58 protein-coding genes and 1 tRNA gene (1 of these 59 running past the window's edge) are annotated in these 55484 nt (G+C 69.2%); 20 read left to right on the top strand and 39 right to left on the bottom strand.

Going from position 1 to position 55484, the window contains the following annotated elements; genetic code table 11:
- The 6 genes in view from EJK15_RS28000 to EJK15_RS27975 are tightly spaced (each overlapping or abutting the next) and all read left to right on the top strand, a layout consistent with a single transcriptional unit that may run on beyond the window.
- Positions 1-495 carry the 3' portion of a DUF6907 domain-containing protein gene (locus tag EJK15_RS28000; RefSeq protein ID WP_138713457.1) on the top strand. The gene continues 249 nt to the left of window position 1, outside the view, so only the last 495 of its 744 coding nucleotides appear in the window; its start codon lies off the left edge, out of view; the stop codon is at positions 493-495.
- Complete coding sequence (locus tag EJK15_RS27995; RefSeq protein ID WP_138713456.1) at positions 492-845, top strand: hypothetical protein; 354 nt, start codon at positions 492-494, stop codon at positions 843-845. Before EJK15_RS28000 ends, EJK15_RS27995 begins: the two co-directional genes overlap by 4 nt.
- Entirely contained in the window at positions 842-1654 is an 813-nt protein-coding gene (locus tag EJK15_RS27990; protein WP_240777260.1) for a DUF2637 domain-containing protein, read from the top strand. Before EJK15_RS27995 ends, EJK15_RS27990 begins: the two co-directional genes overlap by 4 nt.
- Positions 1651-1881 (top strand): hypothetical protein, encoded by a 231-nt coding sequence (locus EJK15_RS27985; RefSeq protein WP_138713455.1) that lies wholly within the window; start codon positions 1651-1653, stop codon positions 1879-1881. Before EJK15_RS27990 ends, EJK15_RS27985 begins: the two co-directional genes overlap by 4 nt.
- Positions 1878-2264: a hypothetical protein gene (locus EJK15_RS27980; protein ID WP_138713454.1), complete on the top strand. Its 387-nt coding sequence runs from the start codon at positions 1878-1880 to the stop codon at positions 2262-2264. The genes EJK15_RS27985 and EJK15_RS27980 overlap by 4 nt, the downstream gene beginning before the upstream one ends.
- On the top strand, positions 2264-4255 hold the full coding sequence (locus EJK15_RS27975) for a hypothetical protein (RefSeq protein WP_138713453.1): 1992 nt from the start codon (positions 2264-2266) through the stop codon (positions 4253-4255). The genes EJK15_RS27980 and EJK15_RS27975 overlap by 1 nt, the downstream gene beginning before the upstream one ends.
- Before the next feature lie 164 nt (positions 4256-4419).
- On the opposite strand, the gene EJK15_RS72985 is transcribed toward EJK15_RS27975, so the two are convergent.
- Positions 4420-4698 (bottom strand): winged helix-turn-helix domain-containing protein, encoded by a 279-nt coding sequence (locus tag EJK15_RS72985; protein ID WP_240777259.1) that lies wholly within the window; start codon positions 4696-4698, stop codon positions 4420-4422.
- A gap of 92 nt (positions 4699-4790) precedes the next feature.
- Between EJK15_RS72985 and EJK15_RS27965 the strand changes: the two genes are divergently transcribed.
- Positions 4791-5114, top strand: coding sequence for a hypothetical protein (locus EJK15_RS27965; protein ID WP_138713451.1), 324 nt, complete (start codon positions 4791-4793; stop codon positions 5112-5114).
- A gap of 145 nt (positions 5115-5259) precedes the next feature.
- Here the strand turns inward: EJK15_RS27965 and EJK15_RS27960 are convergent, their stop codons facing one another.
- From EJK15_RS27960 to EJK15_RS27900, 15 genes are all read right to left on the bottom strand, one after another.
- Positions 5260-8127, bottom strand: a complete 2868-nt coding sequence (locus tag EJK15_RS27960; RefSeq protein ID WP_138713450.1) for a hypothetical protein — start codon at positions 8125-8127, stop codon at positions 5260-5262.
- Entirely contained in the window at positions 8120-8365 is a 246-nt protein-coding gene (locus EJK15_RS27955; protein WP_138713449.1) for a hypothetical protein, read from the bottom strand. The genes EJK15_RS27960 and EJK15_RS27955 overlap by 8 nt, the downstream gene beginning before the upstream one ends.
- The gene (locus EJK15_RS27950) at positions 8352-9065 is read right to left on the bottom strand and encodes a hypothetical protein (protein ID WP_138713448.1); all 714 of its coding nucleotides are present in this window, start codon (positions 9063-9065) and stop codon (positions 8352-8354) included. Before EJK15_RS27950 ends, EJK15_RS27955 begins: the two co-directional genes overlap by 14 nt.
- Positions 9062-9196, bottom strand: a complete 135-nt coding sequence (locus EJK15_RS76440; RefSeq protein WP_276615435.1) for a hypothetical protein — start codon at positions 9194-9196, stop codon at positions 9062-9064. Before EJK15_RS76440 ends, EJK15_RS27950 begins: the two co-directional genes overlap by 4 nt.
- Positions 9132-9365, bottom strand: coding sequence for a helix-turn-helix domain-containing protein (locus EJK15_RS77710; protein WP_420847094.1), 234 nt, complete (start codon positions 9363-9365; stop codon positions 9132-9134). Before EJK15_RS77710 ends, EJK15_RS76440 begins: the two co-directional genes overlap by 65 nt.
- Positions 9366-9547: 182 nt before the next feature.
- The gene (locus EJK15_RS27940) at positions 9548-9877 is read right to left on the bottom strand and encodes a hypothetical protein (RefSeq protein WP_138713446.1); all 330 of its coding nucleotides are present in this window, start codon (positions 9875-9877) and stop codon (positions 9548-9550) included.
- Complete coding sequence (locus tag EJK15_RS27935; RefSeq protein ID WP_138713445.1) at positions 9861-10244, bottom strand: terminase; 384 nt, start codon at positions 10242-10244, stop codon at positions 9861-9863. The genes EJK15_RS27940 and EJK15_RS27935 overlap by 17 nt, the downstream gene beginning before the upstream one ends.
- A 306-nt stretch (positions 10245-10550) precedes the next feature.
- Positions 10551-11303 carry a hypothetical protein gene (locus tag EJK15_RS27930; RefSeq protein ID WP_138713444.1) on the bottom strand — a complete coding sequence of 251 codons (753 nt, stop codon included), beginning with the start codon at positions 11301-11303 and terminating at the stop codon, positions 10551-10553.
- Positions 11304-11321: 18 nt separating this feature from the next.
- A complete protein-coding gene (locus tag EJK15_RS76435) occupies positions 11322-11456 on the bottom strand; it encodes a hypothetical protein (RefSeq protein ID WP_276615434.1) in 135 nt (44 codons plus the stop codon).
- Between the two features lie 183 nt (positions 11457-11639).
- On the bottom strand, positions 11640-11918 hold the full coding sequence (locus EJK15_RS27925; protein WP_138713443.1) for a hypothetical protein: 279 nt from the start codon (positions 11916-11918) through the stop codon (positions 11640-11642).
- A 56-nt stretch (positions 11919-11974) separates the two neighbouring features.
- Positions 11975-12631: a hypothetical protein gene (locus tag EJK15_RS27920; RefSeq protein WP_138713442.1), complete on the bottom strand. Its 657-nt coding sequence runs from the start codon at positions 12629-12631 to the stop codon at positions 11975-11977.
- Positions 12628-13980, bottom strand: coding sequence for an AAA family ATPase (locus EJK15_RS27915; RefSeq protein ID WP_171074570.1), 1353 nt, complete (start codon positions 13978-13980; stop codon positions 12628-12630). The genes EJK15_RS27920 and EJK15_RS27915 overlap by 4 nt, the downstream gene beginning before the upstream one ends.
- Positions 13977-14159, bottom strand: coding sequence for a hypothetical protein (locus EJK15_RS27910; protein WP_138713440.1), 183 nt, complete (start codon positions 14157-14159; stop codon positions 13977-13979). The genes EJK15_RS27915 and EJK15_RS27910 overlap by 4 nt, the downstream gene beginning before the upstream one ends.
- Entirely contained in the window at positions 14159-14545 is a 387-nt protein-coding gene (locus EJK15_RS27905) for a hypothetical protein (RefSeq protein WP_138713439.1), read from the bottom strand. Before EJK15_RS27905 ends, EJK15_RS27910 begins: the two co-directional genes overlap by 1 nt.
- Positions 14515-14718 carry a helix-turn-helix transcriptional regulator gene (locus EJK15_RS27900; RefSeq protein WP_240777258.1) on the bottom strand — a complete coding sequence of 68 codons (204 nt, stop codon included), beginning with the start codon at positions 14716-14718 and terminating at the stop codon, positions 14515-14517. Before EJK15_RS27900 ends, EJK15_RS27905 begins: the two co-directional genes overlap by 31 nt.
- 102 nt (positions 14719-14820) lie before the next feature.
- Between EJK15_RS27900 and EJK15_RS27895 the strand changes: the two genes are divergently transcribed.
- Positions 14821-15489, top strand: coding sequence for a helix-turn-helix domain-containing protein (locus EJK15_RS27895; protein WP_138713437.1), 669 nt, complete (start codon positions 14821-14823; stop codon positions 15487-15489).
- Entirely contained in the window at positions 15486-16775 is a 1290-nt protein-coding gene (locus tag EJK15_RS27890; RefSeq protein WP_138713436.1) for a tyrosine-type recombinase/integrase, read from the top strand. The genes EJK15_RS27895 and EJK15_RS27890 overlap by 4 nt, the downstream gene beginning before the upstream one ends.
- Before the next feature lie 45 nt (positions 16776-16820).
- On the opposite strand, the gene ftsH is transcribed toward EJK15_RS27890, so the two are convergent.
- Both ftsH and EJK15_RS27880 read right to left on the bottom strand, forming a co-directional pair.
- Positions 16821-18740 (bottom strand): ATP-dependent zinc metalloprotease FtsH, encoded by a 1920-nt coding sequence (gene ftsH, locus EJK15_RS27885; RefSeq protein ID WP_138713435.1) that lies wholly within the window; start codon positions 18738-18740, stop codon positions 16821-16823.
- A 38-nt stretch (positions 18741-18778) separates the two neighbouring features.
- Positions 18779-19528 (bottom strand): hypothetical protein, encoded by a 750-nt coding sequence (locus tag EJK15_RS27880; RefSeq protein ID WP_138713434.1) that lies wholly within the window; start codon positions 19526-19528, stop codon positions 18779-18781.
- Between the two features lie 140 nt (positions 19529-19668).
- Between EJK15_RS27880 and EJK15_RS27875 the strand changes: the two genes are divergently transcribed.
- A complete protein-coding gene (locus tag EJK15_RS27875) occupies positions 19669-20658 on the top strand; it encodes a DUF3616 domain-containing protein (RefSeq protein WP_138713433.1) in 990 nt (329 codons plus the stop codon).
- On the opposite strand, the gene EJK15_RS27870 is transcribed toward EJK15_RS27875, so the two are convergent.
- Complete coding sequence (locus tag EJK15_RS27870) at positions 20648-21301, bottom strand: peptidyl-tRNA hydrolase (protein WP_138713432.1); 654 nt, start codon at positions 21299-21301, stop codon at positions 20648-20650. The two genes, EJK15_RS27875 and EJK15_RS27870, sit on opposite strands and share 11 nt — an antisense overlap.
- Complete coding sequence (locus EJK15_RS27865) at positions 21298-22683, bottom strand: MFS transporter (protein WP_171074568.1); 1386 nt, start codon at positions 22681-22683, stop codon at positions 21298-21300. Before EJK15_RS27865 ends, EJK15_RS27870 begins: the two co-directional genes overlap by 4 nt.
- Positions 22684-22754: 71 nt before the next feature.
- Between EJK15_RS27865 and EJK15_RS27860 the strand changes: the two genes are divergently transcribed.
- Complete coding sequence (locus tag EJK15_RS27860) at positions 22755-23705, top strand: GlxA family transcriptional regulator (RefSeq protein ID WP_138713431.1); 951 nt, start codon at positions 22755-22757, stop codon at positions 23703-23705.
- Positions 23706-23772: 67 nt separating this feature from the next.
- Positions 23773-24600 (top strand): SAM-dependent methyltransferase, encoded by an 828-nt coding sequence (locus EJK15_RS27855; protein WP_138713430.1) that lies wholly within the window; start codon positions 23773-23775, stop codon positions 24598-24600.
- A 114-nt stretch (positions 24601-24714) separates the two neighbouring features.
- On the opposite strand, the gene EJK15_RS27850 is transcribed toward EJK15_RS27855, so the two are convergent.
- Together EJK15_RS27850 and EJK15_RS27845 are read right to left on the bottom strand one after the other, a co-directional pair.
- Positions 24715-25629, bottom strand: a complete 915-nt coding sequence (locus EJK15_RS27850; RefSeq protein ID WP_138713429.1) for a bifunctional helix-turn-helix transcriptional regulator/GNAT family N-acetyltransferase — start codon at positions 25627-25629, stop codon at positions 24715-24717.
- Between the two features lie 38 nt (positions 25630-25667).
- Complete coding sequence (locus EJK15_RS27845) at positions 25668-25943, bottom strand: hypothetical protein (RefSeq protein ID WP_138713428.1); 276 nt, start codon at positions 25941-25943, stop codon at positions 25668-25670.
- A 175-nt stretch (positions 25944-26118) separates the two neighbouring features.
- Here EJK15_RS27845 and EJK15_RS27840 point away from each other — a divergent pair, with 175 nt between their 5' ends.
- Positions 26119-27228 (top strand): M20 family metallopeptidase, encoded by a 1110-nt coding sequence (locus EJK15_RS27840; RefSeq protein ID WP_138713427.1) that lies wholly within the window; start codon positions 26119-26121, stop codon positions 27226-27228.
- 143 nt (positions 27229-27371) lie between these two features.
- Here the strand turns inward: EJK15_RS27840 and EJK15_RS27835 are convergent, their stop codons facing one another.
- Positions 27372-27809 (bottom strand): nuclear transport factor 2 family protein, encoded by a 438-nt coding sequence (locus EJK15_RS27835; protein ID WP_138713426.1) that lies wholly within the window; start codon positions 27807-27809, stop codon positions 27372-27374.
- Positions 27810-27840: 31 nt separating this feature from the next.
- A complete protein-coding gene (locus EJK15_RS27830; RefSeq protein ID WP_138713425.1) occupies positions 27841-28560 on the bottom strand; it encodes a hemerythrin domain-containing protein in 720 nt (239 codons plus the stop codon).
- 114 nt (positions 28561-28674) lie between these two features.
- On the opposite strand from EJK15_RS27830, the gene EJK15_RS27825 reads away from it, so the two are divergent.
- Complete coding sequence (locus EJK15_RS27825; RefSeq protein ID WP_171074567.1) at positions 28675-32124, top strand: ATP-binding protein; 3450 nt, start codon at positions 28675-28677, stop codon at positions 32122-32124.
- Between the two features lie 84 nt (positions 32125-32208).
- Here EJK15_RS27825 and EJK15_RS27820 read toward each other — a convergent pair whose 3' ends face one another.
- Positions 32209-32880, bottom strand: coding sequence for an SDR family NAD(P)-dependent oxidoreductase (locus EJK15_RS27820; protein ID WP_138713423.1), 672 nt, complete (start codon positions 32878-32880; stop codon positions 32209-32211).
- A 95-nt stretch (positions 32881-32975) separates the two neighbouring features.
- Here EJK15_RS27820 and EJK15_RS27815 point away from each other — a divergent pair, with 95 nt between their 5' ends.
- From EJK15_RS27815 to EJK15_RS27805, 3 genes are all read left to right on the top strand, one after another.
- Positions 32976-33536 carry a TetR/AcrR family transcriptional regulator gene (locus EJK15_RS27815; RefSeq protein ID WP_138713422.1) on the top strand — a complete coding sequence of 187 codons (561 nt, stop codon included), beginning with the start codon at positions 32976-32978 and terminating at the stop codon, positions 33534-33536.
- 76 nt (positions 33537-33612) lie between these two features.
- A complete protein-coding gene (locus EJK15_RS27810; RefSeq protein WP_138713421.1) occupies positions 33613-34707 on the top strand; it encodes a methyltransferase in 1095 nt (364 codons plus the stop codon).
- 37 nt (positions 34708-34744) lie between these two features.
- Positions 34745-35800, top strand: coding sequence for a type III polyketide synthase (locus tag EJK15_RS27805; RefSeq protein WP_138713420.1), 1056 nt, complete (start codon positions 34745-34747; stop codon positions 35798-35800).
- A 118-nt stretch (positions 35801-35918) separates the two neighbouring features.
- Here the strand turns inward: EJK15_RS27805 and EJK15_RS27800 are convergent, their stop codons facing one another.
- Positions 35919-37697 carry an asparagine synthase-related protein gene (locus EJK15_RS27800; protein ID WP_138713419.1) on the bottom strand — a complete coding sequence of 593 codons (1779 nt, stop codon included), beginning with the start codon at positions 37695-37697 and terminating at the stop codon, positions 35919-35921.
- A gap of 132 nt (positions 37698-37829) precedes the next feature.
- Here EJK15_RS27800 and EJK15_RS27795 point away from each other — a divergent pair, with 132 nt between their 5' ends.
- Both EJK15_RS27795 and EJK15_RS27790 read left to right on the top strand, forming a co-directional pair.
- Entirely contained in the window at positions 37830-39314 is a 1485-nt protein-coding gene (locus EJK15_RS27795; RefSeq protein WP_138713418.1) for a vWA domain-containing protein, read from the top strand.
- 156 nt (positions 39315-39470) lie between these two features.
- Positions 39471-39543: transfer RNA gene (locus tag EJK15_RS27790), tRNA-Ala, on the top strand.
- Positions 39544-39745: 202 nt separating this feature from the next.
- Here EJK15_RS27790 and EJK15_RS27785 read toward each other — a convergent pair.
- The 3 genes from EJK15_RS27785 to EJK15_RS27775 all read right to left on the bottom strand — a co-directional run bounded on the left by EJK15_RS27785 (position 39746) and on the right by EJK15_RS27775 (position 42252).
- Positions 39746-40138, bottom strand: a complete 393-nt coding sequence (locus EJK15_RS27785; protein WP_138713417.1) for a DUF3224 domain-containing protein — start codon at positions 40136-40138, stop codon at positions 39746-39748.
- Positions 40139-40173: 35 nt separating this feature from the next.
- Entirely contained in the window at positions 40174-40953 is a 780-nt protein-coding gene (locus EJK15_RS27780; protein WP_138713416.1) for an LLM class flavin-dependent oxidoreductase, read from the bottom strand.
- 90 nt (positions 40954-41043) lie between these two features.
- Complete coding sequence (locus EJK15_RS27775) at positions 41044-42252, bottom strand: FAD-binding protein (RefSeq protein WP_138713415.1); 1209 nt, start codon at positions 42250-42252, stop codon at positions 41044-41046.
- Positions 42253-42331: 79 nt separating this feature from the next.
- Here EJK15_RS27775 and EJK15_RS27770 point away from each other — a divergent pair, with 79 nt between their 5' ends.
- Complete coding sequence (locus EJK15_RS27770) at positions 42332-42679, top strand: PLD nuclease N-terminal domain-containing protein (protein ID WP_138713414.1); 348 nt, start codon at positions 42332-42334, stop codon at positions 42677-42679.
- Here EJK15_RS27770 and araA read toward each other — a convergent pair.
- From araA to EJK15_RS27720, 10 genes are all read right to left on the bottom strand, one after another.
- A complete protein-coding gene (gene araA / locus EJK15_RS27765) occupies positions 42676-44142 on the bottom strand; it encodes an L-arabinose isomerase (protein WP_138713413.1) in 1467 nt (488 codons plus the stop codon). The genes EJK15_RS27770 and araA overlap by 4 nt on opposite strands.
- Positions 44139-44846 carry an L-ribulose-5-phosphate 4-epimerase gene (locus EJK15_RS27760; protein ID WP_138713412.1) on the bottom strand — a complete coding sequence of 236 codons (708 nt, stop codon included), beginning with the start codon at positions 44844-44846 and terminating at the stop codon, positions 44139-44141. The genes araA and EJK15_RS27760 overlap by 4 nt, the downstream gene beginning before the upstream one ends.
- Positions 44843-46462, bottom strand: a complete 1620-nt coding sequence (araB, locus tag EJK15_RS27755; protein ID WP_138713466.1) for a ribulokinase — start codon at positions 46460-46462, stop codon at positions 44843-44845. Before araB ends, EJK15_RS27760 begins: the two co-directional genes overlap by 4 nt.
- Positions 46463-46518: 56 nt before the next feature.
- A complete protein-coding gene (locus tag EJK15_RS27750; RefSeq protein ID WP_420847093.1) occupies positions 46519-47541 on the bottom strand; it encodes a LacI family DNA-binding transcriptional regulator in 1023 nt (340 codons plus the stop codon).
- Positions 47542-47574: 33 nt separating this feature from the next.
- Positions 47575-48834 carry a multiple monosaccharide ABC transporter permease gene (gene mmsB, locus EJK15_RS27745; RefSeq protein WP_206061137.1) on the bottom strand — a complete coding sequence of 420 codons (1260 nt, stop codon included), beginning with the start codon at positions 48832-48834 and terminating at the stop codon, positions 47575-47577.
- A gap of 5 nt (positions 48835-48839) precedes the next feature.
- Positions 48840-50369, bottom strand: a complete 1530-nt coding sequence (mmsA, locus tag EJK15_RS27740; RefSeq protein WP_138713411.1) for a multiple monosaccharide ABC transporter ATP-binding protein — start codon at positions 50367-50369, stop codon at positions 48840-48842.
- Positions 50370-50513: 144 nt separating this feature from the next.
- The gene (gene chvE / locus EJK15_RS27735) at positions 50514-51632 is read right to left on the bottom strand and encodes a multiple monosaccharide ABC transporter substrate-binding protein (RefSeq protein WP_138713410.1); all 1119 of its coding nucleotides are present in this window, start codon (positions 51630-51632) and stop codon (positions 50514-50516) included.
- Positions 51633-51828: 196 nt separating this feature from the next.
- The gene (gene yjfF, locus EJK15_RS27730; protein ID WP_138713409.1) at positions 51829-52812 is read right to left on the bottom strand and encodes a galactofuranose ABC transporter, permease protein YjfF; all 984 of its coding nucleotides are present in this window, start codon (positions 52810-52812) and stop codon (positions 51829-51831) included.
- The gene (locus EJK15_RS27725; protein ID WP_138713408.1) at positions 52809-53822 is read right to left on the bottom strand and encodes an ABC transporter permease; all 1014 of its coding nucleotides are present in this window, start codon (positions 53820-53822) and stop codon (positions 52809-52811) included. The genes yjfF and EJK15_RS27725 overlap by 4 nt, the downstream gene beginning before the upstream one ends.
- On the bottom strand, positions 53819-55330 hold the full coding sequence (locus EJK15_RS27720) for a sugar ABC transporter ATP-binding protein (RefSeq protein WP_138713407.1): 1512 nt from the start codon (positions 55328-55330) through the stop codon (positions 53819-53821). Before EJK15_RS27720 ends, EJK15_RS27725 begins: the two co-directional genes overlap by 4 nt.
- Positions 55331-55484: the final 154 nt, after the last annotated feature.

The following is a 55484-nucleotide window of genomic DNA, read 5'->3' as shown; positions in this document are numbered from 1 at the left end:
TTCAAGGCCCAGTGGGAATCCGAGATGGCCGCCCACGAGAACGAGCGGCAGGCGATCCACGAGGGCACCGCTAAGCCTGCCGCGTGGCTGGCCGAGGACCCGTGCCCCTCGTGGTGCGCCGGCGGGCTCGACCACGACGCGGCGACGCACCCCACCGACCGCAACCACTTCGGCCCCTCGACGATCATCCCGCTCGTCACCATGGAGCCCGTCGTGAGGTGCTACCCGGAGCAGTGGGCACAGCCCGAACTGATGGTCTCGCTCGACCGGCGGTACCGCGAGCGCGAGGCCCGCGTCTACCTGTCCAAGGACGACAGCAACGGCGTGTACGCCACGCTGGCCGAGGCCGAGCGGCTCGCGCACGAGCTGCTGGCGCTCGTCGCCGAGGCGCGCGGCGAGTGGCGGCCCGCGGTGCTGCCGTTCGACCCCGAGGGCCGGTGCAACGAGCCGTCGTGCACCGCGTGCCGCCCGGGTGCGATGGAGGCGTCGGCGTGAGCTTCCCCAAGCTGCCCTCATGCCCGCCGTGGTGTGCCAGCCTGCACGCCACGCCGGGCACGGCCCACTTCCGAAACCTCGACCTGGTCGAGATGCTCGACGACCCCAACCGGCTGGTCGAGATCAACCTGTACGCCGCCGACGACGGCACGCCGCCCCTGATGCAGATCCTGTACCCGGGCGACGTCGGCACCGAGCACGTCTTTGTGTCCAACGAGGTCGCCGGCGCCATTGCGACCATCGTCCGCATGTTCGAGGGCCCCGGGCTCAACGACCGGCGCGGCCTGCGCGAGTTCGCCCAGCTCCTCGACGAGGGCGCGCACATGATCAGTGGGGTGACCGAGCTGTGATCCGTATCCTTACCGCGACCGTGGTGATCCTCCTCGCGGGGGTCGCCGCGGTCGTGTCCTACCGTCACGCATACGAGGTCGTGGCCGCGAATGGCGAGTCGGGATGGGTCGCCTATCTCGTACCGCTCACCATCGACGGCTTGATCTTCTCGTCGTCCATGGTGCTGCTGGACGCGGCCCGCCGCTCCCTCGAAGTGCCCTGGCTGGCACGGTTCACGCTCGCGCTCGGCATCCTGGCCACGCTCGCGGCCAACGTCATGCACGGCTGGGCACACGGGCCAATCGGGGCGATCGTCGCCGCGTGGCCCGCCGTGGCGTTGGTCTTGTCGTACGAGCTGCTCATGGGGCTGATCCGTCGAGGGACCGTTACAGCTGTAACGGTTACATCTGTAACCACCTCTGCAACTGCAGAGTTCGAGACCGTTACCCCGGTAACGGTCGAGAGTGTCAGATCTGACACTCTCGAATCGGCCGATGCGAACCGTGGTTCACAGTCGGTTGCTGTTGCCCATGGGCAACACGTCGAGGAAACGATCTCCTTCCCCCATGGGGGAACTCTTGACGTCGAGACTTCCACAATTGTGGAAGACGACGTACCCGCCGTACCCGGGCTTTCACCTGCGCCGACGCCGGTTCTCACACCCGCCCCGGATGAACTGTTCCCCGTGGCGGCGCAGAGGTTCTCAGAGGACCTCAGTGAAGGTCGCGTGCCGCCGCTCGCCACGATCAAGAAAGACCTCAAGGTCGGGCAGCCGCGCGCAAAGCGGATCCACACGTACCTGCATCTGCTCGCGGAGGTGTCCCGATGAGGACCGTGTACATGGACCGTCGCGCCCTGCTGCGACAGGCGCGATACCTCACCTTCCGCGCGGCCGTGGGCGTGCTGCTGGCGCTGGCCATCCTCGGTCACGTCCTGGTGCTGCTGCTCGGCGCCGCTGACGCGCTGCTGACCGCGTTCCTCGGGGTGCCACCCCTGTCGAGTTCTACCCGCCGGTTCGTCGAGGTGGTCAAGGACACGTGGGAGGCAGGCCGATGAGCGACCGTCCCGGCCGTGGCCGGATCCCCGAGCTGTCCGCGATCCCGTGGGAAGGCCCGAAAGCGATCACCCAGTACGCCCGTGTCGGGCGGGACCTGTGCCGGGATCTCGGCGAAGAGTTCGCCATCGGCTCTGACGAGCTGTACGCGGTCCTCATCCGCTCGTTCAAGGGGCACCCGGTGCTGTCGCTGCTGGGAGCTCCCGACGTGCGCCTGAGGGCTCGCCGCGTGGTGAAGCGGCTGCAGCGCGCCGCCGAGCTGCAGAAGGGCGCCGGCGTCGAGCTGGTCAAGTTTCACGCCCAGTTCCGCAAGGAATTCGTGGACGTGCTGCCGCAGGCCAAACCGGAGAAGCGGAAGAGCCCGTTCAACTGGGATGACGACTGATGGCGCGCGGCAAAGAGATCGTCCCCGTACAAGAGGAATCCTCCCTGGCCAAGGTTGCGGCCCGGGAGGCTTCCCGCCTCGTCACGCTGGTCACGCCGTGGATCACGGGCGTGTTCGCTTACGGCCTGGCCGTGGCGCTGCACTACATCCTGTACAGCCCCGACACGATCGCGGGCTGGTCGAGCTTCACCACCATCTGCGTTCTCGTGCTGACCGGCATCACCTATGGGCAGAGCCATGCTCGGGGCACGTGGGGCAAGGTGCACACCACCTTGTCGACGTTCCTGGCGGGCATGTGGACGGTGGCCGTGGTCATCTCCGGTCCCGGGCATCCGGTGCTGTGGCGGCTCGGCGTCGTTGGTGGCATCACCATGGCGCTGTCTTGGAACATCAGGACCGTCATCAGGTTGAAGGGCTGGGATCAGCCCGGTACGTTCTCGGACCCGCTCAGCTTCCTGTTCGATCGGACGAAGGGTGATGCGGGGTTCTCCGGCGCCAAGATGACGACGGTCGAGCAGGGCGAAGCGAAGATCAAGGCGCGTCTCGACCTGCCCGCGGGCGAGAAGGTCGCCGAGGACGCCCAGAAGAAGGCCGGCTACCTGGAGTCGGCCATGCACCTGCCGCCCGGCACGATGAGCGTGACGACCAACCGGGATGACGCCGCGGCGGCTGACGTGACGCTGTCGGACCCGCGCGTCATGGAGAAGCCCATCCACTGGCCTGGCCCGTCCCGGCCTGGCGGGAGCGCCGCTGACCCGCTCCAGCCGGGCATCTGGCAGGACCTGGAGAAGGTGCTGTACCTCGTCACCGGTCACCACTTGCAGATCATGGGCATGACCGGGTCGGCGAAGTCGTTCGGTGGCGCCTGGTCGCTGCTGGGTGAACTCATCACCCGGGACGGCACCCGGCACGCCGAGGAGACCGGGGAGTCCGCTGACGCCGTGGTGGTGCTCGGCATCGACATCACCAAGGGCGAACAGACGTTCGGCCCGCTGCGGCCCGCTCTCCACCGCCTGGAGACCACGGAGGAGGGCGCTAAGAAGCTCATCGACGACCTGGAGAGCATCCTCAAGAAGCGCACCGACTGGCTGTCGGAGCGCGACTATCTGAAGTGGGCGCCCGGGTGTGGCCTGTCGTACATCGTGCTGTGGATCGAGGAAGCCGCGGACGTGTTCGACGTCATCGACATGGACAAGTTCAACCGGCTGATGAAGGCGCTGCGCTCTGGTGGTGGCACGGTCGTCTACTCGCTGCAGCGCGGCGACTCGACGCAGGTGCCGACGTTGACGAAGGGCCAGGCAGGTTACATGTGCTTCGGGGTGGCCAACAGCCATGACGCAAGCTGGGGCCTGTCGGAGGCGATGGAGGCCGCGGGCGCGCAACCGGAGTTGTGGGAAAACCGTTCGCCCGGCATGGCGTACTTGGGGGCGCCCACGATCCCGCGGGAGCGGATCGCGCTGCCGATGCGCGCCTATGACTGGGGAGCCACCGACGAGGAACGCAACCGGGCCATGCGTGCGCACGCCGCAGACTGGCCAGCGTCGGCCCGGACCCCGGACCCGATCACCGCGACCATCTGTTCGCCGGCGGCGAGTGTCGACGGCCAGGAGGCCGCAGGCGACGATGAGGACGTGAAGAACGTGAGCAGCGAATACTTGAACACCGACGACCCCGACCCCGACGTGCAGGGCGGCATCGACGACGAGATCGACGACCTACCCGATGGGGAACCGCCGCTCGAGTTCGCCCCGCCCGCACAGTCGATGACGGCGGAGGAGCGCGGAGCGGCCCTGATGAAGCGACTACAGGAGCTGTGGGACGACGGCGCCCGGGACTTCTCCAGCGGGGATCTCAAGCCGCTGTGGGAGACGACGGACATGTCTCGGTCGTGGGTACAGAAGACGCTCAAGCGGCTCGTGCAGGCGGGCATCATGGGCGGCTACGACGATGAAGCGCAGCGCTACCTGATGCCGGAACGGCCCGAGGCGTGACGCGCACAGGGCTGCGCGTGGGGCTGCGCGAAATCGAAAGTTGATCAAGCTGCCACGGGGTGCCACGCCGAGGTGCCACACAGGGTGCCACGGACTGTGGCACCCCTTCCGACCTGTAACACCCTCGCGTGTGGCACCCCCCACCCCTACGCGAGGTGCCACGGTCAGTCCTTCGGCCATTCCTCCCGCAGCCTGATGAAGGTTCCCTTCGCTGGCAGCGTCACGACCCATCCGCGCTCGACGAGCTCCCGCACCGCTCGGCGGACGGTGCCCAACGCGATGCCGTATTCGGTGGCCATGGCGCGTTCGCCCTCCAGTTGGGCACCGGGCGGCAGGTTGTCGGCCTTGATGCGTGCCACGACGTGATCGGCCACCGCCATGTACACGTACGCGCCCACGACCGTCTTGGGGTCGAACGGCTCTATCTCCTGGTCATCCGCCACGAGATCACCATAAGGCGGCCCTGAGCTGCATAAACGTGTAGGTAGCGGCGTGCCGCTGTACACCGCGTCATACTGCGTCATACGATTCGGTCATGGACTCCAGCCCTCAGGAGAACCACGGACTTGCTGGTCGGCTCATGCGGTGGCGGCGAGCGAGCATCCCACCACCCGCGCGACAGCTTCAAGGCCCCGAGCAGCGGCTTGCGTTCTGGCGTGTCGCCTACCCGTCGTGGGAGATCAACCGAACCGATGTCGGATGGGTGGCCGATCTGCGGCTGCCACTCACGGACCGGATGCGCGCCGCCGGGATCGTTCAAACGATCCACTGCAAAAGCATGGGCGAGATGTCGAAGGCCCTGGCGGACCAGGCGTACCTGATCATCCTCGATCGGCGGCACGACCGCCGGGACACCTGAGCAGCCCTGCTCCTGGGCTGTGCGCCCAAGAACCCCCAGGAGCAGGGCGTAAGTAGCCCGGCGTTATGACAGTCCGCCGGGCTTGGCCCCACCTTCCCGGAGGGCGGGGGGTGGGGCCACCTGCATTTAGGGCATCCGCGAGAGCTCAGCCGCGGGCGTTCACCTTGAAATCGAGCTTCGCGACGATGACGTCAATGTCGGCCCGTTCACGTACCTGCATGTTCTGAACCACGACAGGGGTCCGCTTCTCCATGCGGTCGATCCGGTCGACGACCGTGGCAAGCTGCTGCGAGACCGTCTCCATGCCGGCCGCGCTCAACGACGCGTAGCCGCCGCTACCGCTCACCTGCTGAGGAGCAGACACCCGCGAGAAGTTGACCGGGGCACCCATCGTGAACGCCGACGACGACAACGCCGCCGACCCGGACCCGCCCGTCCCGTAGTGGCCCTCGACCAGGCCACCCGGCGAGGGGAGCGACCCCGACGCCGAACCGTCGGCGCTACCGGATGCGTTGCCCTTCCTGGGCAGCGACCCGGACGCCGAACCCGATGACGAGCCGGATGCGTTGCCCTTCTTCTTCGGCGGCTTCTTCTTCGGCCCGGCGCCGGGGATCGTCCCAGGCTTTCCCGTGGCCGCCGAAGCAGCCGCCGAGACAGCCGACGTGAGTTGGCCGACCGACTCGGTTAGCCCGTCAACGCTGACGGAGACGAGCTCGCCCATGCCGGTCACCGAGTCGCCGATCACGGCCGAGCCGGCTGTCCACCCGGCCACGAGCGACTCACCCACCGAACCGACTTGACCGATCGCCGACGTCAGCGAACCGGACTGCCCAAAGGTCGCATCGAGCGTTTCTACGGCGCTCCCTAGGGCCAGAGAGACCTGATCGCCGCGCAGGATCAGGGGTTCGCTCACGTCGGAGATCCTGCGAGCGGCGTTCTTGTTGTACACCTCCAGCCCGAAATCGCTGGCCACCTGGCCGAGCAGCTCGATCGCCCGGCCCCGGAACTTGTCCTCGTACGGGATGAACGCCTCGGTTGCTCCCCGGCCGGACGATCCCTCACCGAACAAAACGGTGGGCTTGGACACGATGCCCGGCGGCATCGGCCTGAGCGCCACACCCGCCGCCGCGGCGTAGTCGATGCCGCCGGCCGTGTACCGGTCGATCGCACCCATAGCGTTCTTCTTGGGCTGCTGGGAGATCTTGGCCGCGAACTCCTGCTTCTCGGTCCTGACGGTCACGTTGATCGTCTTGGACGGCGGCAGGTCGGTGATCGACTTGCCGAGCCGCTCCATCTCCCGGATGGACTTCTCCGCGCCCGGCGCGTTCACGTCGGTCTTCACCGACTTGGGCATCTTGAGGTACCGCTGAATTAGCTTGTCGATCGCGGCATCGGACAGGCCCGCGTCCCGCATCACCCCGCGCAGCTCGCTGGCGTGCTTGTTGAGCACGTCGTTGGCCTTGCTGACACTGCCGGTCTCTTCGAGAACCTTAGTCCCGTGATCGGCCGCGGCCTGGGTCGCGTCGATGAGGGCCTGCTTGTTGTCGCGGCCCTTCTGCGAATTGATGTCCAGCGTGTCGCCGTTCTTCTTCAGGCTCGCGGCCAGCCGATCCACCGAACCCGCGAACGTGATCGCCGCCTGGTCGGCGTTGCCCGTCAGCGAGTTGAACGCGCCGATCTGAGAGTTCAGGCTTCCAACTTGCTCACTGGCGGCGCCCGCCCCGGCACCCATGGCGAGGATCGCCTGAGCGCCCGCGCTGGCGGACTCCTGCATCCCGGCCAGCACCCCGGACAGTTGACCCTGCTGCGCGGCAATCTCTGCAGGCGTGCCGCCGAACAGCTCCCTGAAGAAGTAGTCCGTTCCGGCCTGCGTCCCGGCAGGCCCCAGCGGAGCCTGAAACGCAAGCTTGATCTCCCCCGCCCACGACAACAGGTCTGCGCCGAACTCCAGCAGCGCCGCCGCGTCCTTGACCAGGTTCGCCAGCATCTTCGGGTCGTCGTCGACCATGTCGGAGAACGTCTCGAACGCGTTCCCGAGGCTCTTCATGATCGCGGGCATCTCGTTGCCGAGCTCCCGCAACGACTTGCCGAACGCCTTGCCGATCCGCTCCAGCGACGGGCCGAGAGAGACAACCCCGTCACCCACCGCCTTGATGAACACGTCGAGGTCGGGCACGAGATCAGCGAAGATCCGCGCCAACGTGGGCTTGAGCCCCTCGAACGCGCGCTGAGCCACATCGGCCGCCTGGACCAAGCTGCCCTCCAGCGGCTCGGCGGCGTCGGCCTTGATCGCCTTGCCGGTCCGCTTCCAAGCCTCCTGCACTTCCTTCGACTGTGACGCGGCCTTGATACCCACCGCGGCCAGGCCGCCGCCGATGGCCGCCACGATGCCGGTCGCGGCGATGCTGGCCACCGTGGGCAGCGCCAGAATCGCCCCAGACAGGATGGCAACCTGGCCAGGGCCGACGCTGCCGATCACGCTCAACGACTTGGAGAGCACGCCACCGAGCTCCGTACCGGTCGTCGTCAGATTGCCCAGAGCAGACAGAGCGCTCGTCGTGTCGGCGTCCACCCGCACATTCGCGGTGCGCCCGTCCAGCCGCCGCACCTCAGCCTCGACCACGGCCAGATCCTGCGTCGCCTGCTGGATCCCCGCCCGCACCGTGAACGACGCGCCATCCTCAAGCTGCAGCAGCTCACCGCGCAACCGCTGCATCTCCATCATCGCCGTATCAGCGTCGATGTCCACGCCGATCGTCTTCCCGGCAAGCTGCTCCAGCTCGTGCCGGACCTGCGCCATCTTCACCTCAGCCGCCGACGAATCCGCGTCGATCTCGATCTTCGGCAGGCGAGCCGTGGCGTCCTCAAGCTGCTTCCGGAAGCCCTTCACGAACCCAGCCGACTTGGTCAGATCGCGGTTCAGCGAGCCCAGATCCTTGCTGGCCGTACGAGCCCCCGCGGTGAAGCCCTGCGTGTTGAGCTGCAGCCGGACAGCCACCGTACGATCAGCCATGGTCGGACTCCTCGCCGATCAGAGCCATCACGGTGTCGAGGTCGTACGGCTCGCCCAGCCGATCGAAATACGCGGCCACAACCACACGCTTAAGCGCCTCCAACACCGGACGCGCCGGCGCCGTACCGTCATGCCACGGGAAGCCCTCGACAATCCCGCCCAGCGTCCAGAGCGCCTCATCGCTGGCAGCCTCGACCACCTCACGAAGCCCCGTCCACGCCTGCTCAGCGGGAGACATCGGCGGCCCGCTCCCGCAGCACGTCCAGCACCGGCCGCTGATTCGCCTCGCTGGTCGCCTGGATCTCCCGGTCGGTCATCGCCAGCCCGGCCGCCACCGCGGGAACCCGCGTGAACACCCGGTAAGACTGGTGTCCGCCCTTCAGCAGCTCCGCCCGCCCCCAGTGGTCGAGGGCGATTTCCGCGACCGCGCCCACCACCTCAACCGGGGTGACCGCCTGCACCCTCAGCGGCTCCTCGCCGGCCACCATGACGTGATCGTGACTCGCCCTGACCCCGTACCGGCTCCACAGCCCGTTATGGTCCGTGCCCGCCTCGATGGCCAGAGCTTCAGCAGCGCGCCCTATCTCCCTGATGACGTCCCGACGCTCCCCAGCGACCCGCGCAAGCCGCGCCAGAGCGGCCACAGCATCCTTGAAGAGGTCGGCCATCTCCTCGTCCCCGGCACCCGCCAGACGCGCGGCCTGCTCCCGTAGAGCCGCGCCCCGCTCGTCGAGGGCCTCCCGTCGCGCCGCGGCGGCCCGCTGCTTGGCCGCGTCGACCCGCAACCGGGCAAACTCCGCCAGTGACCGCGACTCACTGAGTTGCGCCGGCGTCACCGCCTCGTCGCCGGACTTCACCCGCTTCTCCAGCGTCGCCAGCAGCTCCCCGGCCAGCTTCGCTTCCTTCTCCGCCTCCTGGACGGTCGCCGCCGCGCTCACGCCGCATCCTTCGGCGCCTCGTCGGCCTGCTCGGCATCCTCCTGCGGCGCTGGGTGCCCCGCGCGTCTACGCTGCTTCTCCAGCGCCGCGGCGACCGCCGTCTGTAGATCCGCTGTCCTCTTCTTGGGCATCGCCCCTCCTGGCCATGTAGTCACGGACGGATTCCTCATCGACCCGCCAGCGACAGCCAGGACCCGCCTGCCAAGCTCTAACTCGACCGGTTTCGGCCAGGCGACGCAGCCACTGGGCGGAGATGCCCATCTGCCGCGCCACCTGGCCGATTCCTGGCCTGTCACGCATATCTAGCATCGTTCTGGACGCCTCAAACTGGCCATTTCCGAAACTCGAAACGCCCGAATCGTCCGAATTGGTGAGGATTCTGCGGATATCCCTGATCAGGTACTCCGGGAGCTCCCCCTTCTTCTTCGCTGTCAGCTTGGCCATCTCCAACAGCCACCGCCGCGTCCCGGGGTCGAGGTCCCTCACCACGAGGACGGCCAATTCACGACCCGCCACGGCTCGGCCTTCTCTAACTGGACGAACTCCTCGACCGTGCCATCCCCCGGCATGCGGATCCCGTAGCGGTACAGGTCACGCTCCGCTAGCCACTCCGACACCGCGGCCCTGTAACGCTTCCGCGCGGCGCGATACTCGTCCAGATCCACACGAAGTTGACCGAGTTCGAGCTTGACCGCGTCGGGATTGTCGGGCGAATGCCCCGGCAGCCACTTGGCGTAATGCCAGCCCGTCACCCAGTCGGGAAGCACGTCCAGCACCGTCGCCGGCGCCTCCGCCTTACGACGCCTTGCCACCGTGACCCCACTTCGCCCGCTCCAGATCCCAACGAGCCTTCGCAGCCTCGCTCGCCTGCTGCTGCTTCGGCGTACGCCCGACCTCCTCGCCCTCCAGAGGCAGCGCCAGATCCCCCAGCAGCTTCTGAAGCAGCAGACGATGCGCGCGAGCCTCCTGGAACAGCGGATTGGCCCGCGGCTGGCCCGTAGAGCCCGTCACCGTGGCCGGGTCGACCATGAGCACCGCACGCATGCCGTCCAGCTCGTCGACAGTCCGGCACACCTCCAGCAGCGTCACCAGCTCGGCCGTGGACAGCTCGAAATCGGCCGTCACACGCTCCCACAGCGCCTTACCGGCCTCGCCAAGGTCTCCCGGAGCTTCCGACATAGCCTCTGACCTCCTAAAACAGTCGAAATGGCCCAAAAACGGCCCTGAAAAAACGAAAACATGAGCAATGCGGCACTTTTTAGCGATCTCCTCCACGGTCTACTAGGGGTGATCTTGACCGGGTGGCCCCCCGGGTACCCTGACCTGCGGAAACGCGGTGCCGTCCGATCTGGGGGTTCCGTACAGATCAAAATCTGCCTCCACCACGGTCTCCCCGAGGTCGGGCCTAGGGTGATCGTCCCCAGGGTGGTGCGGGCGCGCTGGACACAGGAGTAGGAGCCAGCGCGCCCACGTCTCATGGGGTTGTCACACGTTGGTGTGGCTCTTGTCGCCGATGATGTAGGGGTTGAGCTTGTGGGTGGTGCCCCTGTGGGTCTCCCACTCGTGGGTCTGCTGCTGGGCGCTGGGTGCCCACAGGGTGACGTCGTTGGCGATGGCCCATGCGAGCTTGCCTCGGTCGCCTCCGATCCAGGGCCAGGTGCCGCGCTGGTTGGCTGCGTTCCACCAGTCGGGGTACGCGTCGGGCAGGTCCTTGAACTCGGCGAGCGGGGAGAGCAGGCCGTGCGGGTCGATGGTGTCCTGGCCGTCTGGCTGGCGCAGGATCCTCCATCCGGCACGGATGTTGCCGTACTGGATGGCGATGTCGCCTAGCTGGATGTAGGCGTGGCGGACATCGTCGGCTTCGACGAGCAGGTCGACGGTGGGGTTGGGCTCGTGGGCGTACCTGCCGAGCAGCTTGACGACGGGCTTGGCCTGGTCGGTGAGCTTGTCGAGCGCGGGCTGGATGTGGTCGGCGAGCAGTTGCGCGTTGTTGTAGGCGAAGCCGCGGCCGATCTCATCGGCGAGTTCGACGGCCTTGCGATTGCGGTCGTTGTAGGAGAGCCCGGTGCCGGGTCCGGCTGGGGTGCCGGCGAGTTCCTGGATTTCGGTGTACAGGTCGAGCAGGTGGGCGGGAACGGTGTAGTCGCCGCGGGTAGCGCCGCCGAGCAGGGTTCCGGGTCGGCTGGCGGTGAGGTGGCGGAGGGTGGTGTGGATCTCGGGGATTTCTTGGGTCTTCATGCTGTTCTCCTCGGGTTGTTAGCGGCGGCGGCGGTGGACGCCGAGCCGGTTGAGTTCGGCTTGGAAGGTGGCGTCGTCAGCGGTGCGGTAGTCGATAGGGGTGGCCTGGTCGGGTTCTTCATTGGGCTCGTCGGCCGCCCTGGTGTCGGTCATGGTGTTCTCCTGTCTGTCATGGAGTGGGCTTGATAGGTGCTCTGTCATGGAGCACCTCGGTGGGAGATAGCCCCCCTCCCTGGGCGTAAGGTCCTTCCGGGACCTGACGGGACTGGCCTCCTGTGGGGAGGGCTGTCACGATCGCGCCCTCAACTGTGGGTCTGGCGCCCACGGTTCCCGCGGTCATGGCGTTCCCCCGGTTGCCGCCAGCGCGTCGATCCAGGCGTGAGCCTTGGCCCTGTCGTCCGCGCTCTTATGGCTGGACGCCCAGTCGCGGAGCTGTTCGACCGCCACGGCGTGATTGCAGTTGAGGCACTCGCCCATGTAGCCGTCGCGCTGACGGGGCTTGGCCGAGCTCATGACGGATGTCTCAAGCGGACCGGGGTCGGGGATCTCCTTCTCGCAGCGGTGGCAGTGCACGGCCGGCGTCGGGAGGTCGAACAGAGTCGACTGTGTGGTCATGCGATCCTCCTTGGTAGAGGGCCGGGCTCAATTCGGGTGAGCCCGGCCTTGACTTGCTAGACGGCGATGAACAGGTGAGGCAGGGCAGACAGTGCGTCCCACACCGCGTGGTACTCACTCACAGGCAGCTTGAGAGCGGCGATGGCGCTAGCGTCGCTGTTGGGGCCGGTGATCTGCATGCCCGCCTCCCTGATCGAGGCCGGGTGCTTGTCGCGCGTGTAGACGGCAGCGAACTGCTCGGCGATCATCCGGGCGTGGAAGCGGACTCCGCCGTATGTGAACCATCCGTACCCGGGCTTGTGGTAGTTGCGGACGATGGTCACGTCGGAGAAGCCGAACTTCTCGGCGGGATCCGCGACTCCCGCGAGCTTTGTCTGGAGACCTTCAGCTATCGCCGCAGAGAGGACGAGTTGGACCCAAGGAGCGACCTCAAGGTTGGCGTTGGCGGGGGCGTTGATCCTGCTACGCAAGAGATCGTTGCCCTTCTGCCACACCACGTGCAGGTGTTCGCCCTCGTCCCCGCACTTGGCCGGGTGGTAGTTGACGTAGCCCCACGGGACGCCGTTAAGGGTGAGGTCCTTGGAGAGGATGGGTTCCTCACGGAGCTGCCGGAAGACGGACAGCGTCACCTGCTTGCGCGAGATGGTGATGGTCTTCACCTCCACCGTCACGGTGGTGATCTCGGCGTTCTGGGTATTGAGGATCTTGCTCATGATGCGTCTCCTGGGAAGAGCGGGGTTACGTTGCCGGGGGGAAGGCCGCCAAGACCGCCACTTTTTGTGACGTGACGGTCTTTGGCGGTCTGGCTGTCTTTGCTGGTCACAGACTTGGGCTTGGCGGCCTTGGCCTTTGGGTCCGCCAAAGTGGCGGTCTGCTCAGGCAGCGACAGCCACCACTCGTTGCTACCGTCCGCAGCGGTCGGGAACGGCTTGGCCACCACACCCAGGGACTTACGGGCTCGCTCAAGCGTTCGAGCGCTCATGGCGTACGCCTCGCGAGCCTCTTCCTTGATCTCGTTCGTACGTCGCCACCGGCCGTGGAGCGCCTTCATCAGATAGTCCGTGGCTGCGACCTTTTCCTGCCGCTGGTCGCCGTCTTCGCCCGTGGCGGACAGGATGTCCTGAACCGAGCGCGTCGCTTCTCCGTCGAACACGAACCGACCGACGTCGGCCATACCCTTCTTTGTCTCGATCTTCGTCGAGTCGATGCGGTAGGCCAGGCTGGGGATGTCGAGCTTGCCGAGCGAGTTCTTCGTCTGGGTCATGACACGCGACTCGTCTTCGGGATCCACGGCGAACCCGAACACCGACCGCGGCACGTCCTTGAACGCCCCCGATCCGGTGATCAGCGACGAGGGGTCGGAGCTGGATCCCTTGTTGAAGTGGGCGATGCCGAGCACCACGGCGCCGGTACGGTCGGCCAACGCCGCGAGCGGGTCGAGGGCAGTCCGTACGGGCCGAGACTTGTGGGTGTCGATGCCCTCAGAGATCAAGCTCAGCAGCGGATCGAGTACGACCAGCTTGACGCCGTTCTCCTTGATGCTGGCCTCGAGCAAACTGAGGTCACTGGGTAGGTTGAGCGTGCCCACCTCCAGCTCGCTCACGGCCACCTCGGCACGCCATACGCGCTCGAGGTCGGCACCGGCCGCGATCAGGCGTGGGACCAGGGTGAACTTCCACGAGTCCTCAACCGCCACGTAAATGACGTCAGCGGGCCTGCCGAGCAGCGGGCCGGGCAGGCTACCTGTGGTGATGCCGGCGGCCATCCAGATGCCGAACGAGGATTTGCCGGTGCCCTCCCGTCCAGCGGCGACCGACAGCGATCCGGAGGGGATGCGGCCGTTCCCGTTCTCCTCCCACGCCCATACGACGGGCTCAGGCTCGATCGTGGAGGCGCGGGTGAGCTTGATGTGCCTGGCGAACGTGGGCGTCGTCGCTGTCTTCTTCGTCACCTCGCACTGGCATGCATCCGGCTCCTGCTCGCAGATCGGACACGCCTCATACGAGCCCTCCTGGTCGCGGAGCTCGACGAGCAGGGCGCCGCAACGGCACCGGTCAGTCACGCGGCCTCCTTGCGGGCCTGCTGGATCTCGGCGAAGGTCCGCATGTTGGCGTGCTTGCGGACGTGCTCGGCGAGCTCCGCCCACATGGCTTCCTCTTCGGCGAGGCGGCGGCCGTAGCCGGTCTCCTCACCGGCGTGGAAGCCGAGGGCGTACACGGCGTAGAACTCGTCAGGGGTCATCACGCCGCCGCCCTCCGAGCGCGGCGGACGCGCGGAGCGTGCAGGGCGAGTTCGTACTTGGCCCCGCACCTGGCCTTGCGGTTGAGCAGGGAGGGGATCGACTCCGAGCGGAGCCGGTGACTGTGCCAATCACCACACGCGCACTCGGTGTCCAGCACGATCAGGATGGTGACCTGGCCGTAACCGGCGGGGTACGCGGTCGCGGACAACACGATCGGGAGCTGCTGCGGCTTCCTCTTGTCAGCGCCGGGCTGTACGGTGACAGACGAGAAAGCTTCGGTCTGGTCGGCCTTGCTCTCGTTGCGGCCCTGGGAGGTGGTGCTCCCGGGGCCGTTCTGCTTGTCGGGCGGGTGCATCAGGCCGCCCCTGCCTGCTCGTCGAGCCACGTCTCCACGTCACTCCAGCGGTAACGGACGTGACGCCCGACCGGGACGAACTTCGGGCCCTTACCGAGCCAGCGCCACTGCTTGAGGGTGGCTTCCGGGATGCCGAGGTAGTCGGCAACCTCCAGAGGCTTGCCGAGCGCACGCCGCGCGCTGGGGCTGATCTTTACGGTCACAGGATTCTCCATAATCGAAAGTTGACACTCGATAATCGAGATTGCTTGAGACCGTACTCGTGTCTCTTGAGATTCGTCAAGAAGTAGGATTGAATCGCCATCATGGCGAATCGCCCCATTGACCTCGGACCTACTGGGAAGCGCGTTGCGGACAACGTCGCTGCGCTCCGCAAGTCGCTCGGCCTCGACCAGCGACAGCTCTCGGAGCGCATGGAGGCGCTTGGGCGTCCCATGCAACCATCAGTGATCAGCAAGATCGAGAAAGGCGATCGGCGTATCGACGCTGACGACCTGATGGCCCTGGCCCTGGCCCTAGATGTAACGCCCAATCGACTCTTGTTCACAGGCAACGCGGACGACGAACAGATTCGTCTGACACCGAAAGCACCACTGGAGGCGCGAAACGCCTGGTACTGGGCCGTTGGAGACCGACCCCTACCCAATATTTGGTCTGACCGCCCGCAACTCATTGATGACGAACGCGAGGCGAGATTCCATCGAGAGAGCCGCCCTCAGTATCCGAGGCAGCTCGACGTCGACACGATCATCCACAAGCGCGACGTGCTAAACGCTGTGCTGGACGCCCTTGATGCAGCAGAAGAGGGCGGCGTTGCTCCCAACCAGGCCGTGGAGTACGTACGTCGCGTCAAGGACGGCTGGTTCCCGCGCCACAACCTGCCGAAGCCCAAGTACACGCCGAAGCCTGGCGAGAAGAGACAGTCTCTTGAAGAGATCCTCGCGGAGCTCCGATCGGAGGAGGAGGACCAGTGAGTGTCTACGACCGGTGGCACAGGTCCCGACCCAAGCCGGACGAGGCGAAGTGCAAGTGCAGGCCGGCCAGGGTGCCGAGCGCTGAGCATGGCATCGGGGAGCGCTGGCAGGTCCGCTACCGGGATGACGCGGGGAAGCAGCGGAAGCGCAACTTCGAGACGAAACCTGCCGCGGAGAGCTTCGAAGCCAGGATCAAAGCCAGCTTGGACCGCGGCGACTATGTCGATCCCGCAGCAGGCAAGGTAACCCTCACCTCGTACAGCAGAGACTGGCGAGGCAATCTCACGGTTGATCCCGCCACTTTGCAGCAGATCGATAGCCGCCTGTCGAAGTGGGTGTACGGCCAGCCCATCGGCAATAAGGCAATGGGGCTGCTGGCCAAGCGCCCGTCCATGGTCCAGCAGTGGATCAAGAGCATGGAAGTTTCCCTCTTACCGTCCACTATCAAGATCATCGTGGACATGGTTTCAACCATCTTCACGGCAGCAGTCGAAGATCAGGTCATCGGCCGTAACCCGGTCCATTCCAAGTCCGTGAGCCCGCCGCCACCTTCTAAGAAGAAGGTTGTGCCGTGGACGCGCAGCAAGGTCACAGCCATGGCCGAGGCTCTACCCGGCCGCTATCGCGCGATGCCGTTCCTGGGGGCAGGGTGCGGACACAGGCAAGGGGAGTTGCTCGGCGTGGGCCTGGAGGACATCGACTTCCTTGGCCGCGAGATCCACGTTAGGCGCCAGGTTCGCCTGGTCGGCGGTCGGCTGGTGTTCTCTCCGCCCAAGCGCGGTAAGACACGGACCATTCCGTTGCCGGCTTCCGTCGCGCTTCGTCTGAGCGCCCACATCGCGGAGTATCCGCCCGTCGAGGTGACGCTTCCTTGGGTCGAGAGGGGGAAGGCCAAGGCAGAGCTGGTCACGGTGCCGCTGCTGTTCGTGTCAAGTCGCGGGCAGGCCATTCACCGCAGCACCTACAACACCATGTGGCGGGGAGCGCTGGAGCCCGCCGGCATCGTGCCGCCCACGCAGGAGGGTCAGCGACGCAAGTCGTACCCCGAGCACATGTGCCATGTCTTACGGCACACGGCTGCATCGGCCTGGCTAGCCGCTGGCGTGGACATCCGCACCGTTGCGGAGTTCCTCGGGCACAGCGACCCAGGATTCACATTGCGGATCTACACGCACTTCCTTCCGAGCGCCTCAGACCGCGCCCGGAAGGCCATGGATGCGTTCTTCGTCGAGGGCGACGCCGATGCGTCGAGTGCCCTGGTTGTGCCCTCCACAAGATCCATGTAGGCGTTACTGCTGGTAAACGCGTTACCCCGCTAGTTCTCGGAAAAGCTACTTCTCCGCAAGAGCTGCGGACTGACTGATCAGGCCGGCGGCGGCGTACGCGCCGGCTTCGTCGAGCGTCTCGTGCTCGAGCAGCGCGGCCACGATGCCGTCGAGCTTGTCGCGGTTGTCGGCGAGCACCTCGAGCGCGCGCGCATAGCACTCGTCCACGATCCGCCGCACCTCCTCGTCGACCATGGCGAGGGTGACCGGCGAGGCCTGCGGCTGCTGGCCGTCGCTGGGCAGGATGGTCAGCGGGCCGACCTTCTCCGACATGCCCCAGCGGCCGACCATGCCACGGGCGATCATGGTGACCTGTTCGAGGTCGTTCTCGGCGCCGGTGGTGATGACGCCGTACACGACCTGCTCGGCCGCCATCCCGCCGAGCGCGCCGGTGATGCGGCCGCGGAGGTACTGCTCGTCGTAGGCGTACCGGTCGGTGTCGGGGGTGGACAGCGTGACGCCGAGCGCCCGGCCGCGGGGGATGATCGAGATCTTCCTGACCGGGTCGGCGCCGGGCTGGAGCATGCCGAGCAGCGCGTGGCCGGCCTCGTGGAAGGCGGTCCTGGTGCGCTCCTCCTCGGGCATCACGATGCTGCGGGCCGCGCCGAGCTGCAGCTTCTCCAGCGCGTCGGCGAAGTCGGCCATCGTGACCTTCTCCTTGCCGCGCTTGGCGGCGAGCAGGGCGGCCTCGTTGACCAGGTTGGCCAGGTCGGCGCCGGTCATGCCGGGCGTGGTCTTGGCGAGCTGCCCGAGGCCGACCTCGCCGTCCAGCGGCACGCCGCGCGAGTGCACCTCGAGGATCGCGGTGCGTCCGGCCGCGTCGGGCAGTCCCACCTGCACCGTACGGTCGAAGCGCCCGGGACGCAGCAGCGCCGGGTCGAGGACCTCGGGACGGTTCGTGGCCCCGATGACGATCACGCCCTCGGCGCCGGAGAAGCCGTCCATCTCGGTGAGGATCTGGTTGAGCGTCTGCTCGCGCTCGTCGTGGCCACCGATGCCGCCTGCGCCGCCCCGGGCACGCCCGATGGCGTCGATCTCGTCGATGAACACGATCGACGGCGCCACCTTCCGCGCCTCCTCGAACAGGTCGCGCACGCGCGAGGCGCCCACGCCGACGATCATCTCGATGAACTCGGAGGCGGAGGCCGAGAAGTACGGCACCTTGGCCTCGCCCGCGACCGCCCTGGCGAGCAGCGTCTTGCCCGTTCCAGGCGGCCCTGCGAGCAGCACGCCCTTGGGCAGCTTGGCGCCGAGCCTGCGGTACTTGTCGGGGTCCTTGAGGTAGTCGACCACCTCGACGAGCTCGTTCTCGACCTCGTCGATGCCCGCGACGTCCTCGAACGTCACCCGCACCTTCGCGGCCTCGACCGGCTTGGCCGCCTTGGACTTGCCGAGCCCGCCCAGTCCGCCGCCCATCATGCTGGCGCCGCGCCTCATGATCCAGATCCACAGACCGGCCAGCAGCAGCACGGGCAGCAGCGACAGCAGCAGGTTGGAGAAGAAGCCGCGGGTGATCGGCTGTGACGTGATCTCGACCTGGCCGGTGGCGAGCTGCTGGTCGAGCTGGTCGGTGTTGGCGAAGGCCGGGATCTCGGTGGCGAACTTGGTGTACGACTCGCCGCTCTCGGGGTTCTTGGCCGCCGACCTCAGGTCGCCCTCGACCGACAGGCCCTGGGCGTAGATGTCCTTGACGTTCTTGCCGGTCACCTGCTTGGTGAACTCGGTGTACGAGATCGTCTCGACCGATCCGCTGTCCACGAACGACGACACGATGAAGAAGCCCGCGTACACCACGAGCAGGGTGACGACGAATCGCCACCAGTTGATCTTTGGCCTGCCTCCGGGCGTGCCCGGCAGGCCCTCCGAGCGCCAGGGCGGCTTGCTCTTGCCCTTGTTCGGTGCCTGCGGCGGTCCAGAGCGTTCCACGGCGTCACTCCCCATATCGCGCCGCAATGATGATCTTTCTAGCCTAGAACACGCACCCCTGAAACCACGCGGCCGATATCACGCCACTGCTTTCGCTGCGAGTCAGGCACTGTGACGAACGCCAGGCCGGGCTTGCTCATTCCCCCGTCCATGATGACGACGGCCGCCCGGGACGTGTGCTTGCCGTAGGAGACCCGGTAGACGAGCATCCAGCCGCGCTTGACGGGCTGCGAGGCGATCCAGCTGATCTTGGCGCCCTTGGGGTGGTGGTTGAGCGTCCAGCGGGCGGCCAGCAGCGCGGTGTCGCGCGCCGAGTCCTGGCCCAAGATCGGAAGCGGGCAGGTGACGAACGTGCCGCGCAGGCTGGTGCCGCGCGTCCTGGGCAGCACCTGCTTGGTGGTGAACGGCGCCGCGCCGTACGCCTTCCACGGCTTCGGGAGCCGCGGCACGGCCAGGCCGCTGCGCTTGTCCTTGACGATCCGCCGGGACGGCGACGGCAGGGCCATGCGCTTGACCGAGCCCGTCAGCCGGGGGACGCGCGGGTCGGCGTACAGGGCCTCCATGGCCGTGTAGCCGGGCGCGAGCGTCGCGCCGGGCGTCGGCGCGGCCCTCCGGGCTCCGGCGGGAGCCGGCGTGGGTGCGGGGCCGGACGAGGGCGGTGCGGCCGGCGGCGCGGTTACCGGCCCCGCCGCGACCTCGTCCGGCTCCGACGGGAGCACCACGACCAGCGCCGCGGCCGCGGCCACGACGATGGCGACCGCGGCGAGCCCCCGATACACCGCCCGCATGCGGATGTCACCGATGCGGGAGCGTTTGGGCGGAGAAGTAGGGGTTCCAGGCTTGGCCGCGGTTCTCACTTCGGAACCCTTGATCTCATCTACCCCATCGAGCACGACGGGAGCGTACGACATATCGCGCCATTGCGCCCATGAAGCAACCGAAGTGCAATCATGGCTTCGTGGAACAGGTGGAGCTGCGATTCGATCACGCGTCGCAAACGTCCCAAACGCACACGAATCTCTCAGCGATCCGTCAGAGCCCGAACGGCCTCTGGGTGGCCGGCGACGAGACCGCGACCTTCGAGCACCTGGCGTGGGCGGGCGACCACTTCGGTGATCAGCGCACGTTCCGGCTGACCGACTACGTCGACCTCCCCGCGGGCCCGGAGGACGAGGCCGACATCGAGGGCATGGCCCGCGCCAACGGCCACCTCTGGCTGGTGGGTTCGCACAGCCTCAAGCGCAAGAAGGTCAAGTCGAAGGACCCCGAGAAGGCCGCCGACCGCCTGGCCACGGTGGTCAGGGAGGAGAACCGCTTCATCCTGGCCCGCCTGCCGCTGTCCGACGAGAACCCGGGCCCCGGGGCGATCCTGGCCGGCGGGCACAACCTCGCCGCGCAGCTGCGCGAGGACCGGCACCTCGGACCGTTCCTGGCGCTGCCGGGCAAGGACAACGGCCTCGACGTCGAGGGCATCGCCGTGGTGTCGGAGCAGGTCTACATCGGGCTGCGCGGCCCCGTGCTGCGGGGCTGGGCGGTGGTGCTCGAGCTGCGGCTCGACGACGCGGGCAAGGGCCGGCTGCGGGTACGCGAGCCGTACCGCAAGCATTTCCTGGACCTGGGCGGGCTCGGCGTGCGGGACCTGTGCCCGGACGGCGAGTCGCTGCTGCTGCTCACCGGGCCGACCATGGACCTCGACGGCCCGGTACGCGTGGTGCGCTGGCGGCCGGGGAAGCGGCAGGGAGTGGTCCCCGGGGACGAGCTGGAGACCGTCCTGGAGCTGCCCTACGGCGTGGGCTGCGACCACCCGGAGGGCCTGGCGCGGCTGGACGACGGCCGGCTCATGGTCGTGTACGACAGCCCGTCGCCCGCGCGGATCACCCCGGCGGGCGGCGTGCTGGCGGACGTGTTCACGATCTAGCGACCCGCCCGTAAAGCCAGGGCGCATCGGCGACGAACGTGCACGAGCCCGGCTCGATCTCGGTGAACCCGGCATCGCGCACCACGGGCAGCCCCGCGGCGACCTTGGCGTCGAAGGCTTCCTGGCGACCTGCCCGCACGGACACCGTCAGGCCGTTCGCGCGCCAGGCCGCCCGCTCGCCCGGGTCGCTGGCCCACCAGGCGAGCTGGGCGGCGTGCCCGGCCTGCGCCATGGCCTTGCCCGCGGACATGGCGAGCTTCGGATTGGCCCACAGGATCGGCGGCTCGGCGGGCGGGAGCTCGCGGGTGTCGGCCAGCTCGGTGCCCGACACCTGCAGCCGCGCGAGGTCCCTGGGCCAGTCGTCGAGCGGCACGGGCGGGTGCACCCGCACCTCCGCCGTGCGGTGCTCGATCGTACGGCCCGGCAGCGCGATCGCCCGGCGCCACTCGGCGCCCCTGGCCCGGCGCACGACCTTGCGGATCTTGCCGGCGACCTGCCAGGCGTGCAGCTCGGCCGTCCACTCCCCCGGGTCGTCGAGCAGGCTCAGCACGGCCGTCGCGGCGGCCTCGAGGGCGTCGGTGCGTTCAGGGGGTGTGGCCCGCTCAATCCTGATCACCAGCGGGAGCACATAGAGCTCGTTCATCGCCTCCTAGAATGCCCTATCGCCAGGGACATGCCGGCGGCCAGGAGGCAGAGGGCGCCGGCGCCGTACCAGGCGAGGTCGTAGGCGCCCAGGTGGTCGCGGGTGAGGCCGGCGCCGACGGCCGCGAACGCGGCGCCGACCTGGTGCGAGGCGAAGACCCAGCCGAACACCACGGCCCCGTCGGCACCGTAGATCCGCCGGCACAGCGCCACCGTGGGCGGCACGGTCGCCACCCAGTCCAGGCCGTAGAACACGATGAAGATCAGCATGCTGGGCTCGGCCGTGGCCGCGAACAGGCTGGGCAGCACCATCAGCGACAGCCCGCGCAGCCCGTAGTAGACGCCGAGCAGCACCTTGGGGTCGATCCTGTCGCTGAGCCAGCCGGAGGCGATCGTGCCCACGATGTCGAAGATCCCGATGACCGCCAGCAGCCCGGCCGCGATCGGCGCGGCCATGCCGTGGTCGTGGGCCGCGGGGATGAAGTGGGTGCCGACCAGCCCGTTCGTGCTCGCCCCGCAGATCGCGAAGCCACCCGCGAGCAGCCAGAACGGCCGCGTCCGCGCCGCCCGGGCGAGCACCGCGACGGCCCTGACGGCCACGTTTCCCTTACTCGGCTCGGTACGCGCCCCACCCGGCTCCGCGCTCAGCTCCGCGCCGTGTTCATTTGCCTCACTCCGTGAGGCGGCTCGGTCGCCATGTGCCGCCGTCTTCCCCCGTCGCTCCTGCGTCGCTCCTCCTCCAGACGACGGCGCTCCCGCGCCCAGCGCCGTCGTGCCCACGTCCTCCGGCCGGTCGCGGAGCAGCCACCACACGAACGGCACCACGGCCAGCGCCGACCCGGCCACGGCCAGCGAGGCGAAGCGCCACCCGGGACCCTGCGCGAGCTGGGCCAGGACGGGCAGGAAGATCAGCTGCCCGGTGGCGCCGCCCGCGGTGAGGATGCCGGTCACCAGTCCGCGATGCCGCACGAACCACCGGTCGACCACGGTCGCGGCGAACACCAGCGCCATCGACCCCGTGCCCAGCCCGACGAACACGCCCCAGAGCAGGAGGAGCTGCCAGCTCGCCGTCATCAGCACGGTGAGCCCGCTGCCCGCGGCGATCAGCATCAGGGCGAGCGCGACCACGCGCCGCATGCCGAAGCGGTCCATCAGGGCCGCGGCGAACGGGGCCATCAGGCCGTAGAGCACCAGGTTGATCGACACGGCCAGGGAGATCGTGCCGGTGGACCAGCCGAACTCGTCCCGGAGCGGCGTGATCAGCACGCCCGGGGTGGCACGGAACCCGGCGGCGCCCAGGATCGTCACGAAGGCGACGGCCGCCACGAACCAGGCCCTGTGGAGCTTGCGACCGGTGGGGGTCGTGGTGGTGCTCAAGGTCATGCGCCAATCCTGCTTTATCTCCTTACAGGGGGACGAGTGGCCGGATAGCCAAGATGTGAAAGAATTCGGCCATGACTCATCGCGTGGCCGTCGTGGTGCAGAACCATTTCGCCCCGCTCGACCTCGGCGTGCCCGGCCAGGTGTTCTGGTCGGCCGAGACGCCGGAGGGCGAGAAGCTGTACGAGGTGGTGACCTGCTCCGAGGGGCGGCGCCCGGTCCGCTGCTCGGCCGGCTACAGCGTCCTGCCCGACGACGACCTCGACGTGCTCGACACGGCCGACACGATCCTGGTGCCGGGCATCCACGGGGGCCGGGTGTTGAGGGACGGCACGATCTCGGACACGCTGCGCGCGGCGCTGCAGGGGCGGCCGCGGACCATGTCGATCTGCACGGGGTCGTTCGTGCTGGCGGCGGCCGGGCTCCTCGACGGGCGCCGGGCCACCACGCACTGGACCGATGCGGCCCGCTTCGCCACACTGTTCCCGCAGGTCAAGCTGGATCCCGACGTATTGTTCGTGGACGACGGCGACGTGCTGACCTCGGCCGGGGTGGCGGCGGGGCTGGACCTGTGCCTGCACGTGGTCAGGCGCGACCACGGCAGCGAGGTGGCCAACCGCGCGGCCCGCCGCTGCGTCATGCCGCCGTGGCGGGACGGCGGCCAGGCGCAGTACATCGAGCGGCCCCTGCCGTACGTGGCCGCCGGCGGCACGGCGGCAACCCGCGAGTGGATGCTCGCCCACCTCGACGCCCAGCTCGACCTGAACGCGCTGGCCGGGCACGCCAGGATGAGCGTGCGCACGTTCACCAGGCGCTTCCGTGAGGAGACCGGCGTGAGCCCGGCCAGGTGGCTGACCACCCAGCGGGTGCAGCACGCCCGGCACCTGCTGGAGACGACGGACCTCGGGGTGGAGGAGGTGGCCAGGCGGGCGGGCTTCGGCACGGCGGTCTCGCTGCGCCAGCACCTGCACGCGGCGGTCGGGGTGGCGCCGCTGGCCTACCGGCACACGTTCCGCCGTGCGTGAACGTGTCGCGGTCGCCATGTACGCCCCCTAGAATCAGCGCCAAAAGATCACATAGAGAGGTCGCCACATGACCGAGGCGGACCGCGTACCTGCGGGGATCAACCCGAACGTGCCCAGCGTCGCCCGCATGTACGACTACTACCTCGGAGGCCGCGACAACTTCGCCGCCGACCGTGAGGCGGCCGAGAAGATGATCGAGATCGGCCGGAAGATGGGCAACGAGGCCCGTCAGATCGCCCTGGCCAACCGCGGCTTCCTCGGCCGCGCGGTACGCATGCTGGCCGAGGCGGGCGTGCGCCAGTTCATCGACATCGGCGCCGGCCTGCCCACCCAGGACAACGTCCACCAGGTGGCCCAGCGGCACGGCCCGGGCTCCCGCGTCGTCTACGTGGACAACGACCCGATCGTCCTGACCCACGCCCGCGCGCTGCTGGCCAGAGACCCGGACGTGCTCGCCATGGAGGGCGACCTCAAGGACCCCGACGCGATCCTGGACGACCCGCGCGTCGCCGAGCACCTGGACCTCTCCCAGCCCTATGCGATCCTGCTGGTGGCGGTGCTGCACTTCATCCCTGACAACGGCGAGGCCGCGCATGTCGTGGCGCGCATCCGCGAGCGCCTGCGCCCCGGCGGCTACCTCGTGCTGTCGCACCTCTACGCGGGCAACGCCACCGTCGACGAGACCATCGCCGGCCAGTCGGTCTACAAGAGCACCACCTCGGGCGGCCTCGCCAGCCGCGGCTACGACGAGATCGCCGCCTACTTCGACGGCCTCCACCCGCTCGGCCCCGGCGTCGTACCGGTCTCCGACTGGACGCCCGACGCCTCCCCGGACGGCTCGTACGACTTCGTCAAGTCCGGCATCCTGGCCGGCGTAGGACGCATACGCGGATAAATCACCTTTTTTACCGGGTCGAGCAGCACCGGCCGGGCACGGGTGGCGGGCCCCCGGCTACCACCGCTTCAACCCAACCGCCTGAACGACCGCCTCAGGCGGGCGCCGCCTGCCTCAGACACGCGGCGCCCGCTCGAGGCGGCCGCCCAGCCGCTTCTCGAACCAGTGATGCGCGTACGGCTCGTCGTTGAACGGCTCCACCTCGCGATAGCCGGACGCCCGGTACAGGGCGATGGCCTCGGTGAGCGTCCGGTTCGTCTCCAGCCGCACCGTACGGATGCCGCTCGCCGCCGCCCGGTCCTCCGCCTCGGCGAGCAGGCGGCGTCCCAGCCCGAGCCCGCGCGTGTCCGGGTCCACCCACATCCGCTTGACATGGGCCGACCCGCTGTCGTGGTGCAGCTTGAGCGCCACGCACCCGACCGGCTCGGCACGCAGCGCGGCGACCAGCAGCATCCCGGCCGGGGGCCGGAGCTCGTGGTCGTCGGCGGAGATGCCGCGGTCCGGGTCGAAGCCGCCGTCGAACCGGCGGGCGAGCTCGTCGACGTACGCCCGGAAGCAGTGGCGTGCGTGCGGATGGCGCGGGTCGAGCACGTCGATCGCGACCGTGGAGGCGAGGAGCAGCCGTTCGACCTCCGACATGGCGGCCACCAGGCGCTCGCGCTGCCGGTCGGAGAGCGGCTCCAGGATCGACGCGGCCGCCTCGTCGGACCTGCGGTCCAGCTCCTCCCTCTCGGCGAGCCCGGCCGGGGTGAGCCGGGCCGTGCGGACCCGCCCGTCGGAGCCGCCCCCATCGACGGCGACCAGCCCGTCCGCCTCCAGCGATCGCAGTAACCGGCTCAGGTATCCCGAGTCGAGCTCCAGCCGCGCGCGCAGGGCACGTATCTCACTGCCGTCCGCGCCGATCTCCCAGAGCAGCCGCGCCTGCCCGAGCGGGCGATCCCTGGCCAGGAACCTGTCGTCGAGCGCCCCGATCCGCTGCGTCACCGTCCGCTGGAACCGGCGTACCTGTCCGATGGTCGTAACGTTCATTCTCTGACCTTAGTCAGAGAATGACACGCAGGAAAGGGTCACATGAGCCGATCAGCCACCGGCACCGTGCTGTAGTCCTCGCCCGTGACCGGGCGAATGTCCTCCCAGCGCACCCAGCGCGCCCGCCCATCGTGCTCCACGCTGTCGCGCGCCTGCCGCGTCCGGGGTGGCCAGAGCAGGAATCCCCACCGCACGCCTTCGGCGTCGTCTCCCCAGGCCAGCAGGTAACGCGCCGCACCGGAACGGGTCGCGGCGGCGTGCTCCACGATGGGTGGCCGCCAGAGCTCGGGCAGTTCCTCCGGGTTGAGATTCATGTCGATCATCATACGAACATCAGTTCGATATTGCTAGACGGAGAGGCGGGCGATCGCGTCGATCATCCGGTCCCAGCGTGCGACTGCTGCTCCAACCGGCCGAGCACGGCCCCCGTAGTATCGCGATCGCACCTACCTTGCAGATCAGGGAATCGACCCCGAAGCCGGAGGCGCCATGATCGACGTAGTCGCCCTCACCCGTGGCCTGGTCGGCCTCGACACGGTGGACAAGGCGGAGAGCGAAGCGCTGAAGTCGCTCGCCCCGCTGCTGGAAGGGGCCGGCTTCACGGTCGCGATCAGCGAGCACGAACCCGGGCGAGGCACCCTCGTCGCCGAGTGGCGTACCGAGCTCGACGTGCCGCCGCTGTGCCTGTCCGGGCACGTCGACACGGTGCCGCTGGGATCAGCGCCGTGGCGGCACGATCCGTTCGGCGAGATCGACGGCGACCGCCTGTACGGCCGGGGCGCCAGCGACATGAAGGGCGGCGTGGCGGCGATCGTGCTCGCCGCGATCAGGATCGCGGCGGCGACGCCGAGGCGGGCCGGGCTACGGCTCGTGCTGACCGCGGCGGAGGAAACGGGCTCGCTCGGGGCGCGGCACGTGGCGCGGTCACTGCTCGGCGGGCCGAGCGGCCCACTCGTCATCGCGGAACCGACAGGGAACACCGTGGTCCACGGGCACAAGGGCGCGCTCTGGCTCGAGGCGCTGGCCACCGGTGTCACCGCGCACGGCTCGATGCCCTCCTTGGGTGACAACGCGATCTACAAGCTGGCCCGGGCGGTCTCCAGGTTCCAGGACCATCGGTTCGAGGACGGGCCTCACCCGGTCATGGGCTCTCCGACGCTGAACGTGGGCACCATCCAGGGCGGGCTGAACACGAACTCCGTGCCTGACCGGGCGGTCGCCACCGTGGACATCCGCACGATCACGGGCCAGCACCACGAGGAGGTCGCGGCCTGCCTGGCGCGTGCGGCCGGTCCGGACGTGAAGCTGCGCCCGCTGGTGGACCTGCCGCCGGTGTGGACCGATCCGGACGACGCATGGGCGCGGTCGGTTGCCGAGATCGTGCGGCAGGTGACCGGGCAGGCGGGTGAGCCGCGGGCGGCGACGTATTTCACCGACGCCTCGGTGCTGACCCCCGCCCTGGGATCTGTCCCCACGGTGGTCTGCGGCCCTGGGGAGGCGGAACAGGCGCACGTCACCGACGAATGGTGTTCGGTGACGCGGCTGGCCGAATCGGTCGAGATCTTCGAGCGGATCTGCGCCGATTGGTGCGCGGTCTGAGCCCACATGGCCTCGGGAGAAAGGCACCACCGCACCCGCGCGGCACGACCCGACCCTGACGCCGGGAACGGCGGCGCTCCGAAGAGCACCGCCGTCGATCGAACATCGACAGTGCGCCGCGGTAGCAGCGGCGGCCGCGGAGATCAGGCCGCGAACCCGAGCTTGCGCAGCAGTTCCTGGTGGGCGAACTGCCCGTAGTACTCGAGCATCCCGGCGATCCGGCCGTCCCGGAAGGTCACCCTCATGATGAGCCGGTTCTCATAGCTCCAGCCGTCGGCGAGCGTGGCGACCATTCGCTCCTCGACGATCGCGACCTCGGGATCGTCCGTCTGGTGGAACAGGACGTCGTGCACGACGATGCTCCGCGCGCCGGCGACCATGCCGCTGAACGCCGCGTGCAGCGCCTCCCGCCCGGTGATGACGGCGGGGAGGCCCGCGACCGGCAGTGCGGCCTCGTAGCTGGCGTCGTCGCACCAGTGGTTGATGAACTCGTCGATATCGCCGGCGTACAGGAGCTTGCTGGAACGGCTCCACACGTCCTCGTTCCTGGCCCGGGCGGCGGCGATGGTGTTCGGCATCATGATGAAACTCCTTGGGTGGGATGGGGGCGAATCAGGCGACGGCTCCGATGCCGCGCGGTGGTGCGGGGGTGCCGTGAACGCGGCGGGCGTAGCGCCGGAACGCGCGGCGTCCCAGCGGCGGCAGCAGGCGGCGCAGCGGCGCGGGAAGCTTGCGCATCTCGATCCCGATGACCTCGGGGTCTCCCTCGTAGAGCATCATCCCGAAGCCCAGGAACATGAGCCGCTTGGGAATCGAAGACATCCCCTGGGCGGTGAACTCCTCCCACTCCTCGGCCGTGATATGCCGCGCCATGATGGGCAGCAGGTGAGTTTCCTCGGCATGCAGGTGCTCGAACAGCGCCGTGCACAGGCTGGAAAGGATCTCGGCCAGCACCTCACCGTCCGGAGCGGACGCGGTACGGCGCCAGGTGCCGAGTGCCGCGTGCGCCTGGTCCAGCAGCGCCGCCACGTTCTCGTGCTGGCTCTGCATCACGTGCACCAGCGGAGCGAGCTCACCGGGAACCCGTTCGAGCAGCACCGCCCACAGCAGGTCGTCTTCGATGCTGTGGTGGTGATGCAGCAACGACAGGAACAGGGCCGCGTGGTCCGCGACGATCGACGTCCGGCGGCGGTCTCCGCCGGCGACCGCGCGTACCGCTGCCGGGGACAGGCCCAGCTCGCGGCGGAAACTGGAGTGCGCCACCCGCATCATCCGCACGTCGACGAGCCCCGGCCCGTGCAACCGCTGCCCGTCGGTGGTCTGGTTCGTCACGATCTTCTCCTTTCTCTGATGGACCAAGCCTGCGGCCGCGTACTTGGAAGACACCTCGTTCCGGCTTGGATGCGCCTCTCTGACACGTGGGGATGTGCCTGTACCGTTGCCGGGGTGCGCTATCAGGTGCTGGGGCCGATCGAGGTTCTCGACGTCGGCGGCGACCCGGTCCAGCTCGGCGGCCAGAAGCAGCGCGCGCTGCTCGGCCTGCTGCTGGCCGCTCGCGGTAGGGTCGTCTCGGTCGGCCACCTCGTCGACGAACTGTGGGGCGACGACCCGCCGCCAAGGGTGCTGGCCTCGGTGCAGTCCTACATCGCGAACCTCAGGCGGGCACTCGAACCGGATCGCCCGGCACGAGCGCCCGCCCGGATCCTGGTCACGCGTCCTCCTGGCTACGCTCTCGTCACCGACTCGGCCGACTACACCGAGTTCGAGAGGCTGGCGAGCGCGGCCCACGACTCCCTTGCGGCCGATGCCGCGCACGCCCGAGAGCTCCTGCGGGCCGCGGCCGGGCTCTGGCGCGGCGAGCCGTACGCGGACGTCACCGCGGCGGCTCCCGGGCTGGCCGCCGAAGCGGTCAGGCTCGGTGAGCTCAGGTTGCTGGCGACGGAGGATCGTTTCCGGGCCGAGCTCGCCCTCGGCGTACATGCCCGGCTCGTGGGGGAGATCGAGCAACTGGTGGCCGCGCACCCCATGCGTGAGGCGGCCTGGGGGTTGCTGGCAGTGGCCCTGTACCGATCCCAGCGCCAGGGCGAGGCTCTCGACGCGCTGCGGCGTGCCAGGCGGATCCTCGCCGATGAGCTCGGTGTCGATCCCGGTCCGGAGCTGAGGCGCATCGAGGCGGCGGTGCTGCGCCACGAACCGTCGCTGGACGCCACGCCCGCTCCCGGCAAGCCGCCCGAGTACGCCGCCTCGATGGAGGTCACGCCACGCGTCGCCGCGGCCGCGCTGGTCGGACGCGATGAGTGGCTGACCCGCCTCACCGGATATCTCGTCGACGCGACCGCCGGTCGCGGCACCGCGGTGCTGGTGACCGGTGAACCCGGCATCGGCAAGACCGGTCTGGCTCGCGCCCTGACCGCGACCGCCGACGCGATGGGCGTCCGCACCGGATGGGGACGGTGCGAGGAAGCCGTCGGGGCTCCTGCCCTGTGGCCGTGGTCGCAGGCGCTGGGGCCGCTGGTGAGCGCCGCCGGTGCGGCCACCCGGCTACCGGCCCTCGCGGCCCTGCTGCCCGCCCTGGACGACACCGCCGCGCCCGCCAAGGCCACTGACGTCGACACGGCGGCATTCCAGCTGGCCGAGGCCACGGCGGCGCTGCTGCGCGATGCGGGCCCGGCCTTGCTGGTGCTCGACGACCTGCACTGGGCGGACGGCGACACGCTGCGCCTGGTTCGCCGGCTCGGCGCCATGGTGGCCGGCCTGCCTGTCGTGCTGCTCCTGACCAGCCGCGACGCCCCGGCTGACCGCACGCCGGAGCTGGCGGACACCCTGGCCGACCTCACCCGCGCCGATCTGGTCCGGGTCGGTCTTCGCGGGCTGGACCAGGCGGGCGTGCGGGCCCATGTACGGCTCCGCTATGACGTGGAGATTCCCGACGAGGTCGCGGCGGCGTTACGGGAACGTACCAACGGCAACCCGTTCTTCGTCGGGGAGGTGGTCCGGCTGCTGGCGGATGAACGCCGGCTCACCGAGCCCGGCGCCGTGGCCGCGCTGCGGGTCCCGGACGGGGTTCGAGACGTCGTACGCCGGCGCATCTCCCAGTTGCCCGGCGACGTCGAAACACTGCTCTCGACGGCCGCGGCGTGCGGGCCCACGTTCGATGTCGACCTCGTTGAGGCGGCCTCGGGACTGACCGCGGACGCCGCGATGAGCGCCACCGAGGCCGCCCTGCTGGCAGGGTTGATCGTGGAGGAGGGTCCAGGCCACAGGTTCACTCATGCCCTGGTCCGGGAGGCGGTCTACGTCCGGCTGCCGCCGAGCCGGCGCCGTCGGCTGCACGCGACGATCGCCGAAGCGATCGAGGAACGGTTCGGCGGAGTGGCCGAGACACGCGCCGCCGAACTCGCCCACCACTACGGCAGAGCCGGATCCGGCCATGCCCGCGCCGCCTGGACCCACGCCTTACGGGCATCCGCGCTCGCGGCGCGGCAGCCCGCTCCCACCGAGGCCGCTCGCCTGCAGGAGGCGGCGTGGTCGGCGCTGTCACGCGACCGCACCGCCACGACCTCTGACCGCTACGACGTGCTCATCGGTCTCGCGTTCGCACGTAGACGCGCGGGCTACGAACGGCAGGCGTGGGAGGCCGCGCGCGAGGCGGCCGAGGTCGCCCTCGCCGGCGGGGATGTCGTCGCGGCGGCGCAGGCGGCGGTCGCGACCACCGTGGATGCGATCTGGAGCTGGCGCGAGTACCAAGTTGTGGACGTCGCCGGCGTCGCGCTGTTCGAGCGCTTGATCCGGGAGCTTCCCCCAGGGCACGAAACGCTACGGGCGCGGTTGCTCGCCGCCCTCGCGGCGGAGATCTACTACGGCACGGGCACCGCCGGCCGTGCCGTGGCATTGTCGACCGAGGCCGAGAATCTGGTTCGGACCCATGGCAGCCGGGCAGATCTGGCCCATGTGCTCCAGCTGCGCCATGTCGCCTACGAGCGACCGCACCTGTTGACCGAGCGGCTCTCGGCGGTGCGCGAACTGGTCGAACTGGTCGAGGCCGCGGACGAGCCGGCCGCCGTCGCCCGCGCGCTGGTGTTCCGCGGCCGGGACCAGATCGAGCAGGGCGACGTCGGTGCGGGACTGCGGGACTATCGGCGCGCGCGAGAGCTGGCGCGGACGCACGCGCTCGCCCCCGCGCTGGTCGCCCTCGACTGGGCCGACGCGATCGTCGCCATCGCCCGCGGCCGGTTCGCCGAGGCGGAGCAGGCGATCGCCAAGGCGCGCGAGTTCCACTCGGGTACGACCGTGGCCGGCGCCGCTGAGGTGCCGATCGCGGTGGCGGCGACGCTGAACCTGGCACGAGGCACGCTGCCGGCGATCGAGCCGCTGCTGGCCGAGGCCGCCGCCGCCACCGGTCTCACCCTGATGCGCGATTTGCACGCGCTCGCCTTGGTGCGTTCGGGCCGGGCCGAGCAGGCGCGCTCCGCGCTCGGTCCGTGGCGGCAGCAGCCGGAGGTGCCGGTGGACTACATGTGGCTGACCCATCAGGCGATCCGGGCGGAGCTGTGGTCCGCGCTCGAGCCGCCTGAGGCCGCGCGCGAACTGTACACACACCTGGCGCCCTACGCGGACCGGATTGTGATCGGCGGCACGGGGGTCACGTTCGCCGGCTTCGCCGGACATCATGTCGGCCTGCTGGCCAGGGCCGGCGACGATCTGAACGGCGCCGCGGACCACCTCGAGGCGGCGTTGCTGCGCAACGAGGAGGCCGGTCTGCGGCCCTTCGCCGCGGCGAGCGCACGCGAGCTGGCCACCACCCTCCTGCGACGCGACCGCCCCGGCGACCGCGAGAGGGCGGCTGCGCTCACCGCCCGCGCGACCACTCCGGCCGAGCCTGCTCCGGCGGGCTGACCTCGCACTTCGCGGTCCACAGGAGCGGCCGGCGGCGCCCGAGCCGGCTCCCTCACCTGGTGCGGCAGTGCATGGCCCCCGGCGTCAGAGCCGGCTGATGGCGGCCTGGACGGTGGCCAGGTCGCCGAGGATCACTTCGTTGCGGTCGCGGTCGGCGTGCAGGCTCCAGTGGGTGTCGGCCACGGCCTCTGGAGAGGCGGGGGAGCCGGCTGCGATGGCGGCGGCGATGGGGATGTGGCCGACGTGGACCCCGCGGCCGGCGAGTGCCTCCGCCAGGGAGAGGACGTAGTTGCGCAGGCCCGACACCGCGATGCCGATGTTGCCGAGGAAGGCAAGCGGGTGGATGGCAGAGATGCCCGAGGTGAACAGCAGCGTGCCTGAGCCGCGTTCGAGCATCGCCGGGAGGACCGCGCGGACCGCCGTCACCGCGCCCAGCACCGCGCCGTCGAAGGCGTCTTGTGCGCTCTGCCTGGTCACCTCCAGGACCGTCGTGTGGGATTTGGCCGTTCCCGCGCCGTTGTAGAGCAGGACGTCCACTGGGCCGATCTCGTTGAGGGCGCGGGTGAGTGAGGGTTCGTCCGTCACGTCGCCCGCGTGTGCGGAGGCTTGGATGCCTTCCTGCCGCAGGTGGGCGGACAGGGTGGCCAGGCGTTGGTGGTCGCGGGCCATCAGGGACACCGCGAAGCCCTCCTTGCCGAAGCGGCGGGCGGCGGCCAGGCCGATGCCGGGGCCTGCGGCGAGGATGGCGATCTTCATGTGGCTCCTTAAGTCGAGGGCAACCCTCGAAGTTGAGGGCCTCCCTCATGTTACACGAATATGAGGGGATGCCTCGACTTCACTAGAATGGCGGCATGAATCGTCCGCTCCGCCGCGATGCGCAGCGCAATCGGGACGCCCTTGTGGAGGCGGCCAAGCAGGTGCTGGCCGAGCGTGGTGTCGATGCGCCGCTGGAGGCCGTGGCCAAGCGGGCCGGGGTGGCGATCGGCACCCTCTACCGGCACTTTCCCGAGCGCGGGGATCTGATCGACGCCATTCTCGATGGGAAGGTGACGGCCTGGACCGAGCTGGCCAGGGAGGCGTTGGCCGTGGACGACGCCTGGGAGGGGCTGGTGCGGTTTCTGGAGCGTACGTGCGAGCTGCAGGCGAGGGATCGGGCCTTCACCGAGCTGGCCTGCATGTCGCACCAGAGCGATCGGACCGAGATCAACCGGCTGATCTTCCAGCTGGTGGAGCGGGCTCAGCGGGCCGGGGTGCTGAGGAGCGATGTCGGGCCGGTCGATCTGGCGTTCTTCATGATGGCGAACTCGCGGGTGGCGGAGGCCGATCCCGAGCAGTGGCGACGTCATTTCACTCTCATGCTCGACGCCTTCCGCGCCGGGCCGCGCGGCGGTCCAGCGGCCCGGCCCAGTTGAGCGGTGGCCTTGTCCGGTGTTCTCCATGGGAAAACCGTTCGCCTTGACGTGCCGTCCATGAAACTGTCGAGTTCTGATGATCCGATGGACCGAGGCGGGGCGGGAACGGTCGGCGGTGTGGCGTTCGGCGCTGGGTGCGCCGCCGCCCGAGCGCGTCGTGGTCGCCGACGACCGTACGAAAGCCGCCACCGCCTACCGCCTGGCCTGCGAGGGCACCGCGCTGCTGTGGCACGGTGACTTCCAGAACGCCCGCCTGCTCCTGAGCGCCATGGGCCGCCGCTGCAAGCCCGCCGCTCCCGGCTCCGGCTTCCACCGTCACCGCCAGGCCCAGTCCCAGCGCGCTCGCACGCTCGGCATGCTGCTCATCCCCTACGACGCCGGCCACGTGGTGCCGCTGCGCAGGGCGCCGGACGTGCGGGAGGCCTGCGCCGAGGTGTACGGCCCGACGGCGCCCCCGGGCGTGGGCCAGCTGCGCGAGCTCCTCGGCCTGATCGGGGCGCACGAGTGGCGCAAGAAGGGCGTGTACGTCCCCGCGCTCGGCGCCCGCGTCCACCCGTACCACGGCGTGTTCTCCCCCATCAGGGGCGAGTACGTCGATCTGGTCGCCGAAGCGCCGCTGCCCGCCGACCGGCTGGCGTTCGACATCGGCACCGGCACGGGGGTGCTGGCGGCGGTGCTCGCCAGGCGCGGGGTCCGGCATGTCGTGGCCACCGACCTGGACCGGCGGGCCGTGGAGTGCGCCGGCGACAACGTGGCGCGGCTGGGGCTGGACGACCGGGTGGAGATCGTCCGGGCGGACCTGTTCCCGCCGGGGCGGGCGCCGCTCGTCGTGTGCAATCCGCCGTGGCTGCCCGCCAAGCCGGCCTCGCCCCTCGACCAGGCCGTTTACGACCCAGGTGGGGGGATGCTGCACGGGTTCCTGGGCGGAGTGGGCGAACATCTCGAGCCGGAGGGCGAGGCCTGGCTGATCCTTTCTGACCTGGCCGAGCACCTGGGACTGCGCAGCCGGGACGAGCTGCTGGGCGCGTTCGACCGGGCGGGGCTGCGGGTGGCCGGCCGCCGCGACATCGCGCCGCGCCACAACCGGCCGAAGGACGCGGCGGATCCGCTGCACGCGGCCCGCGCCGCCGAGGTGACCTCGCTCTGGCGGCTCACCCGCCGAGCCGGCTGAACGCCTTCAGGTACGACGACGACGGCGGCGTGCCCGCATGTTAGCGGTGGCCTCTCAGCGGCAGGAGAGACATATGCACATTTCGGGGGTTCAGACCGTTTTGCCTGATCACCGCTACGAGCAGGCGGAGATCACCGAGGCGTTCTCCCGGCTGACCGACTGCGACGAAGAGCTCCTGCGACGCTTCCACGCCGCGACGGGCGTGACGGGCCGCAACCTCGCGCTCCCGCTGGAGGACTACGCCAAGCTCGACTCCTTCGCCCGCGCGAACGACATGTACGCCGAGATCGCCCTCGACCTGACGGAGCAGGCGCTGCGCGGCGCGCTCGACAAGGCGGGCGTACGCCCCGAAAGGGTCGATCACCTGCTCTTCTGCTCCACCACCGGCCTCGCCACACCCTCGCTCGACGCCCGGCTGGCCCAGCGGCTCGAGCTGCGTCCCGACGTCAAGCGCGTGCCCGTGTTCGGGCTCGGCTGCGCGGCGGGCGCGTCCGGGCTGGCGCGCCTGCACGACTACCTGCGCGGCTGGCCAGGTCACGTGGCGGCGCTGGTCTGCGTGGAGCTGTGCTCGCTGACGATCCAGCGCGACGACACCTCGATCGCGAACCTGGTGGCCAGCGGCCTGTTCGGGGACGGCGCGGCGGCCGTCGTGGCGACCGGGCGCGGTCCGGGCCCTGAGGTCGTCGCCACCCGCAGCAGGCTCTACCCCGACACCGAGCACCTCATGGGCTGGGAGGTGGGCGACCACGGGTTCCGGATCGTGCTGGACGCGGACCTGACCGGCTTCGTGGAGCAGGTCCTGGCCGCCGACATCAGGTCCTTCCTCACCGACTACGGCCTGACCCCGGACCAGGTCGCCACCTGGATCTGCCATCCCGGCGGCCCCAAGGTCGTCGAGAAGATCGTGGACACGCTCGGCCTGCCGCCCAAGTCGCTGGAGGTGACCTGGCGGTCGCTGCGCGAGCACGGCAACCTGTCGTCGGTCTCGGTGCTCCACGTGCTGCAGGAGACCCGCGGCCGGCCGGACGCTCCCGCCGTGCTGCTCGCCCTGGGTCCCGGCTTCTCGGCCGAGCTGCTCCTGCTGCACTGGTGAGCGCGTACCTCCGATCACCGTGGAGGATGCGGCGCCGGCCTCCTGCAGACCATGAGAGAACACCTGCCGGTCGCGGGCGGAGGAGACGGTGGCCAGGCTGCCGGCCTTCGCCCAGGAGTCAACGGGCGGGATCCGGCCTGGAAACCGTGATCGGCTCCAGCTCCTCGGGCTGCTTGCCCGGGTAGAGGCCGGTCAAGAGGGTGCTGACCGTGTAGAGGTGCCAGGCCAGGGCGGGCTTCTTCACCACGGGGTCGGCGAACAGGGCGCGCGCCTCGTCCGGGTTCACGATGGGGGCGAGGGCGTCCAGGCTGCCGAGCACCTGCTCGCGCAGCACGTCGGTCAGGGCGGGCCCTGGGCTGGTACGCCAGCTCCACCCGCCTCCCGTCTTCACCGTCGGCATGTGCGCGGGCGGCACATGCGATCGCGTCAACCATTGGGGCCGGCGCTTGGTCATCCCCTCCGCGAACCGCCACGGCTTCCCCTCGATCGGGACGTCCCGCAGCTCGGGGGCGAAGCGCAGGATGAGGTCGTAGATCACCTCTTCGGACAGGCGCCAGCCCTGGTCGAGGGCCAGCGCCGCGCGTACCACCCGGTTGTCCAGGAACGGCCGCACCGGGTCGCCGCGCCGCAACGATCCAGCGCGGGCGCCGGCCTGCCAGCGCCCGACCTTGTACCAGATGTAGATGTGGTCGAGGGCCTCCAGCCGATCCGCGCGGTCCTGCCAGGGCCTGGCCAGCTCGCGCGCGTGCTCGTTGGCCTCAGCGGTGAACAGCCTCTCGTCCTTGCAGAACGTGGTGATGATCCGCCGCAGCAGCGCCTTGTCGCTCAGGTCGCTCTGGAGCAGATTCAGGCTGCCCGCGCGCAGCGTCTCGCCGCTCTGCCCGGACATGGTCGGCTTTCTGGAGTACGGGAGGTAGCTCACGATCGACTCGTACGCCGACGTCATGCCCTCGCACGTGCGTAACGTCTCCCACGCCCGGCCCAGCGGGTGCTCCACCAGCACGGCGTCCCGCTCGGCCGTCTGGGGCGGGGCGATGACCGTGTGCTCCACCTTCAGCCTGGCCGCGATCCGCCGCGCGATGATCACGTCGGGGTGCGTGTCGAGCCCGTTCGTCGTCACCCGGAACGGCACCCGCGCCGCGTGCAGCAGCGCCGCCAGGATGCGGGTGTCGCGCCCGCCGGTCAGCGCCAGGTTGACCGGCTCGCCCAGGTCGCGCAGCGGCGCGACGGTGGCCAGGAGCGCCTCGGCCAGCTCGCCGATCGCCGCCCGCTTCGCGCGGCGTGTCGCGGGCGGCGGCGCCGCCTCGGGCAGCGGGGCCTGCGTGATCGTACGCGTGCCGTCCCGTACCACGAGCCGCGAGCTGGGCCGCAGCGCCGACACCCCCTTGTACGGAGTCTCGTCCGACAGGAAGAACCCCTGCCTGACTATCGTCTGCAGAGCCAGGACGTCGTGCTCGATCCGGTCCGCCGGCTGGGCCGCCAGGTGCACGAGCAGGGCGCGGCTGCCGACGACGTGCAGATCGGGCGTCTCGGCGTAGAAGACGGGGCAGACCCGGTTGATCGCGGTGCCGGCGGCCAGCTCGCCGTCGCGGGCGAGCCAGGCGGAGAAACAGCCGCCCACGGAGTCGTCGGGCAGCCTGGCCACGTCGGCGGGGTCGGCCAGGTGGCCGTTCAGCCCGATGATCCGGCCCCCGTGCTCGGAGATCAGCGGCGGCTGCCGGGAGTCGTCGGGCTCGTTGGCCCACCCGAACAGCGAGACGCCCCTGCCATGCCATTCCCGTCCCCGGATGACGTCGGCGGGCACCGGGAACGCGAGGTCGATAACGGAACGGACCCTGTCAAGGACACGGGCGGGTACGTCCAGCCGCTTCGCGGCCACACCCAAGTAGACGCGCACGCACCCCTGCCTACCTCATATGCCCCATTTGTCACAACCGATCACGTATAGATCGCGGTTTGCGCTCGCTTGAGTCACCGGCCCGGCCGCTCGAGATCAAGTTCCGTCGTAGGGGTCGGAGGTGGTTGAGAAATGAGATTTCGACCTTTAGCCGTCGGTATCGGTCTTGCCGCGGTGCTGGCTCTCGCCGCATGCGCCGGCGACTCGGGAGGCTCGACGAGCGACGAGAAGGCGCCCCACCCTGCCAGCGCGAACCAGCAGCCGGCCATCCCGCGACCGTCGCCGACCAAGACTCAGGAGAACGCCGAACAGGACACGACCGCGGCCCAGATCTCCACGTTCGCGCTGGACGTGGACACCGCCTCGTACGGCTACGCCCGCCGTACCCTCCAGGAGGGCCGCTGGCCCGCCCCCGGCGAGATCCGTCCCGAGGAGTGGGTCAACGCGTTCAGGCAGGACTACGCGCAGCCGTCCGACGACGGTTTCGCCGTGCACGTGGACGGCGCGAAGCTGCCCTCCCGCGACGAGGCCGTCCTCCGCGTGGGCCTGCAGACGCGCGCGTCCGACACGGCGGCGCGGCGGCCGGCCAACCTCACGTTCGTGATCGACGTGTCCGGGTCGATGGCCGAGGCGGGCCGTCTCGACCTGGTCAAGTCGGCCCTGCTCACGCTGCTCGACCAGCTCGCGCCCGGCGACCAGGTGTCGATCGTGTCGTTCAGCGACGACGCCGAGGTGCTGGCCTCCATGACCCCGCTGACCGCCAGGAACGAGCTGAAGAGCGCGGTGGACCGGCTCGCCATCGATGGCGGCACGAACCTGGAGGCCGGCCTGGTCACCGGCTACCAGGAGGCGTCCAAGGCGTTCCGGCCCGCCGCCACCAACCGCGTCATCCTGCTCTCCGACGGCCTGGCCAACCAGGGCAGCACCGAGTGGGAGACCATCCTGGAGCAGGTCAAGGAGTACGCGGGCAAGCAGGTCGCGCTGCTCACCGTCGGCGTCGGCAGGGATTACGGCGACGAGTTGATGGAGCAGCTGGCCGACAACGGCGACGGCATGGCCGTGTACGTCAGCTCCGAGGAGGAGGCCACCAAGATCTTCACCACCCAGCTGCCGGCCACCATCGAGCTGCGGGCGCGCGACGCCAAGGCGCAGGTGGTGTTCAACCCGTCGGTCGTGGAGAGCTACCAGCTCATCGGGTACGAGAACCGGTCCCTGACCACCGAGGAGTTCCGCGACGACAGCCGCGACGGCGGCGAGATCGGCCCGGGCCACTCGGTCACCGCCCTCTACGCACTCCGCCTCAAGCCGGGCGCGAACGGGCAGCTCGCCCAGGCGACCGTACGCTGGCAGGACCCCGACACCCGGGCGGCCTCAGAGGCGAGCAAGTCGCTGCAGACCGGCGACCTGGCCGCGGGCGTGTGGGACAAGGGGACTCCGGTCCGGCTTCAGGTGGACGTGGTGGTGGCGGCGTTCGCCGTCTACCTGCGGGACAGGAAGGCGTTCGGGATGGACCTGCCGGAGCTCAGCGAGCACGCTTCGCGGCTGGCGTCGGTCTCCGAGGACCCGATGGTGTCGGAGCTGGTCACGCTCATCGAGAAGGCCAGGCCGATCGGGTAGGCGGGCCGGCGATGACGACTTGCCGCTGACCGGCCAGGTCGATCAGCCTGAAGGACATGAACGTGACGATCACGCCCCCCGGCCTTCGCCCAGAGGGCCGGGGTGAGGGAGCGTGCTTCAGGAGCCGCGAAGTCCGATACACTCGTAGCGCGGCAAGGGGCTATGGCGCAGCTGGTAGCGCGCCTCCATGGCATGGAGGAGGTCTGGGGTTCGAATCCCCATAGCTCCACAAGAATACCGCCTCTGACCTGCCGGAATATCGACAGGGCAGGGGCGGTTTCGCGTTATGAAGGCCCCGGGGACATAAGCTCCCGCGCCTACGTTCGCGGAGCTCTCCTGGCCCAGAAGGGACAGATGGGCTTCCTGCCGCCGATCCTGCGTGCCTTCACCGCACCGGTGCGCTGAAAGCCGTAGTCAGATCGGCACCCCGGTCAGAGCCGGTAGTCGAAGGTGTAGGAGTGGCCGCCGCCGGGGCCGATGACGATGTCCATCTCGCCCCTCAGGCCGCGCAGCTCCCCGGTCGCCGAGTCCGGCACCACCGAGATCCGCAGCGACTGCTCGCCCTTGTCGCTCACCGCGTTGTGCTGGACGGCGAAGCTGCCCGACCGGCCCTCCAGGGTCCCCTCGATGCGTTCCAGCGCCACGTACGAGCGCGAATCCTCCACCGGGGTCGTCGCCACCAGCAACGTGACGACGCTGGTGGCGGTCAGGTCCCCATGGAAGGTCTTGGACATGGTCACGAGCCCGAGCGTCACGCCGTCGCGGTCGTCGAAGGCGGGCTTGGCGTCCCAGTCGGCGGTGTCGAACGTTCCCTTTGCGGTCATGGGGGCATCATGCCAGTCATATCTGTCAGATCATGTCAGGTACCGGCGAGCCGCTCCACCACCGGCGCGAACTGATCCAGGTACTGGGCGTTCACCGACACGTACGAGACCCCGAGCCGGTCCCTGCGGCGCCGCAGCACGTCCGCCATCTCGTCCGGCGTCCCCCTGAGCAGCCCGGTGGCTGTGGCGTCGAGGCGGCCGAGCCAGGCCGGCGGCTCCGCGCCGGCGGCCGCGAGGTTCATGCCGAGCTCCAGGTCGTGGAAGCGGTCCCCGGCCAGCTCGTACAGCTCGTCCAGCTTGGCCGCCACCTGCTCCTCCGTGTAGTGCGGGGGCACGCCGAGCGCGACCGTGTCGGCGCGGGCGGCGGCCAGCCTGAGCAGCTTGGTGCCCGACGCGGCGACCAGGATCCGGACGTCCTTGACGGCGTCGATGGTCTCGGCGAGCCGCTCGATCCGCTCGCTGGGCGTGCCGAACCTGACGCCGAGCTCGGCGGCCTCCCGTTCGGCGTCCGGGCGGCCGGCGCCCAGGCCGAGCTCGAACCGGCCGCCCGTGAGCGTCTGCAGGGTGGCGGTCTCCCACGCCACGGCCCGCGGCGTGCGGTTGGCGACGCTCAGGACGTACGTGCCGACGCGCAGGGTGGTCGTGACCGTGGCGGCCACGGCGGCGGCGGTGAAGGGCGACAGCGTGCCGAGCGTGTCGGGCACCAGCAGCGTGGCGTAGCCGAGGTCCTCAGCCCGGCGGGCCAGGCCCGCCCACGTGCCGGCGTCGGGGGCTTGTCCGGCGACCGCGCCGAACCTGAACGGGTGATGGGTCATGTCCCCACGATCGCGGACCGGCGGGCCGGGCACATCGTCCCCCGGACCGGTGATCGGCTACATCCAGGGGCGCAGCGCCTCCGCGGCGCGCTACTCCCCCAGCAGTATCCGGGTGAAGTCGTTGCCGAACTTGCCCGCCGGGTCCAGCCGCCGGGCCAGCGAGCGGAAGCGGTCGGGGCAGGACGGCCACCGGGTGAACAGCTTGCCCCAGTGCGGCCGGGGGTCGAACGGCGCCAGCGTCTCCTCCACCAGCTCCAGCACCGGCAGCACGCCCGCCAAGTCCTTCACCCAGGTGAAGTGCACGCCCACGCCGTCGCGCCCGTGGAAGGGGCTGAGCCACAGGTCGTCGGCGGCGACCGTGCGTACCTCCGAGATGTGCAGAACCGGCCGGATCCGGTCGCCGATCGCGTACAGCTCGCGCAGCGCCTTGACCGCGTGCTCCCTCGGCAGGATCAGCTCCGACTGCAGCTCGTCACCCGCGCCGCTCGGCTCGTAGTCGGGGCGGAAGTGCGGGAGCCGCTCGTGCCAGGGTCCTGGCACGCCGAGCTGGAGCGTGCAGCTGTCGGCCGGCATGTCCGGCAGCGGGTGACGGGGGCCGTCGGCGGGGCGGGTGCCGTACCAGTCGGGGCTGGTCAGCTCGTCGGTGCGCTTCAGCCAGACGCGCGTGTCGCGCCAGTCGGTGAAGAGGCTGACGCTGTAACCGCTGGACATGATCTCGTCGAAGTCGGCGAGCGCGTCGGCGGACAGGCCCTCGCGGACGTACTGGCGCACCTCGAAGGCGGGCACCAGGTCGAGCGTCAGCGAGGTGACGACGCCGAGCGCGCCCAGCGCCACCACCGCGCCGGGGAAGTCGGCGTCCCCGCGCGACAGGGTGAGCACCGAGCCGTCGGCGGTGACGAGGTCGAGCGCCGACACGGCGGCGGCCAGGCTGGGGTTCGCGTCGCCGGAGCCGTGCGTGCCGGTCGCGACCGAGCCGGCCACGGAGATGTGCGGCAGCGAGGCCATGTTCGCCAGCGCGAACCCGGCCTCGTTCAGCAGTGGGGCCAGCCGCGCGTACGTCATGCGCGCGCCGACCCGGACCTTGGCCGCCGCGCTGTCGATCTCCACTGCGTCCGGCATCCGGTCGAGGATCACGAGATCGCCGGTGGTGTCCGCGACGTCGTTGAACGAGTGACCGCTCCCCAGCGCCCGCACCCGGGGACTGGCCGCGACGAGCCGCTGGAGCTCGTCGAGCGAGGAGGGATGGTGGACATCGCCTGCACGGAATGCGGTGTTTCCCGCCCAATTGGTCAGCGTCACGGCCTTACCTTCCCATAGACATGCCTTGTCAGCCCGGCCGGGTGCCGCTAGGTTCGTGTGCCGCTGACGGAGGTGTGCCGTGTTCTATCTGTCCCAGGCGATCGGCCTGGTCACGCTCGTCCTCTGGCTCTATTGCCTCTTCGACGTGATCACCACGCCTGACACGCTCTGCCGGAACCTGCCCAAGATCCTCTGGGTGGTGATCGTGTTCCTGGCCCCGCTGATCGGCTCGATCATCTGGCTGGTGGCGGGCCGGCCGGAGCGGGCTCAGACGCCCACGCGGCCCAGCGCGTTCCCCGAGTACGACCGCCCGGGCCGGTTCGCCGCCACCAGTCCGGACGACGACGAGGAGTTCCTGCGCCGCTGCCGCGAGCGCGCCGAGGAGCAGCGCAGGAAGGCGCCCGAGAAACCGGCCGAGGACGACTAGAAGCCCTGGGCCAGGCGGTAGTACGCCTGGTTCCAGCGCAGCTCCTTGGTGAACCGCTCGGTCGTCGTGTCGGAGTCGATGACCAGCAGCTCCACGCCGAGCATGTCGGACAGGTCGGTCAGCTCCTCCCGGCCGACGGCCGTGGACAGCACGGTGTGGTGCGGGGCGCCCGCGGTCAGCCACGACTCGGTGGACGTACGCAGGTTCGGGCGGGGGCTCCAGACCGCGCGGGCCACCGGCAGCTTGGGCAGCGGGTGGGGCGGCGCCACGATGTCGATCTCGTTGGCCACCAGCCGGAACCTGTCTCCCATGTCGGCCAGGCCGACCACGATGCCGGGACCCGGCTCGGCGTCGAACACGAGCCTGACCGGGTCCTCCCGGTTGCCGATGCCCAGCGGGTGGATCTCGCACGACGGCGTGCCGACCGCAATGGACGGGCAGACCTCGAGCATGTGCGCGCCCAGGATGAGCTCCTGGCCGGGCGTCAGGTCGTAGGTGTAGTCCTCCATGAACGACGTGCCGCCCGGCGCCCCCTTGGCCGACATGGCCTTGAGCGTGCGCAGCAGCACCGAGGTCTTCCAGTCGCCCTCGCCGCCGAAGCCGTAGCCGTCGGCCATGAGCCGCTGCACGGCCAGGCCGGGGAGCTGGCGCAGGCCGCCGAGGTCCTCGAAGTTCGTGGTGAACGCCTTGAAGCCGCCGGACTCGAGGAAACCGCGCAGGCCCAGCTCGATCCTGGCCGCGTAGCGCAGCGACTCGTTGCGCTCACCGAGCAGCTCAGGGGCGACCCGATAGGCCTCCTCGTACTCCTTGACCAGCGCGCTCACGTCGGCGTCCGAGACGGCGTCCACGACCTCGACCAGGTCGTTGACGCCGTAGGTGTTGACCGAGACGCCGAAGCGCAGCTGCGCCTCGACCTTGTCGCCCTCGGTGACGGCCACGTCGCGCATGTTGTCGCCGAAACGCGCCAGCTTCAGCGTCCGCACCTCGGCCAGGCCCTTGGCGGCGCGTACCCAGGTCTGGATGCGCTCGCCCACCGACGGGTCGGAGACGTGCCCGGCCACCGTCTTGCGCGGCACGCCCAGGCGGGTCTGCACGTGGCCGAACTCGCGGTCACCGTGGGCGGCCTGGTTGAGGTTCATGAAATCCATGTCGATGGAGCTCCACGGCAGCTCCACGTTGGCCTGGGTGTGCAGGTGCAGCAGCGGCTTGCGTAGCGCGTCGAGGCCGGCGATCCACATCTTGGCCGGGGAGAACGTGTGCATCCACGCGATCACGCCGGCGCACGAGTCGTCCGCGTTGGCCTCGAGCATGATCCGCCGGATCGCCGCGGCGTCCGTGAGCACGGGCTTCCACTCGACGGTGACGGGCAGCTGCTCGGCGATCCGTTGAGACTGCTCGGCCACCTGGCGCAGCGTGTCCTCGCCGTACAGTCCCTGGCTGCCGGTCAGAAACCAGATGTTCAACGCGGGCTCCTCTGTCCGTAGACGTTCTGATAGCGGTCGTACAGGCGGTCGATGTCGTCCTGCGCGATGGGCAGCGGCTCGCCGAGCTGCCTGGCCAGGTGGACCGTACGGGCCACGTCCTCGCACATCACGGCCGCCTTCACCGCGGCCTTCGGGTCCTTGCCGATGCTGAACACGCCGTGGTTCTGCATGAGCACGGCCTTCGAGCGGTGGCCCTTGAGCGTCTCGACGATGCCCTGGCCGATGGAGTCGTCGCCGATCAGCGCGAACGGGCCGATCGGGATCTCGCCGCCGAACTCGTCGGCCATCGCGGTCAGCACGCAGGGGATGGCCTCGCCGCGGGCGGCCCAGGCGCAGGCGTACGTGGAGTGGGTGTGCACGACGCCGCCCACGTCGGGCATGTTGCGGTAGACGTACGCGTGCGCGGCCGTGTCGCTGGACGGCGCGTGCTCGCCCGCCACCAGGTTGCCGTCGAGGTCGCACACGACCATGTTCTCCGGCGTCAGCTCGTCGTAGGAGACCCCGGACGGCTTGATGACGAACAGGTCCTCGCCAGGGATCCGCCCGGACACGTTACCGGCCGTCCAGACGACCAGGTTGTAGCGGACCAGCTCGGCGTGCAGGTCAGCGACGGTCTTTCTCATTGCCTCACTCCGTTCGGCGGCTCGGTCGCCATATGCCGTCGGCACTCCCTCGCGGCTCATGCGTGGGCCTCGTTCCTGATCGCGCGCAGCGTGTGCAGCATCTGTCCGTCTCCGAAGAAGTCGTGGAGCCTGCGGTACTCGGCGTAGAGCCGGTCGTAGGCGTCGGCGCGGGCCTCGTCGGGCACGTACGCGGCCTCCGTGCGCTTGCCCATGGCCGCGGCGGCCTCCTCGATGCCGGGGTAGGCGCCGGCGGCGACGGCCGCGTGGATGGCCGAGCCGAGCGCGGGCCCCTGGTCGGAGCCGATGACCGACAGCGGGCGGCGCAGCACGTCGGCGTAGACCTGCATGAGGAAGGGGTTCTTCAGCAGGCCGCCGGCGACGACGAACTCCTCGACGGGCACGCCGGCCTTCTCGAACGTCTCCACGATCATGCGGGCGCCGTACGCGGTGGACTCGATGAGCGCCCGGTAGACGTCCTCGGGCTTGGTCGCCAAGGTCTGACCGATGATCACGCCGGACAGGTTGTGGTCCACCAGCACCGAGCGGTTGCCGCCGAACCAGTCCAGCGCGACGAGGCCGTGCTGGCCCACGGCCTGCTTCTCGGCCAGCGAGGTGAGCTGCTCGTGCCCGTCGGACCCGAAGTTGTCGACGAACCAGGCGAAGATGTCGCCGACCGCCGACTGCCCGGCCTCGTAGCCCCACAGGCCGGGCACGACGCCGTCCTTGACCACGCCGCACATGCCGGGCACCTCGGCGAGCTGGTCGCTGGGCATGACGTGGCAGGTGGAGGTGCCCATGATGGCCACCATCTGGCCGGGGCGCACGGCGTCGGCGGCGGCGTTGGTCACGTGGGCGTCCACGTTGCCGACGGCCACGGCGACGCCCTCGGGCAGCCCCGTCCACTCGGCGGCCTGGCCGGTCAGGCGGCCGGCGAGGCCACCGAGCGGGGCGACCGTCACGCCGTTGACCTTCTCGCCGACACTGCCGGTGGCGAGCTTGCCGACGAACCCGGCGAAGCCGGGGTTGAGCTCGGCCAGGAACTCCTCGGACGGATAGCTGCCGTCCTGGAAGATGCCCTTGTAGCCGACGGTGCAGATGTTGCGGCTCTCGACGCCGGTGAGCTGCCAGATGATCCAGTCGGCGGCCTCGATCCAGCGCTCGGCCCTGGCGTAGACGCCGGGGGCCTCCTCAAGGACCTGCAGGCCCTTGGCGAACTCCCACTCGGAGGAGATCTTGCCACCGTAGCGCGGCAGCCAGCTCTCGCCCCGGCGCGCGGCCAGGTCGTTGATCCGGTCGGCGTGCGACTGCGCGGCGTGGTGCTTCCAGAGCTTCGGCCACGCATGCGGCTCCGAAGGGGTCTCGAAGCACAGAGGCGTGCCGTCGGCCGTGGTCGGCAGCACGGTGCAGGCGGTGAAGTCGGTGCCGATGCCGATGACCTGCCCGGGCTCGACGCCCGCGGCGGCGATCGCTCCGGGCACGGCGATCTTGAGCACGTCGATCCAGTCCTGCGGCGACTGCAGCGCCCAGTCTGGACCGAGCTTCACGTCGGAGCCTGGGAGCGTCTGCTCGATGACGCGGTGGGTGTACTCGTGGACGGCGCTGCCCAGTTCGGCGCCGTCGCTCACGCGGACGACGACCGCACGCCCGGACAGCGTGCCGAAATCGACTCCGACCACGTAGTTGTTAGCGTTCACATTGGACTCCAGGGGGTTTCCGGGGGCATGCCAATCATCTACCGGTGCCGGGCAGGGGCTGTACTCGACCTCACCACGAAGCTGGGCCGCACGACCAGGCGCTCGTACGCGGTGGCGTCCACGTCGATCTGCCGTAGCAGGACCTCGATGCAGTGCCGGCCCACCACGTCGAAGTCCTGTCTGACCGTGGTGAGCGGCGGTGAGAAGAACGCCGACTCGGGGATGTCGTCGAAGCCGACCACGCTGATCCGCCCGGGGACCGGCACGCCCATCTCGCTGAGGGCGCGCAGCACGCCGAGCGCCATCTGGTCGTTGGCCGCGAAGATGGCGGTGACGTCGTCCATCGCGGCCAGGCTCTTGCCGGCTTCGTAGCCGGCGCGCGGGCTCCAGTCGCCGGCCAGCGGCTCGGGTACCGGACGGCCCGCCTCCTCCAGGGCGGCGCGCCAACCCTCGATCCTGCCCTCGCTCTCCAGCCACTCCGCCGGGCCGCTGACGTGCCAGACCGTCTCGTGGCCCAGGTCCAGCAGGTGCCGCGTGGCGAGCCTGGCGCCCTCGATCTGGTCGATGCACACCACCGACACGTCGGCCCGGTGCGTGGTGCCCTCGACCGCCACCGCCGGCATGCCGGACGGCAGGCTCTCCAGGGCGTGAGAGGCCGAGTATTGCGGCGCGACCACCACGACCCCGTCAACGCCCTGCTCGGTGAGGTAGTCGACGGCGTCGCGCACGCTGTCGGCGTCGATCGACTTGAGGCTCACGATGCTCACGAAGTAGCCCGCGGTCCTGGCCGCCTGCTCGATGCCGTAGATGGTGCTGGCGGGGCCGTACAGCGTGGTGTCGAAGCTGACCACGCCGAGCGTCCTCGAGCGCTTGGTGACCAGGGCGCGGGCGACCAGGTTGCGCCGGTAGCCCAGCCGGGAGATCGCCTCCTCCACCCGGGCCCGGGTGTCGGGCCGGACGTTCGGATGGTCGTTGAGCACCCGGGAGACCGTCTGGTGCGACACGCCCGCTTCCTTGGCCACGTCGGCCATGACCGGCAGGCGCCGTCTGGGTGTCGTCACGGTCCTCCTTTCGCTGGGCTCAGAAGATCATATTCAGCGCGAAGTACCTGCCCGGCGCTTGGTCCAGACATCGAACGCGACGGCGGCCAGGAGGACGGCGCCCTTGACGAGCATGACCCGCTCGCTGGGTGAGCCGATCAGGGACATGCCGTTGTTGATGACCGCCATGATCAGACCGCCGGTGATCGCGCCGACCACCTTGCCGACGCCGCCCTGCACGGCAGCGCCACCGATGAAGGCCGCGGCGATGGCGTCCAGCTCGAAGCTGTTGCCCGCCGTCGGACCCGCCTGGTTGAGCCGGCCGGCGAAGATGATGCCGGCGACGGCCGACAGCACGCCCATGTTGACGAAGATCCAGAAGACCACCGACTTGACCTTCACGCCGGACATGACGGCCGCCTGGAGGTTGCCGCCGATGGCGTAGATCTGCCGGCCGAAGACCGTGCGGTTGGCCATCAGCGAGTACGCCAGCACGAGCACCGCCAGCAGCACCAGCACCCACGGCAGGTTCTTGAAGCGGGCCAGCTGCACGACCAGGAAGAGGATCAGCGCGGCGCCGGCGGCCAGCTTGAGCACGAACAGCGCCATGGGCTCGACGGCCTGGCCGTAGCCCTTGCGGGCGCCACGGGTGCGCCACTGGGCGGTGGCCATGCCGGCGATCGCGACGATGCCGATCAGCAGGCTGAACAGGTCGGCGCCGCCGAGCGGGCCGAGGCCGATGTTGTCCAGGTAGCCGTTGGTGAAGCCGTTGGCCAGCGTGCGGACCTGGTCGGGGAACGGGCCGATGCCCTGGTTGCCCAGCACGGTCAGGGTCAGCGCCCGGAACAACAGCATGCCGGCCAGCGTCACGATGAACGCCGGGATGCCGAAGTAGGCGATCCAGTATCCCTGCCAGGCGCCGATCAGCGCGCCGAACACCAGCGTGATCAGCAGGGCCAGCGGCCACGGCATGCCCATGTTCACCATGAGCACGGCGGACAGGGCCCCGGTGACCGCGACCACCGAGCCGACCGACAGGTCGATGTGCCCGGCGATGATGACCAGGATCATCCCGATCGCGAGGATCAGGACGTACGAGTTCTGGACGATGATGTTGGAAATGTTCTGCGGCTGGAGCAGCGCGCCGTCGGTCAGCACCGAGAACAGCGCGATGATCAGCGCGAAGGCGATGTAGATACCGCTCGAACGCAGGTTGAGCGAGATTCCGCCAAGCGACACCCGTCCCGGCCGCCGTGGCGCTCCCCCGTCGCCCTTGGCGCCGACCTGCACGTCGGCGGGCGTGATGCTGCTCATCAGAGCTACTCCTGTCCCTTGGTCATGAGGTGCATGAGGCGTTCCTGCGTGGCGTCCTGGCGTGGTACCTCGCCGGTGATGCGACCTTCAGAAAGTGTGTAGATGCGGTCGCACAGGCCAAGCAGCTCAGGCAACTCAGAAGAGATCACCAGCACGGCCTTGCCCTGGTCGGCGAGGCGGTTGATGATCGTGTAGATCTCATACTTGGCACCGACGTCGATGCCTCGGGTCGGTTCGTCGAGGATGAGCACGTCCGGCTCGGTCAGGATCCACTTGGAGAGCACGACCTTCTGCTGGTTGCCGCCGCTCAGCTTGCCGACGACGCTGGCGACACTGGGCGCCTTGATGTTCATGCTCTTGTGGAACTCTTCGGCGACCCGGTACTCCTCGTGCTCGTTCACCCAGCCGCGCTTGGCCATGCCCTTGAGCCCGGCCGCGCTGATGTTGCGCTTGATGTCCTCGATGAGGTTGAGTCCGTACCTCTTGCGGTCCTCGGTGGCGTAGGCGATGCCGTGCCTGATCGCGTCCTGCACGTTGCGGATCTCGATCGGCTTGCCGTCCTTGAAGACCTTGCCGGAGATGTGCACGCCGTACGCCCGCCCGAACACGCTCATCGCCAGCTCGGTGCGCCCGGCGCCCATGAGCCCGGCCAGTCCCACGATCTCGCCGCGGCGCAGCGTGAGCGCCGCCCCGTCGACCACCTTCCGGCCTGGCTGGCTGGGGCTGTAGACCGTCCAGTCCTCGATGCGCAGCGCCTCGTCGCCGATCGTCGACTCGTGCGGTGGGAAGCGGTTGTCGAGGGCGCGGCCGACCATGCCGGAGATGATGCGGTCCTCGGTCACGTGGTCGTTCGCCATGTCGAGCGTCTCGATCGTCCGCCCGTCGCGGATGATCGTGACGGAGTCGGCGATCGCGATGACCTCGTTGAGCTTGTGGGAGATGATCACGCAGGTGATGCCCTCGTCCCGGAGCCCGCGCAGCAGGTCGAGCAGGTGGGCGGAGTCGTCGTCGTTGAGCGCGGCGGTCGGCTCGTCGAGGATGAGGAGCTTGACCTCCTTCGACAGCGCCTTGGCGATCTCGACGAGCTGCTGCTTGCCCACTCCGATGTCGGAGATCGTCGTCGTCGGGTTCTCGCGCAGGCCGACCCGCCTCATCAGCTCGCCGGCCTCGTAGTTGGTACGGTTCCAGTCGATGACGCCGCGCTTGGCTCGCTCGTTGCCGAGGAAGACGTTCTCGGCGATCGAGAGCTGCGGGCTGAGCGCCAGCTCCTGGTGGATGATGACGATGCCGGCGTGCTCGCTGTCGCGGATGCCGCCGAACTCGACCCGCCTGCCCTCGAAGGTGATCTCGCCTTCGTAGTCGCCGTGCGGGTAGACCCCGGAAAGCACCTTCATCAGCGTCGACTTGCCGGCGCCGTTCTCGCCGCAGATCGCGTGGATCTCGCCCCGCCGGACGGACAGATTGACGTCCTGCAGCGCCTTCACGCCGGGGAACGTCTTGGTGATCCCGCTCATCCGCAAGATGGTCTCGGTCATATGCTCCTCGCTCACTAATAAGAAACCTGCATGGATCGCCGCTACAGCCTTGACCAGACGCGGCTGTAGGGCGGCTGACCAATTGAGCAGGATTCTTGTTAGCCGGGAAGGCCCGGGGACCTCGCGGTCCCCGGGCTCAGGCCCTTACTTGAGCTGGTCCTCGGTGTAGTAGTTGCCGCCGATGATGACTTCCTTGTAGTTGTCCTTGTCGACGATCACCGGGTCGAGCAGGTACGACGGCACGACCTTATTGCCGTTGTCGTAGTCCTTGGTGTTGTTCACCTCGGGCTGGCCGCCCTTGAGCACGGCGTCGGCCATCTTCACGGTCTGCTCGGCGAGCTTGCGGGTGTCCTTGAAGATGGTGGAGTACTGCTCATCGGCGATGATCGACTTCACCGAAGCGAGCTCGGCGTCCTGGCCGGTCACGGTCGGGTACGGCTGGCCGCTGGTGCCGTAGCCGGAGCTCTTCAGCGCCGACAGGATGCCGATGGACAGGCCGTCGTACGGGGAGAGAACGCCGTCGACCTTGGTGCCGCCGGTGTAGGTCTTGGTGAGGATGTCCTCCATGCGCTTCTGCGCCGTGGCGGGGTCCCACCGCAGGATGGCGGCCTGCTTGAAGTCGGTCTGGCCGCTCTTGATCACGAGCGTGCCGTCGTCGATCTTCGGCTGGAGCACCGACATGGCGCCGTTCCAGAAGAACGTGGCGTTGTTGTCGTCGGGCGAGCCGCCGAACAGCTCGACGTTGAACGGGCCCTTCTTGCCGTCCTCGACGCCGAGGCCCTTGAGGAGCGAGGTCGCCTGCTGCACGCCGACCTTGAAGTTGTCGAAGGTGGCGTAGTAGTCGACGTTCGGGCTGTTGCGGATCAGCCGGTCGTAGGCGATGACCGGGATCTTGTTGTCGGCGGCCTGCTGCAGCTGCGAGGTGATCGCGGTGCCGTCGATCGAGGCGATGATCAGGAGCTTGGCGCCCTTGGTGATCTGGTTCTCGATCTGGTTGGCCTGGGTGGGGATGTCGTTCTCCGCGTACTGGAGGTCGACCTTGTAGCCCAGCTTCTCGAGCTGCTCCTTGACGTTGTCGCCGTCGTGGATCCAGCGCTCAGACGACTTGGTCGGCATGGTCACACCGATCAGCGCGCCGGCGTTACCGGCGGACGCGGAGGAGGAGGCCTCGGTGTCGACCGTCTTCTGGCTGGAGCCGCAGGCCGTCATGACCGCGGCGAGCGCGATGGCCGACACCACGCCCCCGATTCGTCCCAACCTCATGAGTTTCTCCTTGCGATGGGGGTCGCGGCAGCGCTGGACACGGCGACTGCCGATGAAAACGATGAATTCGATCACAAAACGTGACGAATCGGAACAAAGTTCGCGTTCGTTTCCCGCCGATTGTTATCGTTAACAAAGTCTATGTCAACGGTTGGGCATAACCTCACGGAAACTTTCAGGTAACTTTTCCCGCAGGTCAGCGCCTTGACCGGGCCGAGAACAGCCGTTGCAGCAAAATGAAGACGAAGAGCAACAGTCCGATGAAGATCTTGGTCCACCACGAGCTGAGCGTCCCCTCGAAGCTGATGATCGTCTGGATCAGGCCCAGCACGAGCACCCCGAGCACGGTGCCGAACAGGAAGCCGGTTCCTCCGGTCAGCAGCGTGCCCCCGATGACGACCGCCGCGATCGCGTCCAGCTCCATGCCCACGGCGTGCAGCCCGTAGCCGGAGAGCATGTAGAACGACAGCAGCACGCCGCCCAGCGCCGAGCAGAACCCGCTGATCGTGTAGACCGCGATCTTCGTCCGCCCCACGGGCAGCCCCATCAGCAGCGCCGACTGCTCGTTGCCACCGGTCGCGTAGACGGACCTGCCGAGGCGCGTGTAGTGCAGCACGTACGCCGCCACGAGCACGACCACCACGGCGATGATCACGCTGGGCGACACCCACATGTCCGCGAACAGGTCGATCCTCGTCTGCGCGAAGGCCGTGAACGTCGCGTCCTCGATCGGGATCGAGTCGGTTCCGATCGTGTAACACAGCCCTCGGGCCAGGAACATGCCCGCCAGCGTCACGATGAACGGCTGGATGTCGAAGGCGTGCACGATGTAGCCCATCACCAGCCCGAGCCCGGAGCCGATGGCCAGCACCAACGGCACCACCAGGTACGGAGGCCACCCGGGCCCCGCCATCAGGCTCGCCGAGATCATCGTGGACAGCGCCACCACCGACCCCACCGACAGGTCGATGCCCCCGGTGAGGATCACGAACGTCATCCCGACCGCCACGACCAGCAGGAACGCGTTGTCGATGAAAACGTTGAGAATGATCTGCCCGGTGGCGAAGCCCTCGTAGCGGATGCCGCCCGCCACGAACATGGCCACGAACAGGCAGCCGGTCACCAGGACCGGCAGGTACTTGGCCGGGACGGCCGCCCGGCCGATCGTCATCGTGGTCATGCGGTAACTCGCACCTTCTCCTCGGGGGCCGGACTGGGCGGAGCCGTGCGCCCGCGCCGGCGGAAGACCTTCGCGCGGAAGGACGGGGACTGGATGAGGCAGACGGCTGTCACGACCAGCGCCTTGAACAGCAGCGTGGTCTCCGGCGGCACGCCGATCGAGTAGATCGTCGTGGTCAGCGTCTGGATGATCAGCGCGCCCAGCACGGTGCCGCCGAGCGAGAACCGGCCGCCGGCCAGCGACGTGCCGCCGATCACGACGGCCAGGATGGCGTCCAGCTCGATCCACAGGCCGGCGTTGTTGCCGTCGGCGCTGGAGACGTTCGAGCTGATCATCAGCCCGGCGACGCCCGCGCACAGGGCGGCGAACGCGTACACCATGATGATGATCCCGCGTGAGCGGATCCCGGCGAGCCGGCTCGCCTCGGCGTTGCCGCCGACGGACTCGATCAGCATGCCCAGCGCCAGCCGCCGGGTCAGGAACGTGGTGATCGCCAGCACGGCGATCACGATGAGGATGCCGAACGGCACCGTCAGCCAGTAGCCGCCGCCGATCACCTTGAACGCCGGGCTGTTGACGGTGATGATCTGCCCGTCGGTGATGAGCTGCGCCAGGCCGCGCCCGGCCACCATGAGGATGAGCGTGGCGATGATCGGCTGGATGCCGACGCCCGCGACCAGGAATCCGTTCCAGGCGCCCAGCACCACGCACAGCGCGAGCGCCAGCGCCACGGCGGTGAACACGCTCGCGTCCTGGCTGATCTGCAGGCACGCCAGCGCACCGGAGATCGCCACCACCGAGCCGACCGACAGGTCGATGCCGCCCGTCGCGATGACCAGGGTCATGCCGAGCGAGACCAGGATCAGCGGGGCGCCGAACCGGAGGATGTCGATCAGGCTGCCGTACAGGTGGCCGTCCCTGACCTGGATCGAGAAGAAGCTGGGCGTGAAGAGCACGTTCAGCACCAGCAGCAGCACGAGGACCGCCGCCGGCCAGAGGAGCCGTCTCATGTGGTCCGGCCTCCGCTCGCGATCGTTTCCATGAGCACGTCCGTTGTCAGCGAGTCGTCGTTGGGCAGCTCGGCCACCAGCCGCCGGTCGCGCAGCACCTCGACCTTGTGGCAGAGCCGCAGCACCTCCTCCAGCTCGGCGGAGATGAACAACACCGCCATGCCGCCGTCCGACAGCTCGGCCACCAGCCGCTGGATCTCGGTCTTCGCGCCGACGTCGATGCCCCGGGTGGGCTCGTCGAGGATCAGCAGCCGGGGCTCCAGGATGAGCCACCTGGCCAGCACGACCTTCTGCTGGTTGCCACCGCTGAGGTTGCGTACGAGGTGCTCGGGGTTGGGCGGGCTGATCTTCAGGGCCTTGATGTACTTGTCGACCAGGGCGTCCTGCTGCTCACGCGGCACCGGCCTGGTCCAGCCCCTGGTGGCCTGGAGGGCCAGGATGATGTTCTCCCGGACGGTGAGGTCGGGGATGAGCCCGTCGGACTTGCGGTTCTCGGAGCAGAACGCGATTTTGTGGGTCATGGCCGCGCGCGGCGTCCGCAACGACGCCGGCGACCCGCCGACCGCGATCTCGCCCGTGCCTGCGTGGTCGGCGCCGAACAGCAGCCTGGCGATCTCCGTACGGCCGGAGCCGAGCAGCCCCGCCAGGCCGACGACCTCTCCCTGGTGGATGGTCAGGTTGAACGGCTCGATCGCCCCGGCTCGGCCGAGCTCGCGCGCCTCGACCAGGGGCCGGTCGAAGACCTTGGCCTCGCCGTGGAGCCGTTCGAGCGCGGCCAGCTCCTGGCCGATCATCTTGGCGACCAGCTCGACCTGCGGGAGCTGTTTCGTCAGGTATTCGCCGACGAGCCGCCCGTTGCGCAGGATCGTCATCCGGTCCGAGATCTCGTAGATCTGGTCGAGGAAGTGGGAGACGAAGAGGATGGCGATGCCCTCCTCCTTGAGCCGCCTCATCACCCTGAACAGCTGCTCGACCTCGTCCGCGTCCAGGCTGGACGTGGGCTCGTCGAGGATCAGCACCCGGGCGTCGATGTCGATCGCCCGCGCGATGGCCACCATCTGCTGGATGGCCAGCGAGTACGTCGACAGCGGCGCGGACACGTCCAGGCTGAGCTCGAGCCGCGACAGCAACTCGTTCGCCCTGGTACGCATGCGCTTCCAGTCGATGCGCCCGAAGCGGCGCGGCTCGCGGCCGATGAAGATGTTCTCGGCCACGGAGAGGTTCGTGCAGAGGTTGACCTCTTGGTACACCGTGCTGATGCCGGCCTGCTGCGCCTCCAGGGGGCTGCCGAACGCGACGGGTGCGCCGCCCAGCTCGATGGTGCCCGCGTCGGCGGAGTAGACGCCGGTGAGCACCTTGATCAGGGTGGACTTGCCCGCGCCGTTCTCTCCCATGAGCGCGTGCACCTCACCGGGCAGCAGCCGCAGGTCCACGCCGTCCAGGGCCTTCACCCCGGGAAATTGTTTGCCGATCCCGCTCATTGTCAGGACCGGCGCGGGTACAGCCATGTCGTCCCTTCCGTATTCATCGGCCGGATCCACCGCCCTGCCTCGTCACTACGCTTCCTTCGCTCCGCCGTCCAGACGGCGGTGCTCCTGTGTTTCCGCGCCGGCCGCCTCATGTCGCCCGCGGGTTCCTCGGGAAGGGCCGTCAGGGGGACGG

This window comes from Nonomuraea basaltis, from assembly GCF_005893125.1.
Taxonomy (GTDB): Bacteria; Actinomycetota; Actinomycetes; order Streptosporangiales; family Streptosporangiaceae; genus Nonomuraea; species Nonomuraea basaltis.
This window is presented reverse-complemented; position numbering and strand designations above follow the sequence as displayed.

Coding starts and splice junctions, on each gene's coding strand:
- EJK15_RS76435 (WP_276615434.1), bottom strand. CDS start 11,456: ATGACCGACACCAGGGCGGCCGACGAGCCCAATGAAGAACCCGACCAG.
- EJK15_RS77710 (WP_420847094.1), bottom strand. CDS start 9,365: ATGCGTGACAGGCCAGGAATCGGCCAGGTGGCGCGGCAGATGGGCATC.
- EJK15_RS27850 (WP_138713429.1), bottom strand. CDS start 25,629: ATGAACGTTACGACCATCGGACAGGTACGCCGGTTCCAGCGGACGGTG.
- EJK15_RS27920 (WP_138713442.1), bottom strand. CDS start 12,631: ATGAGCAAGATCCTCAATACCCAGAACGCCGAGATCACCACCGTGACG.
- EJK15_RS27785 (WP_138713417.1), bottom strand. CDS start 40,138: ATGACCGCAAAGGGAACGTTCGACACCGCCGACTGGGACGCCAAGCCC.
- EJK15_RS27925 (WP_138713443.1), bottom strand. CDS start 11,918: ATGACCACACAGTCGACTCTGTTCGACCTCCCGACGCCGGCCGTGCAC.
- EJK15_RS27875 (WP_138713433.1), top strand. CDS start 19,669: ATGAAGCAACCGAAGTGCAATCATGGCTTCGTGGAACAGGTGGAGCTG.
- EJK15_RS27865 (WP_171074568.1), bottom strand. CDS start 22,683: ATGACCTTGAGCACCACCACGACCCCCACCGGTCGCAAGCTCCACAGG.
- EJK15_RS27985 (WP_138713455.1), top strand. CDS start 1,651: ATGAGGACCGTGTACATGGACCGTCGCGCCCTGCTGCGACAGGCGCGA.
- EJK15_RS27910 (WP_138713440.1), bottom strand. CDS start 14,159: ATGACCCCTGACGAGTTCTACGCCGTGTACGCCCTCGGCTTCCACGCC.
- EJK15_RS27840 (WP_138713427.1), top strand. CDS start 26,119: ATGATCGACGTAGTCGCCCTCACCCGTGGCCTGGTCGGCCTCGACACG.
- EJK15_RS27835 (WP_138713426.1), bottom strand. CDS start 27,809: ATGATGCCGAACACCATCGCCGCCGCCCGGGCCAGGAACGAGGACGTG.
- EJK15_RS27805 (WP_138713420.1), top strand. CDS start 34,745: ATGTTAGCGGTGGCCTCTCAGCGGCAGGAGAGACATATGCACATTTCG.
- EJK15_RS27980 (WP_138713454.1), top strand. CDS start 1,878: ATGAGCGACCGTCCCGGCCGTGGCCGGATCCCCGAGCTGTCCGCGATC.
- EJK15_RS27975 (WP_138713453.1), top strand. CDS start 2,264: ATGGCGCGCGGCAAAGAGATCGTCCCCGTACAAGAGGAATCCTCCCTG.
- EJK15_RS27935 (WP_138713445.1), bottom strand. CDS start 10,244: ATGTCGGAAGCTCCGGGAGACCTTGGCGAGGCCGGTAAGGCGCTGTGG.
- EJK15_RS27955 (WP_138713449.1), bottom strand. CDS start 8,365: ATGTCTCCCGCTGAGCAGGCGTGGACGGGGCTTCGTGAGGTGGTCGAG.
- EJK15_RS27880 (WP_138713434.1), bottom strand. CDS start 19,528: ATGCGGGCGGTGTATCGGGGGCTCGCCGCGGTCGCCATCGTCGTGGCC.
- EJK15_RS27895 (WP_138713437.1), top strand. CDS start 14,821: ATGGCGAATCGCCCCATTGACCTCGGACCTACTGGGAAGCGCGTTGCG.
- EJK15_RS27860 (WP_138713431.1), top strand. CDS start 22,755: ATGACTCATCGCGTGGCCGTCGTGGTGCAGAACCATTTCGCCCCGCTC.
- EJK15_RS27845 (WP_138713428.1), bottom strand. CDS start 25,943: ATGAATCTCAACCCGGAGGAACTGCCCGAGCTCTGGCGGCCACCCATC.
- EJK15_RS27725 (WP_138713408.1), bottom strand. CDS start 53,822: ATGAGACGGCTCCTCTGGCCGGCGGCGGTCCTCGTGCTGCTGCTGGTG.
- EJK15_RS76440 (WP_276615435.1), bottom strand. CDS start 9,196: ATGCCCAAGAAGAGGACAGCGGATCTACAGACGGCGGTCGCCGCGGCG.
- EJK15_RS27855 (WP_138713430.1), top strand. CDS start 23,773: ATGACCGAGGCGGACCGCGTACCTGCGGGGATCAACCCGAACGTGCCC.
- mmsA (WP_138713411.1), bottom strand. CDS start 50,369: ATGACCGAGACCATCTTGCGGATGAGCGGGATCACCAAGACGTTCCCC.
- mmsB (WP_206061137.1), bottom strand. CDS start 48,834: ATGAGCAGCATCACGCCCGCCGACGTGCAGGTCGGCGCCAAGGGCGAC.
- EJK15_RS27960 (WP_138713450.1), bottom strand. CDS start 8,127: ATGGCTGATCGTACGGTGGCTGTCCGGCTGCAGCTCAACACGCAGGGC.
- EJK15_RS27965 (WP_138713451.1), top strand. CDS start 4,791: ATGGACTCCAGCCCTCAGGAGAACCACGGACTTGCTGGTCGGCTCATG.
- chvE (WP_138713410.1), bottom strand. CDS start 51,632: ATGAGGTTGGGACGAATCGGGGGCGTGGTGTCGGCCATCGCGCTCGCC.
- EJK15_RS27720 (WP_138713407.1), bottom strand. CDS start 55,330: ATGGCTGTACCCGCGCCGGTCCTGACAATGAGCGGGATCGGCAAACAA.
- EJK15_RS27795 (WP_138713418.1), top strand. CDS start 37,830: ATGAGATTTCGACCTTTAGCCGTCGGTATCGGTCTTGCCGCGGTGCTG.
- yjfF (WP_138713409.1), bottom strand. CDS start 52,812: ATGACCACGATGACGATCGGCCGGGCGGCCGTCCCGGCCAAGTACCTG.
- EJK15_RS27870 (WP_138713432.1), bottom strand. CDS start 21,301: ATGAACGAGCTCTATGTGCTCCCGCTGGTGATCAGGATTGAGCGGGCC.
- EJK15_RS27810 (WP_138713421.1), top strand. CDS start 33,613: ATGATCCGATGGACCGAGGCGGGGCGGGAACGGTCGGCGGTGTGGCGT.
- EJK15_RS27760 (WP_138713412.1), bottom strand. CDS start 44,846: ATGAGCCGCGAGGGAGTGCCGACGGCATATGGCGACCGAGCCGCCGAA.
- EJK15_RS27780 (WP_138713416.1), bottom strand. CDS start 40,953: ATGACCCATCACCCGTTCAGGTTCGGCGCGGTCGCCGGACAAGCCCCC.
- EJK15_RS27820 (WP_138713423.1), bottom strand. CDS start 32,880: ATGAAGATCGCCATCCTCGCCGCAGGCCCCGGCATCGGCCTGGCCGCC.
- EJK15_RS27815 (WP_138713422.1), top strand. CDS start 32,976: ATGAATCGTCCGCTCCGCCGCGATGCGCAGCGCAATCGGGACGCCCTT.
- EJK15_RS27930 (WP_138713444.1), bottom strand. CDS start 11,303: ATGAAGACCCAAGAAATCCCCGAGATCCACACCACCCTCCGCCACCTC.